47 protein-coding genes and 1 pseudogene are annotated in these 49377 nt (G+C 66.8%); 30 read left to right on the top strand and 18 right to left on the bottom strand.

Annotation, left to right across the window (positions count from 1 at the left end; all coding sequences use genetic code 11):
- The first annotated feature begins 147 nt into the window (after nt 1–147).
- Nucleotides 148–552, top strand: a complete 405-nt coding sequence (locus WC493_RS07435) for a hypothetical protein (RefSeq protein ID WP_373064121.1) — start codon at nt 148–150, stop codon at nt 550–552.
- A gap of 77 nt (nt 553–629) precedes the next feature.
- Nucleotides 630–1058 carry a hypothetical protein gene (locus WC493_RS07430; protein WP_373064119.1) on the top strand — a complete coding sequence of 143 codons (429 nt, stop codon included), beginning with the start codon at nt 630–632 and terminating at the stop codon, nt 1056–1058.
- A gap of 562 nt (nt 1059–1620) precedes the next feature.
- On the opposite strand, the gene WC493_RS07425 is transcribed toward WC493_RS07430, so the two are convergent.
- The 6 genes from WC493_RS07425 to WC493_RS07400 form a co-directional block, all read right to left on the bottom strand.
- Complete coding sequence (locus tag WC493_RS07425) at nt 1621–2670, bottom strand: IS481 family transposase (RefSeq protein ID WP_373064117.1); 1050 nt, start codon at nt 2668–2670, stop codon at nt 1621–1623.
- A gap of 112 nt (nt 2671–2782) precedes the next feature.
- Nucleotides 2783–4759 (bottom strand): CocE/NonD family hydrolase, encoded by a 1977-nt coding sequence (locus tag WC493_RS07420; RefSeq protein WP_373064115.1) that lies wholly within the window; start codon nt 4757–4759, stop codon nt 2783–2785.
- Nucleotides 4749–5777 carry a D-2-hydroxyacid dehydrogenase gene (locus tag WC493_RS07415; RefSeq protein WP_373064113.1) on the bottom strand — a complete coding sequence of 343 codons (1029 nt, stop codon included), beginning with the start codon at nt 5775–5777 and terminating at the stop codon, nt 4749–4751. The genes WC493_RS07420 and WC493_RS07415 overlap by 11 nt, the downstream gene beginning before the upstream one ends.
- A gap of 20 nt (nt 5778–5797) precedes the next feature.
- The gene (locus tag WC493_RS07410; RefSeq protein ID WP_373064111.1) at nt 5798–6577 is read right to left on the bottom strand and encodes an SDR family NAD(P)-dependent oxidoreductase; all 780 of its coding nucleotides are present in this window, start codon (nt 6575–6577) and stop codon (nt 5798–5800) included.
- A gap of 23 nt (nt 6578–6600) precedes the next feature.
- Nucleotides 6601–7581, bottom strand: a complete 981-nt coding sequence (locus WC493_RS07405) for an aldo/keto reductase (protein ID WP_373064109.1) — start codon at nt 7579–7581, stop codon at nt 6601–6603.
- A gap of 97 nt (nt 7582–7678) precedes the next feature.
- Entirely contained in the window at nt 7679–8554 is an 876-nt protein-coding gene (locus WC493_RS07400) for a LysR substrate-binding domain-containing protein (RefSeq protein ID WP_373064107.1), read from the bottom strand.
- Nucleotides 8555–8744: 190 nt separating this feature from the next.
- Between WC493_RS07400 and WC493_RS07395 the strand changes: the two genes are divergently transcribed.
- The 12 genes from WC493_RS07395 to WC493_RS07340 all read left to right on the top strand — a co-directional run bounded on the left by WC493_RS07395 (nt 8745) and on the right by WC493_RS07340 (nt 21399).
- Nucleotides 8745–9374 (top strand): DUF1989 domain-containing protein, encoded by a 630-nt coding sequence (locus tag WC493_RS07395; protein ID WP_373064105.1) that lies wholly within the window; start codon nt 8745–8747, stop codon nt 9372–9374.
- 71 nt (nt 9375–9445) lie between these two features.
- A complete protein-coding gene (locus tag WC493_RS07390; RefSeq protein WP_373064103.1) occupies nt 9446–10357 on the top strand; it encodes a transporter substrate-binding domain-containing protein in 912 nt (303 codons plus the stop codon).
- A 207-nt stretch (nt 10358–10564) separates the two neighbouring features.
- Nucleotides 10565–11665, top strand: coding sequence for an LLM class flavin-dependent oxidoreductase (locus WC493_RS07385; RefSeq protein WP_373064101.1), 1101 nt, complete (start codon nt 10565–10567; stop codon nt 11663–11665).
- Between the two features lie 25 nt (nt 11666–11690).
- Nucleotides 11691–12875, top strand: a complete 1185-nt coding sequence (locus WC493_RS07380) for an SRPBCC family protein (protein WP_373064099.1) — start codon at nt 11691–11693, stop codon at nt 12873–12875.
- 9 nt (nt 12876–12884) lie between these two features.
- Entirely contained in the window at nt 12885–13673 is a 789-nt protein-coding gene (locus tag WC493_RS07375) for a class II aldolase/adducin family protein (protein WP_373064097.1), read from the top strand.
- A 19-nt stretch (nt 13674–13692) separates the two neighbouring features.
- Nucleotides 13693–14637 (top strand): ABC transporter permease, encoded by a 945-nt coding sequence (locus tag WC493_RS07370; RefSeq protein WP_373064095.1) that lies wholly within the window; start codon nt 13693–13695, stop codon nt 14635–14637.
- Nucleotides 14618–15541 carry an ABC transporter permease gene (locus tag WC493_RS07365; RefSeq protein WP_373064093.1) on the top strand — a complete coding sequence of 308 codons (924 nt, stop codon included), beginning with the start codon at nt 14618–14620 and terminating at the stop codon, nt 15539–15541. The genes WC493_RS07370 and WC493_RS07365 overlap by 20 nt, the downstream gene beginning before the upstream one ends.
- Nucleotides 15541–16509 carry an ABC transporter ATP-binding protein gene (locus WC493_RS07360; RefSeq protein WP_373064091.1) on the top strand — a complete coding sequence of 323 codons (969 nt, stop codon included), beginning with the start codon at nt 15541–15543 and terminating at the stop codon, nt 16507–16509. The genes WC493_RS07365 and WC493_RS07360 overlap by 1 nt, the downstream gene beginning before the upstream one ends.
- Nucleotides 16506–17564: an ABC transporter ATP-binding protein gene (locus WC493_RS07355; RefSeq protein WP_373064089.1), complete on the top strand. Its 1059-nt coding sequence runs from the start codon at nt 16506–16508 to the stop codon at nt 17562–17564. The genes WC493_RS07360 and WC493_RS07355 overlap by 4 nt, the downstream gene beginning before the upstream one ends.
- Before the next feature lie 21 nt (nt 17565–17585).
- Nucleotides 17586–19160, top strand: a complete 1575-nt coding sequence (locus WC493_RS07350; RefSeq protein WP_373064087.1) for an ABC transporter substrate-binding protein — start codon at nt 17586–17588, stop codon at nt 19158–19160.
- Nucleotides 19161–19192: 32 nt separating this feature from the next.
- A complete protein-coding gene (locus WC493_RS07345) occupies nt 19193–20077 on the top strand; it encodes a phytanoyl-CoA dioxygenase family protein (protein ID WP_373064085.1) in 885 nt (294 codons plus the stop codon).
- A gap of 86 nt (nt 20078–20163) precedes the next feature.
- Nucleotides 20164–21399, top strand: coding sequence for an MFS transporter (locus tag WC493_RS07340; protein ID WP_373064083.1), 1236 nt, complete (start codon nt 20164–20166; stop codon nt 21397–21399).
- Here WC493_RS07340 and WC493_RS07335 read toward each other — a convergent pair.
- A complete protein-coding gene (locus WC493_RS07335) occupies nt 21379–23016 on the bottom strand; it encodes an FAD-binding protein (protein ID WP_373064081.1) in 1638 nt (545 codons plus the stop codon). The two genes, WC493_RS07340 and WC493_RS07335, sit on opposite strands and share 21 nt — an antisense overlap.
- Nucleotides 23017–23190: 174 nt before the next feature.
- Between WC493_RS07335 and WC493_RS07330 the strand changes: the two genes are divergently transcribed.
- Both WC493_RS07330 and WC493_RS07325 read left to right on the top strand, forming a co-directional pair.
- Nucleotides 23191–24093 (top strand): LysR substrate-binding domain-containing protein, encoded by a 903-nt coding sequence (locus WC493_RS07330; protein ID WP_373064079.1) that lies wholly within the window; start codon nt 23191–23193, stop codon nt 24091–24093.
- A 98-nt stretch (nt 24094–24191) separates the two neighbouring features.
- The gene (locus WC493_RS07325; RefSeq protein ID WP_373064077.1) at nt 24192–24620 is read left to right on the top strand and encodes a VOC family protein; all 429 of its coding nucleotides are present in this window, start codon (nt 24192–24194) and stop codon (nt 24618–24620) included.
- A gap of 1 nt (nt 24621) precedes the next feature.
- Here the strand turns inward: WC493_RS07325 and WC493_RS07320 are convergent, their stop codons facing one another.
- From WC493_RS07320 to WC493_RS07310, 3 genes are all read right to left on the bottom strand, one after another.
- Nucleotides 24622–25356: a TetR/AcrR family transcriptional regulator gene (locus WC493_RS07320; RefSeq protein WP_373064075.1), complete on the bottom strand. Its 735-nt coding sequence runs from the start codon at nt 25354–25356 to the stop codon at nt 24622–24624.
- Nucleotides 25357–25531: 175 nt separating this feature from the next.
- The gene (locus tag WC493_RS07315; protein WP_373064073.1) at nt 25532–26332 is read right to left on the bottom strand and encodes an SDR family NAD(P)-dependent oxidoreductase; all 801 of its coding nucleotides are present in this window, start codon (nt 26330–26332) and stop codon (nt 25532–25534) included.
- A gap of 36 nt (nt 26333–26368) precedes the next feature.
- On the bottom strand, nt 26369–27184 hold the full coding sequence (locus WC493_RS07310) for a phytanoyl-CoA dioxygenase family protein (protein ID WP_373064071.1): 816 nt from the start codon (nt 27182–27184) through the stop codon (nt 26369–26371).
- 554 nt (nt 27185–27738) lie between these two features.
- Between WC493_RS07310 and WC493_RS07305 the strand changes: the two genes are divergently transcribed.
- From WC493_RS07305 to WC493_RS07260, 10 genes are all read left to right on the top strand, one after another.
- On the top strand, nt 27739–28662 hold the full coding sequence (locus tag WC493_RS07305; RefSeq protein ID WP_373064069.1) for an ABC transporter substrate-binding protein: 924 nt from the start codon (nt 27739–27741) through the stop codon (nt 28660–28662).
- Nucleotides 28663–28757: 95 nt separating this feature from the next.
- Entirely contained in the window at nt 28758–29363 is a 606-nt protein-coding gene (locus tag WC493_RS07300; protein WP_373064067.1) for an ABC transporter permease subunit, read from the top strand.
- A complete protein-coding gene (locus WC493_RS07295) occupies nt 29360–29686 on the top strand; it encodes an ABC transporter permease subunit (protein ID WP_373064065.1) in 327 nt (108 codons plus the stop codon). The genes WC493_RS07300 and WC493_RS07295 overlap by 4 nt, the downstream gene beginning before the upstream one ends.
- A gap of 97 nt (nt 29687–29783) precedes the next feature.
- On the top strand, nt 29784–30872 hold the full coding sequence (locus WC493_RS07290) for an LLM class flavin-dependent oxidoreductase (RefSeq protein ID WP_373064063.1): 1089 nt from the start codon (nt 29784–29786) through the stop codon (nt 30870–30872).
- Nucleotides 30873–30897: 25 nt separating this feature from the next.
- Nucleotides 30898–32070 carry an aromatic ring-hydroxylating dioxygenase subunit alpha gene (locus tag WC493_RS07285; protein ID WP_373064061.1) on the top strand — a complete coding sequence of 391 codons (1173 nt, stop codon included), beginning with the start codon at nt 30898–30900 and terminating at the stop codon, nt 32068–32070.
- 26 nt (nt 32071–32096) lie between these two features.
- Nucleotides 32097–33077: an aldo/keto reductase gene (locus tag WC493_RS07280; RefSeq protein ID WP_373064059.1), complete on the top strand. Its 981-nt coding sequence runs from the start codon at nt 32097–32099 to the stop codon at nt 33075–33077.
- A 64-nt stretch (nt 33078–33141) separates the two neighbouring features.
- Complete coding sequence (gene glnT, locus WC493_RS07275) at nt 33142–34500, top strand: type III glutamate--ammonia ligase (protein WP_373064057.1); 1359 nt, start codon at nt 33142–33144, stop codon at nt 34498–34500.
- 51 nt (nt 34501–34551) lie between these two features.
- The gene (locus tag WC493_RS07270) at nt 34552–35316 is read left to right on the top strand and encodes an amino acid ABC transporter ATP-binding protein (RefSeq protein WP_373064055.1); all 765 of its coding nucleotides are present in this window, start codon (nt 34552–34554) and stop codon (nt 35314–35316) included.
- Between the two features lie 15 nt (nt 35317–35331).
- On the top strand, nt 35332–35685 hold the full coding sequence (locus tag WC493_RS07265) for a VOC family protein (protein WP_373064053.1): 354 nt from the start codon (nt 35332–35334) through the stop codon (nt 35683–35685).
- A complete protein-coding gene (locus tag WC493_RS07260; protein WP_373064051.1) occupies nt 35682–36698 on the top strand; it encodes an alpha/beta fold hydrolase in 1017 nt (338 codons plus the stop codon). The genes WC493_RS07265 and WC493_RS07260 overlap by 4 nt, the downstream gene beginning before the upstream one ends.
- Here WC493_RS07260 and WC493_RS07255 read toward each other — a convergent pair.
- Nucleotides 36685–36794: pseudogene (locus WC493_RS07255) on the bottom strand (IS3 family transposase); the annotation flags it as partial. The gene WC493_RS07260 and the pseudogene WC493_RS07255 sit on opposite strands and share 14 nt — an antisense overlap.
- A 218-nt stretch (nt 36795–37012) precedes the next feature.
- On the opposite strand from WC493_RS07255, the gene WC493_RS07250 reads away from it, so the two are divergent.
- Nucleotides 37013–37606, top strand: coding sequence for a hypothetical protein (locus tag WC493_RS07250; RefSeq protein WP_373064049.1), 594 nt, complete (start codon nt 37013–37015; stop codon nt 37604–37606).
- 311 nt (nt 37607–37917) lie between these two features.
- Here the strand turns inward: WC493_RS07250 and WC493_RS07245 are convergent, their stop codons facing one another.
- Complete coding sequence (locus WC493_RS07245; protein ID WP_373064047.1) at nt 37918–38598, bottom strand: TetR/AcrR family transcriptional regulator; 681 nt, start codon at nt 38596–38598, stop codon at nt 37918–37920.
- 102 nt (nt 38599–38700) lie between these two features.
- Here WC493_RS07245 and WC493_RS07240 point away from each other — a divergent pair, with 102 nt between their 5' ends.
- The gene (locus WC493_RS07240; RefSeq protein WP_373064045.1) at nt 38701–39909 is read left to right on the top strand and encodes an acyl-CoA dehydrogenase family protein; all 1209 of its coding nucleotides are present in this window, start codon (nt 38701–38703) and stop codon (nt 39907–39909) included.
- 2 nt (nt 39910–39911) lie between these two features.
- A complete protein-coding gene (locus WC493_RS07235) occupies nt 39912–40943 on the top strand; it encodes a phosphotransferase family protein (protein ID WP_373064043.1) in 1032 nt (343 codons plus the stop codon).
- 5 nt (nt 40944–40948) lie between these two features.
- Here the strand turns inward: WC493_RS07235 and WC493_RS07230 are convergent, their stop codons facing one another.
- The 6 genes from WC493_RS07230 to WC493_RS07205 form a co-directional block, all read right to left on the bottom strand.
- Nucleotides 40949–41764 carry a carbohydrate ABC transporter permease gene (locus tag WC493_RS07230; RefSeq protein WP_373064041.1) on the bottom strand — a complete coding sequence of 272 codons (816 nt, stop codon included), beginning with the start codon at nt 41762–41764 and terminating at the stop codon, nt 40949–40951.
- Nucleotides 41761–42654, bottom strand: coding sequence for a carbohydrate ABC transporter permease (locus WC493_RS07225; protein WP_373064039.1), 894 nt, complete (start codon nt 42652–42654; stop codon nt 41761–41763). Before WC493_RS07225 ends, WC493_RS07230 begins: the two co-directional genes overlap by 4 nt.
- Before the next feature lie 55 nt (nt 42655–42709).
- Nucleotides 42710–43978 (bottom strand): ABC transporter substrate-binding protein, encoded by a 1269-nt coding sequence (locus WC493_RS07220; protein WP_373064037.1) that lies wholly within the window; start codon nt 43976–43978, stop codon nt 42710–42712.
- On the bottom strand, nt 43975–45033 hold the full coding sequence (locus WC493_RS07215; RefSeq protein ID WP_373064035.1) for an ABC transporter ATP-binding protein: 1059 nt from the start codon (nt 45031–45033) through the stop codon (nt 43975–43977). Before WC493_RS07215 ends, WC493_RS07220 begins: the two co-directional genes overlap by 4 nt.
- Nucleotides 45030–45797 (bottom strand): DeoR/GlpR family DNA-binding transcription regulator, encoded by a 768-nt coding sequence (locus tag WC493_RS07210; RefSeq protein WP_373064033.1) that lies wholly within the window; start codon nt 45795–45797, stop codon nt 45030–45032. The genes WC493_RS07215 and WC493_RS07210 overlap by 4 nt, the downstream gene beginning before the upstream one ends.
- Before the next feature lie 618 nt (nt 45798–46415).
- Complete coding sequence (locus WC493_RS07205; RefSeq protein WP_373064031.1) at nt 46416–47453, bottom strand: zinc-dependent alcohol dehydrogenase family protein; 1038 nt, start codon at nt 47451–47453, stop codon at nt 46416–46418.
- A 457-nt stretch (nt 47454–47910) separates the two neighbouring features.
- Between WC493_RS07205 and WC493_RS07200 the strand changes: the two genes are divergently transcribed.
- The coding region (locus tag WC493_RS07200) for a hydantoinase/oxoprolinase family protein (protein ID WP_373064029.1) at nt 47911–49377 on the top strand (1467 nt) is incomplete at its 3' end.

Raw genomic sequence — 49377 nt, 5'->3', positions numbered from 1 at the left:
CAGATCGAAGAACCCAGGCTGACCCATGACGCCCCCCGTCGTGACATCAAGCCAATGGAATCACGAAACCCGTCAGGTGGCTCGGGTTTTTAGAGGTGCCCTACTGCTACCGCATGTGCTTTAGCTACAGAGGGGGCGTGCCTGGCCGTGGCTCCGCAAGTGGCGGCCAGTGGCGCCGTCGCGGGGGGCGCCGTCGGCTACGCTTTCGGCCTAGTGGAGGAGCTCTTCAACGAAGCTGCTGATGATTTGTTTGGTGAGACCGATAATGCAACTGCTGATCAAATGTTGCATGGAAGTTCTCTGGAATCGCAGCGGCCGACATATGTGTATCAGTTAGTCGACCCAAAAGATGTTATTTTAAAATACGGGATAACATCTAATCCCATTCCCCAAAGTAGATATTCGACAACTCAATATGCGGCGATGGGGGCGCGCATGCAGTTGCTCGGGGTCTACCCAACGCGACTGCAGGCTCGCGTCGAAGAATTTGGATTACATGCAAAATATTTCATAGAAAATGGGCGTTTGCCGCCGTTATCATCTCGTTTCTAGGGCAATCATGAGCGAAGATTTTAGGCCTGTGATCGCGGGAGGCATAGTGGTAAATTGAAAGTTTATGGGAAGGAACCATGGCTCGAAAAGAAAATACTAAATTTCGATTTCTCGTTCGGCCGGTCACAACAGTGAATATCGGAAATGGAAATTTGTCTTGGATTTTTGAAGAGAAAATTAAATTTATAATTGATAACGCGGAGTTTTCTTCCCCAATATCGGGCATACTGATTTTGCCAACGATAATTGATAGAAATATTGTTCCTCCGCCACCTGATTATGTTGGGTATAAGAAATCAGATAATTCGGTAAGCGTAGGACTCAACATAGATTTCTCGTTGTGGCAGCGCTCTTCGGAGCTTGAGAGGCTTGCCTTGTTGGCAGATAATATTCGGGATTCGCTAAGAATGATAAAAAATCGTTATTTATTGGAGGTTGATAGAAAAAAACTGTATAAAGTTGTCGATGAAGCGCAAGCGGAATTGGCATCTGAGGTTCAATCGTAACACAAAAACCACGCTATTTCGCATCTTCGGCAATGTTCCGCAAGTAGCAATGTCGACGAGCTATACAGGAACGGTAATTGGCTGACAGTGCCGCCTTTATGGGCAGGGTTTTCAGGCCGCATTTTGTGACTTTGATGTGGGTGCGTTGGTCTCCTTCGGCAGTCCATCGGTGAATGCCTTTTCGGGGGTTTCTGCAGTTCATACCCCGGCCCTGGTGAGGTCGCCTGGTGTTGTAGACGACGAGGTAGTTGTCGTGCGACGCTTGCATTTCTTCGATGGTCTCGAACCAGGTCCGGCGGCCCTCGACCCTGAAGTGCTCATCGAGCAGGGTGCGATGCCGGCCTCGACGGCGCCGTTGGATTGCGGGTCTTTGCGCGGGCGCGCTTGCGCTCGATGCTCTCTAGCGGACGCGCGAGGTTATCGGAGCGTTGGTCCTCGCGGTCGCGGAATGCTGACCGATATTGGAAGGCGCTCTCGGGCCATTACTTCCGTACATATGCGTGCATTCCGCCTGTACAGAAACGGTAATTGGCTGACAGTGCCGCCTTTATGGGCAGGGTTTTCAGGCCGCTTTGTTTGGCTTTGATGTTGGTGCGTTGGTCTCCTTCGGCAGGCCGTCGATGAAGGCTTTGGCGGGGGTCCTGCCGTTCATGCCCCGGCCCTGGTGAGGTCGCCTGGTGTTGTAGGCGACGAGGTATTCGTCGAGCGCGCCCTGCATTTCTTCGATGGTCTCGAACCAGGTCCGGCGACCCTCGACCCTGAAGTGCTCGTCGAGCAGGGGGCGATGCAAGCGCTCGACGATACCGTTGGATTGCGGGCGCTTCACGCGGGTGCGCTTGTGCTCGATACCTTCGAGCTGGAGGAACAATTCGTAGGGGTGCTGGTCCTCGCGGCCGCAGAATTCCCGGCCATTGTCCGACAGGACCGCGTCGATCCTGGCGTCATGAGCGTCGAAGGTCGGCAGGACGTCGTTGTTCATGAGCTGGACGGCGGTCAGCGGCAGCTTGTTGGGATAGAGGCGCGCCCAGGCATGGCGGCTGTGGCAGTCGATGGCGGTCTGGAGATAGACCTTGCCGACACCCTTGAGGGCGCCGACGAAGAAAGTGTCGACGGCGACGAGGGCGCCGGTATGGGGCGCCTCGATGTGGCGTTCGCGGAACTCGGGGCTGAAGCGTTCGAGCAGGCGGACCTGATCGTCGGAGAGGGTCAGCTTGCGCTCGGCGGTGGCCTTCTTGAGGCGCAGCAGGCGGTCGTGCTTGGTCAGCAGGGCATGGCGCTGCCAGACGCCGCGCACCCCGTCGGACGAGACCTGAACGCCCCGCAGGACCAGTTCCTGGGCGACGCGCATGGGGCCGTGGCAGGGATGTGCCAGGGCATGGTCGAGGATGGCCTGTTCGACCTCGGCCGCGACCCGGTTGGGATGAGGGCCGCGGGCACCGGGCAGGCGGTCGATCAGCCCTTCGGCGCCATAGGTCTGGAAGTTCCGGCGGATCTCGTAGAACTGCTGGCGGGAATATCCCATCACCCGGCAGGCCTTGCTGACATTGCCGAGATCGGCCGCCAATTCGAGCAAGCTGAGCTTGCGACGTGCTACTTTCTTCTCCGTGGTCATGTTCGTCCCCGGTCGGGGGGCGATGTTGCTCGCAACTCCATCAAACCCGCCCAGAGGCGGCATGGCCACACCGGCCCCGCGCGGGGCCGGTGTGGCTCTATCTGTCAGGTCATTACCCTCTCAGCACACGCCGCCAATGCCGCGAGAAGGCGAGGCCGTCATTCTCGAAGGCGGCGATGCGGCAGTCGAGGACGAGGCGGCCGGCCTCCACCCCGACATCGCTGCGGGTTTCGAGGCGGATGGCCCAGCCGGGGCGTCGCATGTGCATCTCGCGCGTGATCGTCGCTTGGGCGCTGGCGGGATCTCCCGGCAGGATCGAGAAGATGTCGAGCCCGTCGCTGTGGAAGGTGAGGCCGTCCACTTCCGTCGCCTGGCGCTTCGTTTCGATCGTCAAGGTCGTGCGCCCGCTGGCGGCGTCGATCGTCGTGATCCGGCGGGTCTCCTCGGGCCGCAGGATCTCGTGCGGCAGCGCCGGGGCCCATTGGGGCGGCGCCATGGCGGGCAGCTTCACCATTTCCGCCGGCAGGCCGGGCAGGGAGAGGCTGGCGCCCGCGAGATGCAGGACGACACCCAATTGCGTCGGCTCGGGCCAGGCCATGGGCCAGTAGGCATTCGATACGGCGAGGCGGATGCGATGACCGGCGCCGAAGCGATAGGCGACCCCCTTCAGGGCGAGGCGCAGGCGGAAGGGGACGCCGATGGGAACGCCGGCCGGACGTTCCACCCGGTGCAGGCCGAAGGTGACGCGGGCGGAGGTGCCGTCCGGCGCCACGTCGCAAAGCCGCAGTGCCAGCGTGGCGACCGATCCGGCGAGGGCGACGGAGCAGTCGAGGAACGCCTTGCCGACCAGATCCACGGGGGCGCCCAGGCGGAGAGTGTCGAAACAGACCGAGAGCCCATCGTCGGGCCGCTGATCGGTCTGGAATTCGGGGCCGGAACTGCCGCCGTCCAGGGGGCACCATTCGCCACCCGCCATGCCGGCGGTCATCGGCGTGTCGACCGGGATCGACGGCGGTGCCACCGGCGGGGCGGACGCCAGGCGTCCCTCGTCCAGATGGAAGAGCGACGCATCGGTCCCGGGGGCGGGGGGCCAGGCCGGCAGGCCCCGCCAATCGCCGCCGATCGCCGGCATATGGGCGTCGGGCTTCAGGCCTTCGCCGTGCCAGAGGCGGATCGTCGGCTCGGCCATCATGCCGGTGTCTTCGCCCTTCAGCCAGTGCTTCCACCAGCGGAGCGCCTCCTGCAGGAAGTCCACGGCCGGCCCCGGCGCGCCCCAGGTCGGATAGACATGGGTCCAGGGCCCGATCAGCGCCTTGCGCGGGACCGAGAGATGCTCCATCAGGCGCAGGACCGCGTCGCTGTAACCATCGGTCCAGCCGCCGACGGCATAGACCGCGCAGGCGATCGCGCCGTAATCCTCGCAGACCGAGGCGTGGCGCCAGAAATCGTCCCGCCTGGGATGCGCCAGCCAGGACGCCAGCGGCGGCTCCAACCCCTCGAGGCGCCGATGCCACATCTCGCGCCACTTGTCGCCGACGTGCCGGGGATCGGGCGGCCGGGCCAGTTGGCCGAACAGTCCGTGACCCCAGGCGATACCGTCGGACAGCAGGCAGCCGCCCATGTAGTGGACATCGTCGGCATAGCGGTCGTCGGTCGAGCAGCAGGTGATGATGGCCTTGAGCGCGGGCGGCCGCCGCGCGGCGACCTGGAGGGCGGCGAAACCGCCCCAGGAAATCCCGATCATGCCGACTGAGCCGCTGCACCAATCCCGTGACGCCAGCCAGGCGATGACCTCGACGGCGTCGTCCTGTTCCTGGCGCAGGTATTCGTCGCCCAGCAGGCCGCCGGAATTGCCGCTGCCCCGGATGTCGACGCGGACGCAGGCGATGCCGTGGCGGGCGAACCAGCCATGCATCATGGAATCGCCGACCGCCGTCATGTCCGACTGGCGATAGGGGATCCATTCCATGACCACCGGAAAGGGGCCGGCGCCGTCCTCCGGCAGCCACAGCCGCGCCGCCAGCGGCGTGCCGTCGGACAGGGGGATCGTGATCTGACGGAAAGCTGCGGGGGCCTGCTCAATAGCCATGGGAACGGTCCACCTCGTTCAGCAGGGGAAGGCCGGCCGCGCGCCGGCGCAGGTTCTCGACCAGGATGTCGAGCATGCGGTCGACATGTCCCGCCGGATCGTCGGCCGAGACGTGAGGGGTGACGATCAGCCGTGGCGCATCCCAGAGTGCGGCGCCGGCCGGCAGCGGTTCCGGCGTGGTGACGTCGATCACCGCGCCGCCGAGCCGCCCGCCGTCGAGCGCCGCGATCAGCGCCTCCTGGTCGACGAGGTCGCCGCGTCCGAAATTGGCGAAGCCCGCCCCCGGCGCCATGCGGCCGAAGAAGCGGGCATCCGCGATGCCCCGCGTCGCCGGGGTGAGGGGCAACGCCAGGACGACGAAATCCGCCGTCCCCAGGGCCGTTTCGGCCTCGGCGGGCGAGAGTACGGCATCGAAGCCCGCCGCCGGCCCGCCCCGCCGGCCGACGCCGACGGCTTCGATGCCCAATTGTCCGGCGCCTGCCGCGATCGCCCGGCCGATGCCGCCGGTCCCGAAGATCAGCGCCCTCCGCCCGGCGACCGAGGGAGCCAGCTTCCGTTCCCACCCGTGACGGCGCTGCGCCGTCACGAAATGGGGAATCTGGTTATGCAGCATCAGGAACACCATCATCGCCCATTCGCGGAGCTTCGCGCCATGCACGCCCTTCGCCGTGGTCAGCGCGACATGGCGCGGCAGCCAATCGAGCGGCAGCAGATGATCGATCCCGGCCGAGCTCAACTGTATGAGGCCGAGGTGCCGGGCCGCGCCGAGCAGGCGCGTCGGCACGTCGGCGCCGATCAGCACGTCGGCCCGGACGAGAGCGTCGGCGATCGCGGGATCGCCGTCGGGCCGGGTCTCGACCGTAATCTCCCTCATCTCGACGCCGGCCCTCGCGAAGGCCGCCGCCAGACGTTCGGGCGTCACGTGGAAGACCGCCGACTGCCCCGGCGGCCGCAGCACCAGGAGACGAAGGGGCGCGGGCCTTCCGTCGGCATCTCGGTGCAATTCTGTCGATTTCATGGGCGATCCCGTTCTCGCCGTCAGCGGTCGACATACCAGGTGAGCAGGCTGCCGCCATCGACCGGCAGCATGTGCCCGGTGATATAGGCGGCATCGTCCGAGGCGAGGAAGGTGACCGCCTTGGCCACTTCCTCCGGCAAGCCGGGGCGGGCGAGGGGAAGACGGCCGAAGCGCGCCACCAGCTCGGGCCGGCGGTCGCGCCAGGGGTCGTCCGCCGCGAAGATCGGGCCGGGGCTGACGCCGTTCACGCGGATGCCGCTTGGCGCCCATTCCAGAGCCATCTGCCGGGTCAGGTTGATCACCGCCGCCTTCGACGGCGCGAAGGCGCCGCGCCCGGCCCAGGCCCGATGGGCCGAAGCCCCGGCGATATTGACGATGGTCCCGCCGCCGGCCGCGGCCATGCGCCGGGCCGCGGCGGTGCCGGCCAGGAAACACCCCTTGGTGTTCACCGCGAAGGTCGCGTCCCATTCCGCCGCCGGCAGTTCCGCCAGCAGGGCGGCTCGGCCGTGGCCGGCGTTGTTGACCAAGATATCGATCCGGCCGAGCGCCGCGGCGACGAGATCCATCGCCGTCTCGACCGAGGCCGGGTCGGTAACGTCGATGGTCGCGGCCAGCGCCCGGCGGCCGTGGCGGCGGACCTCCGCGGCCACCGCTTCGGCGCTGTCCATGTCGCTGCGGGCGAGGACGGCGACGGCCGCCCCCTCCCGCGCGAAGTCGACGGCGATGGCCCGTCCGATCCCCTTGCCGCCGCCGGTCACGATCGCCACCCGGCCGCTCAGGCGGCCCTCCGTCGTCGCCATGCGGGTATCGTCTCCTGTGCCGCTCAGAAACCGATTTCCTTGCGGGGAACATAGGGCGCCTCGAGTGCCGAGACCTCTTCGGGCGACAATTTCACGGCGAGCGCCGCCACGGCGTCGTCGAGATGGCTGGTCTTGGTGGCCCCCATGATCGGCGCCACCATCGCCGGCTTCTGCAACAGCCAGCCCAGGGCGACCTGGGCCATGGGCAGGCCGCGTGCCGCCGCCACTTCCGCCAGGCGGTCGACCACCGGCCGGTCGATCTCCTTGGTGTCGTCGTAGAGCGTCTTGGTGAACTGGTCGCTGGCCGAACGGTTGGTCGGTTCCGCTGTCCAGGGACGCGCCAGGATACCGCGGGCGAGCGGGCTCCAGGGGATCACGCCGACGCCTTCGGCGGCACAGAGACCCATCATTTCGCGTTCTTCCTCGCGGTAGATCAGGTTGATGTGGTTCTGCATCGAGACGAAGCGGTTCCAGCCCCGCGCGTCGGAAACGGCGAGCGCCTTCATCAACTGCCACGCCCGCATGGTCGAGGCGCCGATATAGCGGATCTTGCCCGCCTTGATCATGTCGTTCAGGGTTTCCAGCGTCTCCTCGATCGGCGTATTGGGGTCCCAGCGGTGGATCTGATAGAGGTCGATGTAATCGGTGGCGAGGCGCTTCAGGCTGGCGTCCAGCTCGGTGATGATGGCCTTGCGCGACAGGCCCTCGGCATTGGGCCCGGGCCGCATCGGGCTGAACAGCTTGGTCGCGATCACGACCTCGTCGCGCCGGGCGAATTCCTTGATCGCGCGGCCCAGCACTTCCTCGCTCGTACCCTTGGAATAGACGTTGGCGGTATCGAAGAAATTGATGCCGATCTCGATCGCGTGGCGCAGGATCGGCGTGCTCGAATCCGCGCCGAGCGTCCAGGCGTGGCGGCCGGTGCCGGGCACGTCGTAGGTAAGGCAGCCGAGGCAGATCCGCGAGACTTCGAGGCCGCTCTTTCCCAGTCGAACATATTCCATGGTCTTGTCTGTCCTCATGTTGACGCCGAGGGCACGGCGAAACACGCCCGCGGCCGGAATCGGCCGGGGCGGTGCGGGCTATTCCCGACCGCTGTGGTCAGGGGGCGAGATGGGTCTTCAGAAGCTCGACGAAATCGCGGGCGACCTGGGACAATTCGCCGTGGGTCGGGTGCAGGATGGCGATCTCGTATTTGATCGTCGGCACGAAGGGCCGCTTCACCACGTCTTCCGTGAAGGGATTGGAGACCACGGGATCGATGATGCCGACCCCGCAGCCGGCCGCCACCAGCTCGCAGGCGGTGGAGAAGAATTCCGTCTCGGCCACCACGTTCCAGCGTGCGCCGTATTGGGAAAAGGCGTTGGCGACCTGCTGGTAGAGCGGATCGCCGCGGAACAGGGTGACGAAGGGGACGCCGTCCAGGTCGGCCGGCGTGATGACGTCCTTTTCCGCCAGCGGATGGTCGGGCGGCAGCATGCATTGGCAGGCGTAGGAGAAGACGTCCATCAGCGCGGTCGGATAGTCGATCGGCAGTTCGGCGATGGCGAAGTCGAACTGCTGGGTCGCGACCAGATCGCGCACGCCCTGCGTGTTCCGCGTGATGATGCGCGTCCGTAATCCCGGGCGTTCCGCCACGAACAGCGACAGGATGCGCGGCAGAAGGCTGATCGAGATGCTGGCATAGGCGGCGATCGCCAGATAGCCGTGCTTGCCGAGGCGCACCTGATCGGCGACGCGCACCACATTCTCGATCCCTTCGAGCGCCCGCGCCGCTTCGACATAGAGCAGCCGTGCCTCGGGTGTCGGATGCAGCCGGCCGGCCCGTCGGATGAACAGCGGGAAGCCCACTTCGCGCTCGAGACCGGCCACGATGGTGCTTACCGCGGGTTGCGACAGGCCGAGAAGTTCCGCCGCCCTGGTCATGGTGCCGTGCAGCATCAGGGTGCGGAAGCATTCCAGATCGCGGATTCTCATGCGCCATTCTATAGCCTCAGCTTATACCTGACACAAGTCGCCTTATTGGAAACTCATGATCGCCGGTGGTTAACTTATTCCCGTAACGGCGATGGCGCGACATTGGCATGAAGATAAAACATCATCAACCAAAATAAATGTCGCGATAGATTGCAGGTGAAGTCTGAACAACTTCATGATTGGAAATAAGATGAGCCTTAATGCGCTGAATAATGAAGACGAATCGGATGGTCGATATCTTTCGGTTATTCCGGCGCGTAAGGGTATTGCCCTGATCATGGAAAAAGGTGATCAGATAAAAATAGTCAATACCTATGGAAAACAGGTCATCGATACGTGGGCATTCAATGCCGGCGACCTGAAAGAATATATGTCGATGGAGCATAGTCGCGCCTCGATGCTGAAGATCATTCCGGGGATCGGGGATTCTCTTGTGACGAACAAGCGCCGCCCGATCTTGACGGTGATGGAAGACACCACGCCCGGTGCGCATGACACGCTGATCGCCGCCTGCGACTGCTATCGCTATCAGGAATTGTGTGGCGCCGATGACCACGACAATTGCACGGATAATCTGGGCGTGGCGCTGAAGGCCCTGGGGCACGAGCGCATCCATACGCCCTGTCCGCTCAATCTGTTCATGAACGTGCCGGTCGCGCCCGACGGCGGCATCGAATTCGTCAGTCCGACCAGCGAGGCGGGCCAATACATCGTCCTGCGGGCCGAAATGCGGCTGGTCATCGCCATGTCGGCCTGCCCGCAGGACATCACGCCCGTCAACGCCATGGAGCCCTGCGACGCCCATTACATGATCCTTTGACCGCGGCCAGAACGCCCGACGGCGCCGAAAGCCGGGGATGGGGTGACAACGAACGAGAGGTCGAAATGCGAATGCCCTTGCCCTTGAAGATCCTGTCCGTCCTCGTCCTGCCCCTGCTGGCCGCTATCGTGCCGGCGGCGGCGGCCGATATCGCCATTCCGGTGCAGGATGCGGATCCGGCGCTGCACGCATTGCTGCCGGACGCCGTCAGGGCGAGCGGCAGGATCACGCTCGTCACGGATGCCCACGCCCTGCCGTGCGAGGCCTTCGACGACGCTCGCCAGACGATCGTCGGCTTCGAGCCGGATGTTATCCGGGCCGTTACCCAGAAGCTGGGCGTCGGGGTCGAAATGACCTCGACGGATTTCCCCGGCGTGATCCCGGGCCTGCAGAGCGCGCGCTACGACATGGCGATGTCGTGTCTGACCGACCGGCCCGACCGCGAGGAGTCGATGACCTTCATCGACTATTGGATGGGCGTGGCGGCGATCTACACGCTCGAGTCCGACACCTCGGTCACCGAAGATCCGCTGACCCTCTGTGGACTGAGGACGGCGGCCCAGAGCGGCATCTCCTACATCGACATGATCAACAACCTGCTGTCCGTCCATTGCGAGAAGAACGGCAAGCCGCGGATCGAACTCAGCGAGCTGCCGTCGCGCGCGGCCGTCCTCCTGGCGCTCTATGCGGGACGCATCGATTTCGCCCTGAGCGACACGGCGGCGGCGGCCGACCTGAAGGCCAAGGCGCCGAAGCCGGTCCGCATGGTGGCGAACCGCTTCCTGCCGCGCTCCTATACCGGTTTTGCCGTGCGCAAGGACGACACCGCCCTGGCCGCGGCACTTCAGGCCGGGCTGAAGGCGATCTACGAGAACGGCACCTACGATCTGATCGCGAAGAAGTGGCAGCTCGAGCCGCTGAAGCTCGAAGCGCCCGGCATCAATCTCGCGACGGCCCAGCCGTTCGACAACCCGAAGCCTTGAGCGGCGGCGAAAGATGTGTGCGATGCCGACCGAGTATCCCAGGCCCGATGGCGTGCCGTTCGCCATGATCGGCGACAATGCCGGGGTGGTGCCGTGGCGCCGCCCCTGGCTACGGATCGCGGCGGCCCCGGGCGTCGCGACCTGTCTTCTGTCCCGCGCACAGGGGCGCATCGAACGCCATTCCGGGTGGGGACGAGGAAGGAAGTCATGAAGTTCGGCCTGTTCAACCTGATGTCGCTGCGCGACAACCCGGGCGGGATCCGGGGCGTCCTCTCGGACACGCGCAAGCTGGTCCGCCTGGCGGAAGAGATCGGCTTCGACGCCGCCTGGTTCGCCGAGCATCACTTCACCAACAATTCGATCAGCACCTCGCCCATGATGGTGGCCGCCCATATGGCGGCGGTGACCAGCCGCATCCGGCTCGGCGCGGCGGTCCTCGTGCTGCCGCTCTATCACCCGCTGCGTCTCGCCCAGGAGATCGCATTCGTCGACCAGGCGAGCGACGGCCGGGTCGTCATCGGCGTCGGCCCCGGCTATCAGCCCTTTGAATTCGCCCGCTACGGCGTCGATCTCGAGACCCGCGCCGACCTCTTTCTCGAATGCTGGGACGTGATCGAGCAGGCGCTGTCGCAAGGCCATGTCGAGTACCGCGGCCGCTTCCTGACGATCCCCCCGACCACCCTGATGATGCGTCCCGTGCAGGCGCCGCTGCCGGACGTCTATGTCGCCTCGTCCAACCCGGCGATCCTGCGCCACATGGTCCGTGCCGGCGCCAGGCCCTTCGTCCAGGTCGGCTGGCAGGGCAGCCGGGTGCTGGCCGAAAAGGTCGCGTCGCTGCACGAAGCCTGGGCGGAAGCCGGGCTCAGCCATCTGCACATGCCGGTCGCGGTCCAGCAGTACATCCACGTCACCGACGATCCGGCCGAGGCCCTGGAGGCGGCGGAGCGGGCGCGCTATGTGGCGCGGCTCGTCCATACGCTGCGCAAGCCGAGGCTCGATTTCGACGGCATCTTCGTCCGTTCGGCGCCGCTCGACGACGAGCCGCCGCTCGAAGTCTTCCGCGACAATCTCATCATCGGCGACGCCCACCACGTCGCCGAGCGCATCGTCGCGGAATTCAACAGATTACGGCCCGACTATTACAACTGCTTCTTCCAGTTCGGCGACATGCCCATTGCCAGGGCGTGCCGCTCGCTCGAAAAATTCGGGGCCGAGGTGCTGCCGCTGGTCGAGAAGGCACTCGGCCCGCTTGCCGCATTCGGCTCCAGATCAACCTTGTCGAAACCGGCCCAGGCGATCGCCGGTTGAAGCGTAACCCGAGAGGACGGATCCCATGGTCATGATGGACGAGACCCGGCGCGGCCGGAATGCGCGGGACGCGTTCGAGGAATTGCTCGACGAGGTGCTGGCCGGCGCGGACCAGCCGCTCGAAGGGGCCGTCACCCTTCCCGCCGGCGCCTATGTCAATCCGGATTTCTACGACCTCGAAATGGACGCGATCTTCCGCCGCGAATGGCTGCCGGTCGGCCATGTCGCCCAGATCCCCGAGGTCGGCGACTATTTCACGATCGACATCCTGAACGAACTGCTGGTCGTCGTGCGCGGGCCGGACCGCATCCGCGTGCTCTCGCGCGTCTGCCTGCACCGCTGGGCGCCGGTCTGCGAAGGCAAGGGCAATACCAAGCTTTTTTCCTGTCCGTTCCACCGCTGGGCCTATGCGATCGACGGCCGGCTGGTGGCGACGCCGCTGATGGAGCCGAACGAGAAATTCAAGCCGCAGTCCTGCAGCCTGCCCGAGATCCGCAGCGAAGTGGTCTGCGGCACCATCTTCATCAACTTCGACGAGAACGCCCGCCCGGCCGGCGAATTGTTGGCGGATTGGGTCGAGGCGATGAAGCCTTATCGGCCGGAAGAGCTGAGGATCGCCTACAGCGTGGAATTCGAAATGGATTTCAACTGGAAGATCGCGGTCGAGACCTTCATGGAGGCCTATCACCACATCGGCGCCCACGCCCACACGGCCGAGCCCTATTACCCCGCCAAGCTGCACTGGGTGGACGACACGCGGGAGGGCTGGACCGCGGGCCACGGCTACCTCAGACCCGACCTGCCGACCTCGGCCGCCTACCGGGCCGGGCTCGAGCCCTTTCCGGGGCTTTCCGAGGACCGGCTGCGCCGCTCGCTCGTGCATCCCGTCTATCCGAACAACTGCGTCATGATCGCGGTGAACCGCATCCACTGGACGGCTCTGGTGCCCATGGGCGTGAACAAGACCCGCTGGGTGCGTCATGTTCTGGTCCAGCCGGAAGCCCTGGAACATCCGGAGTTTCCGAAGATCGTCGAGGAACTGCGCGCGGCCGGCGTGCGCATCACCGAAGAGGATATCGCGGTCAATTCGATGCAGCAGCGCGGTGCCGCGTCTTCCTTCGCCAAGCCCGGCTTCCTGTGCGATCTCGAGAAGCCGACATGGCAGTTGGCGGATTACGTCCGCCGCCATGTCCGGGCCGCCCTCGGCTGAGACCCGGCGATGACCCCCACGCCCCTGTCCGTGCCGCCGCGCGTATCGCCGGAAGAATGGGCGGTGCGCCGCGATCTGGCGGCGCTCTACCGCCTGGTCGCCCATTTCGGCATGACCGACCTGATCTACACCCACATCAGCGCTCGCGTGCCGGGGGAGGCGGATCATTTCCTGATCAACCGTTATGGCGTGCTGTTCGGCGAGATGCGGCCGGACACACTGGTGAAGATCGACCATGAAGGACGGGCGGTCGGGGGCGAGGTGGTCGGGGGCGAGGCGGGCGAGACGGGCCGGGTCAACCGGGCGGGCTTCGTGATCCATTCCGCCATCCACGCCGCCAGGCCGGATCTCGCCTGCGTCATTCACACCCATACCGCCGCCGGGGTGGCGGTCGCGGCCCAGGAACAGGGACTGCTGCCGATCAGCCAGCAGGCGCTGAAATTCTACGGCCATCTCGCCTATCACGACTACGAGGGGATCGCCCTCGATCTCGACGAGCGGCAACGCCTGGTCCGCGACCTCGGGCCGGCGCACAAGGCGATGATCCTGCGCAACCACGGGCTTCTCGCCGCGGGGCGCAGTATTCCGGAAGCCTTCAGCACGATCTACATGCTGGAGACGGCCTGCCAGATCCAGGTGAAGGCGCAGGCCGGCGGCGCAACGCTGCACATTCCTTCGGAGGAGGTCTGCCGGCGCACGGCGGCGCAATACAACCGCGGCGGCGGAGATCTGGAACACTATGAATTCCTCTGGCGGTCGGCACTGGCCCTGATCGCCGACCAGGGGGCGTCGCGATGACGGCCGGGGAGGGGCGGCCATGATCGCCTATGCGCTCCGCCGCCTCGGCCTCGCCGTCGCGGTTCTTCTGGTGACCGTCTGCGCGCTCTTCTGCGTGATCTATGCGGTGCCCGGCGACCCCGCCACGGTGGCCCTGGGGCCGCGCGCCACGGCCGAACAGAAGGCGATCTTCCGGGCCGAAATGGGGTTGGACCGGCCGATCTACGTGCAGCTCGGGAATTTTCTCTCCCGGGTGGCGGGCGGGGATCTCGGGCGCGACGTGGTCACCGACCAGCGTGTCTCGGCGCTGGTTCTCTCGGCCCTGCCCAATACGGTGGCACTGGCCTTCGGCGGCATCCTCTGGGCCGTGGTCGTCGGCGTCGCCCTCGGCTGCTGGTCCGGGCTGCATCCGAACGGCTGGGCCGACCGGGTCATCGGCGTGCTTTCCGTCTCGGTCATCGCGGTGCCGACCTTCGTCGTCGCCATCTACACCCTGCTGTTCTTTGCCGTGATGCTCCAGTGGTTCCCGGCCATCGGTGTCGGCGCCGACGGCGATCCGCTCGACCAGTTGCACCATCTCGTCCTGCCGGCCTTCGCGGTCGGGCTCGGCTGGGTCGGCTATCTCTCGCGCCTGGTGCGGGCTTCCATGCTCGAAGTCCTGGCGGAAAATCACGTCCGTACCTTCCGGGCCTTCGGCGTCTCCGACCTGCGGATCGCCTTTCGTTACGCCCTGCCGATCGCCGTCGTGCCGGTCGTCTCGGTGCTCGGGGTCGGCCTCGGCAGTCTTCTGTCGGGTGCGGTGCTGACCGAAATCGTGTTCAACCGGCCGGGCCTCGGCCGGCTCGCCTATGACGCCGTGATCTCCCGCAACTACCCGATCGTGACCGGGGTGGTCATCGTCACCGCCAGCCTCTATCTCATCTGTAACCTCTGTGCCGACCTCCTGGTCGCGAGGCTGTCGCCCCATGTCCGCGCCGCCCTTTGAAATCGCGCCGGACGGCGCCCTCGTAGCCTTCCTCCGGCGGTGGGGGCGGGCGCTCGCGGTCCTGCCGCTGCGCCTCTGTTCCGGCTGGTCCGGCGCGGTCGGCCTCGTCCTGGTGCTGGTGGTCGTGCTTTGCGCCGTGGCCCCCGACCTCTTCACCGGCCAGAGCCCGACGGCCTTGATGCCCAAGGACCGGCTGCAGCCGCCGAGCTGGGCCCATCTTCTCGGCACCGATCAACTGGGCCGGGATCTCTATTCGCGGGTGATCCACGGTGCCGCCACGGCGTGCCGCGTCGCGCTGACCAGCGTGGCGTTGGCGGCGGCCTGCGGCCTGCTGCTCGGCCTCTGCGCCGGCTATGGCCGGGGCCTCCTCGACTCGATGCTGATCCTGCTCTGCGACGCCGTGGTTTCCCTGCCCATGATCCTCTTCGCGCTGGCCGCGGTCGCCCTGATCGGTGCCAGCATCGACGGCCTGATCATGATCATCGTGATCTTCACGACGCCCACCTATTTCCGCGTGGTGCGCAGCCAGGTCCTGGTGCTGCGCGGCGCGGAATACGTCAAGGCGGCGCGGGCGATGGGGGCGTCGCCGCCCTTCGTCATGTTCCGCCATCTGGTGCCGAATCTGATGGGCCCGCTGCTGGTCCTGATGGCGATGGACATTCCGGCCGTCATCGCTCTCGAATCCGGCCTGTCCTTCCTCGGCCAGGGCGTGCCGCCGCCGACGCCGAACTGGGGCGCCATCCTGGGCGACGGCTATACCTACATCCGCCAGGCGCCCCACATCATCCTGGCCGGGGGCCTGCCCATCATCGTCGCCACCCTGGGCTTCACCTTCCTCGGCGAAGCGATGCGCGACGTACTCGATCCCCGCATGGCGACGGGCCGGTTCGGGGACCAGCGCTGATGGACGCCCCGCTCCTCGAAATGCGGCGGCTGTCGGTCGTCTACCGGACCTCCGGCGGCCCCGTGCGGGCGGTGCGCGACGTCGACCTGACCATCCGCAAGGGCGATATCGTCGGCATCGTCGGCGAGAGCGGCTCGGGCAAGACGTCGCTGGTTTCCGCCATCATGACCCTTCTGCCGCCCAAGGCGACGATCGAAGGGCAGATCCTGTTCGGCGGTCGCGATCTCTATGGCCTGGACGCGAAACAGCGGCGCGCACTTCGCGGCAACGGCATCGCCACCATCTTCCAGGACCCGTTCACCGCCTTCAATCCGGTGACCCCGATCGGCCGGCAATTGGTGGAATTCCAGCATTGGCGGCGCGACCTGGACGACGGTGCCCGCTGGCGCCGGGCCGAGGAGATGCTGGTCCGTGTCGGCCTCGGCGATCCCGGCTTGCGCATGCATCAATATCCCCATCAGTTGAGCGGCGGCATCCGTCAGCGGATCGGCATCGCCGCCGCCCTGCTGACCGATCCCCTGCTGCTGATCGCCGACGAGCCCACCACCGCCCTCGACGCCACCACCGAGATGCAGATCATCGAGCTTCTAGCCGAGGCACGGTCGATGGTCGACGGCGCCATCGTCTTCGTCACCCACGACATGGCGCTGGTCGGCGCCTTCTGCGACCGGGTGGCCGTCATGTATGCCGGCGAACTGGTGGAGGTGGCGCCGGTCGATCCCGCCTTCTCGGCGCTGCGCCATCCCTATTCGCGGGCGCTGCTGGCCTGCGATCCCGCCCGCCTGCCCGAGGGGTGCCGCGAATTTCCGACCATCCCCGGCCATGTCCCGGCCCCCTTCGCACGGCGCTCCGGCTGCATCTTCGAACCGCGCTGCGGGCAGGCGGCACCGGTCTGCGCCACGACACCGCCGCCCGCCGTGGTCGCCGGGGACGGTAGTATCGTCCGCTGTCATCGGGTGCCAGCATGAGCCTCGTGCTCGACATCCAGGGGCTCGCCGTACGCCGTGCCACGGGCGGCCTCCTCGCCAGGCTGCGCGGGACGGGGCGGGAGATCACCATCGTCGACGGCATCGATCTCGAGATCGCGGCCGGTACCACGCTCGCCCTCGTCGGCGAGAGCGGCAGCGGCAAGACGACGCTGGCCCATGCCGTGGTCGGGCTGGAGCCGATCGCCGAGGGCCGCGTGGTGGTCGACGGGCTGAGCGCCGAGGGCTGGAGCCAGGGCTGGTACGGCGGACCGTGGCGCCGCCTGCGCCGCCAGATCGGGGTCACCTTCCAGGATGCGGTCGCCTCGCTCGACCCGCGCATGACGGTGGCGGCCAGCCTCGCCGCGCCCTTCCGCATCCACGGCCTGCGCGGCCTCGACCTGCGGGCCGAAGCGGCGCGCCTGCTCGACCAGGTGGGCCTGCCGCGGGCCTTTCTCGACCGCTATCCCCACCAGCTCTCGGGCGGCCAGGCGCGGCGCGTCTCGATCGCCCGGGCGATCGCCTTGAAGCCCCGCCTGCTGATCGCGGACGAACCGACCGCGGGGCTCGATCTTTCGGTCCAGGGCGAGGTCCTGAATCTGCTGGTCAGCCTTGGCCGCGATCTCGGCCTCGCCTGTCTGCTGATCACCCACAACCTGCCGGTGGCCCGCCGCATGGCCGGGCGGATCGCCATCATGTATCTCGGCCGCATCGTCGAAACAGGTCCGGCGGAAGCCGTCTTCGCCAATCCCCGCCACCCCTACACGCGAGCCCTGGTCAACGCCCGGGGGAGCGGCGCCCGCGCCCTCGTCGGCGAGGCCCCGAGTCTGGCCAGCCGGCCATCGGGATGCGAATTCGCCGCACGTTGTCCCGAGGCGCAGGCCCGATGCCGCGCGGAAGCGCCGGCCGAGACCTCGATCGAGGCGGGACGCCGCATTCGCTGCCACTTCCCCCTGGCCGACGCATCGCCTTCGCGAGAGATCGCCGCCGATCCGGCGGCGGGAGGAGGCCTGCGCGCCGCGGCGGTACGGAGCAAGGGCGCAAACCGACGGATTTGATCGTGAACGAGGGGTGTGGACATGCGTACTGATGTGATCGATCGACGCCGGCTGATGGCCCTGATGGCGGGGGCGGGGGTCGCGGCGGGTTCCATGGCCGTCGGCGGCAGCCGGCTCGCCTTCGCGGCCGCCGGCAAGGTGCTGCGCATCCAGAACGACGGCGACATCAAGAATCTCGATCCCGCCAACCGCAGCGGCTGGTACGACGAGACCGTGATGTACGCGATCTTTTCCGGGCTCTGCCAATATGGCGACGGCGATAGCTGGACCTGGGAGAAGGACGCCGCCAAGACCCTGGTGCAGGTCGATCCCCTGACGGTCGAATTCACCCTGGCCGAGGGCCTGATGTGGACCGGCGGCTTCGGCGAAGTCACGGCGGAGGACGTGAAATATTCCTACGAGCGTTTCGCCGATCCCAAGGTGAAGGCGGTCTACAAGGACGATTGGGATGCCCTCGACAAGGTCGAGGTGACCGGCCCGCGGTCCGGCGTGATCCGGCTGAAGCGGCCCTTCCCGGCGCTCTTCGCCTCGACGCTGCCCAATGCCTCGGGCCTGATCGTGTGCAAGAAGGCGGTCGAGAAGGCGGGCGGCCTGATCAAGACCGATCCGCTTGCCACCTCGGGCCCCTACAAGCTGGCGGAGTGGAAGCCGCGCGAGCGCATCATCCTGACCCGCAACGAGGCGTGGAACGGGGCCGCACCCTATTACGACGAAATCCGCCTGATGGTGATCGAGGAGGAGAAGACCGCCCAGATCGCCTTCGAGGCCGGCGACCTCGACATCACCAAGATCGAGGTGAACGACATCGCCGCCGTGAAGGAGAAGAACGATCCGGGGGTCAAGCTCAGCGTGCGGCCGGCCCTCGCCTATACCTTCATCGGCATGAACGTCGAGAACGAGAAACTGAAGGACATCCGCGTGCGCCGGGCCATCCAGCAGGCGATCGAGGCCCAGACGGTGGTCGACGGCGTCTTCGGCAAGGGTGTCGTCACCCGTGCCGTCGGCCTGGTGCCGACGTCGATCGCTGGCGCCCGGAAGGAGCTGAGATACCCTTACGACCCCGAAGCCTCGAAGCGCCTGCTGGCGGAAGCCGGGGTGAGCGGCCTCAGGATCAAGCTGACTTTCTCCAACGAAGACGCCGCCTATGCCTCGGTCGCCCTGGTGGTGCAGGCGCAACTGGCCGAGGTCGGCATCACGGTCGACATCGACCAGGGCGATTCCTCCGCCCAGACGGCGCAGCAGCAGGATCTCGCCGGCGGCACCTGGCGCCAGATGGAGATGTTCCTGATCACCTATACGACGGCGCCCGATCCCGGCTGGGTCACCGCCTGGTTCACCTGCGATCAGGTCGGCGTATGGAACTGGCAGCATACCTGCAGCAAGGAATGGGACGACCTGAACAAGGCCGCCAGCGCCGAGACCGACCCGGCGAAGCGGGCCGCCCTCTATGTGACCCTCCAGGACCAGCTCGAGGAGACGGGGGGATACGTCTTCCTCTATCACGGGGTCAATCCCTGGATCACCAAGTCGAACATCGTCGGCTCCTGGACGCCGGACGGCGGACGGGCGCTGCTGCGCACGATCAAGGCCGTCTGATCCGACGGCGGGCACGAACAACGGAGATGACCATGTCGCAAGCGGAAAACGACGCCATCACGACCGAATTCCCCCTGAGCCCCGCGCAGATCGCGGATTTCAAGCGGGACGGTTTCGTCATCGTCCCCGGCTTCTTCTCGAAGGAGGAGATCGCCCCCCTGCACGAGGCCTGCAAGGCCGATCCGACCATCGGCGGTCGGCTCAGGGCGGTCGCCGACAGCCTGGGCAATCCGCAGGAGATCATCGGCTGGGAAGACTATGCGGAGACCTATCTCGGCAAGGTCCCCTTCATGGCGCGCATGATCGACAATGCCGCGGCCATCCTGGGCCAGCCGGTCTATCACTGGCACGCCAAGCTTTCCATGAAGCGTCCGCATTCGCCCGGGCGCTGGGATTGGCACCAGGACTTTCCCTATTGGTACGACGAGGGCTGCCTCTGGCCCGACATGCTGACCGTCACCATCGCCGTCGACCCCTGCGACGAGGCGAACGGCTGCATGAAGCTGGTCAAGGGCTCGCACAAGCTCGGCCGGGTCGACCACATGAAGGTGGGGGAGGCCGTCGGCTTCGATCCGGTGCGCCTCGAACTGGTGCTGCAGCAGCTCGAGACCGTACCCATGATCATGGCGGCGGGCGATGCCTGCTTCTTCCACGGCAATACGCTGCACGCCTCCGGCGGCAATGATTCCGAGCGGCCGCGGACCCTGCTGCACGCCTCCTACAACACGATCGTGAACACGCCCTTTATCAAGGAAGGGCAGGAACACCACGCCTACAAGCCCTATCGCAAGGTGCCGGATTCGGCGATCCGCCTCGGCGACTATACCGACGTCCTGGCGAGCCATCCCTTCCCGCTACGCAAGGTCAAACTCGGCGATGTCGGCCACTACGGCTATCGGTCGCTCAAGGTCGGGTAACACCCGGGTTCCCGGGCGCGGCGGGGGCCGCGCCCGGCGCTTCTTCCTCTCCCGGGGCGGCCGACAGGGCCGCCGGATCGTCGCAAATGTCCGATATATGGACCCGGCTGGGCAGCCCACCCTGGTGGTGGCGGGCCGGGAGTGCGCTTCGCCATCGCAACTACAGGCGTTTCTTCATCGGCCAGGCCTGCCTCCTGTTCGGCTATTGGGTCCATAGCATCGCCCTCGGCTGGCTGGTGTGGCGGCTCGGGGAATCGCCCCTGCTGCTCGGCGTGCTCGCCTTCTGCGACCAGGGGCCGACCTTGTTGCTGGGGCCCTTCGCCGGCGCCGTGACCGACCGGGTGGAGCGGCGGCGGCTCCTGATCGTCACGCAGTCCGGGCTTTTCGTGGTCGCGGGCGGGCTCGCTCTGCTTACCCTGGCCGACGCGATGACGGTCGAACTCGCGATCGGTGCCACCCTGGCGCTCGGCATCATCGCCGCCTTCGACGGGCCGGCCCGCCAGGCCTTCGTCGCCGAACTCGTCGGCTACGACGACCTGCGCAGCGCCGTCACCCTGAATTCGACCCTGTTCAATGCGGCCCGGCTGATCGGCCCGGCGGTCGGCGGCCTGCTGATCGCGGTCGCGGGCGAGGGCTATTGTTTCCTGCTCAAGGCCTGCGCCAGCCTGCCGATGGCGGGGATCCTGCTCACCCTGACCGTGCCGCCGCGGGCGCCGGTCTCGGGGCGGGCGGGCGTGCTCGACGATGTCGTCGCCGGCATGCGGTTCGTCGCCCGGACGCCCGCGGCCGCACAGTACCTCGCCATCGTCGGCGCCTGCAGTTTCGCCAGCGTGCCCTATTTCTCCTTCCTGCCGATGCTGGTGCAGGACGTCCTGGGGGGCGGGCCGGATTCCGCCGGCATGCTGATGAGCGTCACCGGCATCGGCGCGCTTCTCGCCGCCGTGGTGCTGCTGGTCCGCAGCGACATGCCGCTGACATGGGTGCCGATCGGTGCGGCGGCGCTCCAGGGCTTGGGGCTGGTGCTGGTCGGGCTCTCGGGCGCATTGTGGCTGACGGCGCTTCTGGCGCTGCCCATCGGCTTCGGCGCCCTGTCCCAGCAGCTCGCGTGCAACGCCCTGCTCCAGCAATTGGCGCCGGACGAGATGCGGGGCCGGATCATGGCCTTCTATACGATGATGCTGGTCGGCACGGTGCCGGTCGGGGCGATGGCGGCGGGACTGGCGGCGCGGCTGTTCGGTCTGCCGGTCACCACGGTCGCCGGCGGCCTGTTCTGCCTCGCCGTCGCCGGGGCGGTCGGCGTCTCAATCGAGCGGCGGCAATAGACCGGCCATGTCCAGCCCGCAGACATGGCCCCAGGTCATGTTGGGGCCGATCGTGGTGCCGGCGCCGATGCCGCGCGTGCCGAAGGGATTGGCCATGGCGACGCCGGCGCAATAGAGCCCGGCGATGATGCTGCCGTCGGCGCGGAGCACCCGTCCATTCTCGTCGGTCAGGGGGCCGCCCTTGGTCGAGACGAAGGAACGGTTGAAGGGAATGGCGACGAAGGGCGGCCGGGCGATCGGACCGAGACCGCTCTGGTGGCGGCCGTTGCCCGACACCGCCTTCCGTCCGAAATCCCGGTCCAGCCCCGCGGCGCAGAAGCGGTTGTAACGCGCGACGGTTTCGGCCAGGGCGGCGGGCGGCAGGCCGATGCGACCGGCCAGGGTGGCGAGATCGCCCGCCTCGACCAGCCAATCCTTCCGGTAGCGGCGGTGCCAGCGCAGCAGGGGCGACCAGCGCAGGAATGCCGCGTCGGCGATCAGCCAGGCGGGCAGGTGGCGCGGCAGCCCGGTGGCCGGGTCCCGGGCATCGATCACCTCGCCGAAATTGAAGATGCTCTCGTCGAAGAAACGCCTGGCGTTGCGGTCGACGACGATTGCATTGGCGGCGCGGTGGAAGAACAGGGCCATGCCTTGGAGCTGGCCTTCGTAGATCTTGGGCACCGCCGGATTGAGGTTGGCCTGGTCCATGCGGGCGAGGGTGGCGCCGGCCGCCTCGGCCATGCGGTGGCCGTCGCCGTTGTTGCCGGGCGGGCTGGTGACGAAATCCATCGGGCCCGGGAAATGCCGGTTCCGGCGTTCCGCATCCCATTCGAAGCCGCCGGTGGCGATCACCACGCCGCGCCGGGCGTGGACGGCGATGTCCCGTCCCCGGTGGCGCAGGAGGGCGCCTGTCACCCGCCCCGTCGCCTCGTCGCGGAGGAGGGAGAGGGCCGGTGTCTCCAGGAGGAGACGTGCGCCATGATCCAGGCAGCCGCGCAGCAACCCGGCCACCAGGGCGGTTCCCTTGGCGCGCCGGCCGGTCAGCCAGCGCCAGGCGACATGGGGCAGCAGCCGGGCTCCGACGGCGAAGGGCCGGTGATAGAGGTCGGTGCCCAGGATTTCCTGATAGGTGAAGATCCGTCCCAGCATCGGCGGCCGGATCCGCCGGGCGAGCGGGCCCAGGATCGCCGGGCGGAGCGGCCGGGGTGTCAGCATCCGCCCGAAAGGCTTGGCGCCTGGCAGGTCGGCCAAAGGATCGCCCTGGTCGACCAGATCGAAGCGAAGCGGGCTGTTCGCTTCGACGAAGGCCAGCATGTCGGGCGCCGCCTGCGCGAAGCGGCGCCAGCGGCGTTCCTCGTCGGCGCGCCAGTCCGCGGGGGCGGCGGCGAGGATATAGTCGAGGGCTTCCGCCCGGCTGTCGGCGATGCCGGCCCGGGCGGCGTGGTGGTTGGCCGGGATCCAGGTGCCGGCCCCGGACAGGGCCGTGGTCCCCCCGATCCATTCGGTCTTTTCGGCAATGATCGTGTCGAGGCCCGAGGCCGCGGCGGCCAGTGCCGCGGCCAAGCCGGCCGAGCCGCTGCCGAGCACGAGGGTATCGCAGGTCAAGCCTTCTGCCGCCATCTCCGCCGCCTTGTCCATGGTGTCATGAGACTATCCGGGGCGGCGTCCGGCAAATCACTTCGTTGCCTTCATCGATGAGATTTCATCATGGAAGGGCGGCGGCCGGGCGGCGTTGCCGGCTGGTCCGGATCATGCATGAATGATGGGCAGTCATCATGAGGGCGGCCCGCCGCCGATCGCCGAGGAACCGTCGTGTCGCTGCTGCAAGGCCGCCTGCCGTCCCTGAATGCCGTCCGCTGTTTCGCGGTCGCCGGGCGCTGCCTGAATTTCACCGTGGCGGCGGCCGAGCTCGGCGTTACCCAGGGCGCGGTCAGCCGGCAGATCCAGGCCCTCGAACAGGAATTGGGCCTGCCCCTGTTCCTGCGCGAGGGGCGCAGCCTGTCGCTGACCCCGGCGGGCGAGCTCTACCACCGCGAAGTCTCGGAGGCGATCGCGCGGATCGGCGCCGCTTCGCGTGCCGCCCGCCGCTCGGTCGAAAGTGGCGTGCTGTCGATCAGCGCGGTACCGACCTTCGCCATGCGCTGGCTGATCCCCCGCCTGCCGGTGTTCCAGGCCGCCCATCCCGGCATCTTCGTCGACGTGACCGCGGGCGACGGCCCGCCCGATCTCGATTTCGGCGGCTATCACCTGGCGATCCGCTTCGGCGAACCACCTTTCGGCGACGCGGCCGCCCTGCGCCTGATGTCGGAAGAGGTGGGGGCCGTCTGCGCGCCCGCCCTGCTGCCGGAAGGCCGGCCCTTTGCGGCGGCGGCCGAGCTGATGCGCCATCCCCTGCTGAACCACACGACGCGGCCGGAAGCCTGGCCGGACTTCCTGGCACTCGCCGGCCTCGCCCCGCCGCCGCCGTCCAATGCGCCGTCCTTCGAGCATTTCTTCATGCTCTCGGAGGCGGCTGCGGCCGGCATGGGCATCGCCCTGGTGCCCCTGTTCCTGGTGCGCGACGAGCTTGCCGCCGGGCGGCTGGTGCAGGCACTGCCCCTGACCATGAAGCCGCGCAAGGCCTATTACCTGCTGCATGGCAAGCCCGCGGGCCAGATGCGCATGGTGCAGATGTTCAAGGACTGGATCCGCCGTGCCGCCGCCCGCCCAGCATGAGCTGGCCTCATCGACGGCGCCGATGAACTCGTTTGTCCGGGACGGTTCTCGGATGATACCAGGGAATGGACCGCCCAATCAGACAGAGGCCCCGCCGGATGGCATCGCTGACCCCCTTCCACATCGCCTTCCCGGTCGACGACCTGGCCGCCGCCCGCCATTTCTACGGCACGGTGCTCGGCTGCCCCGAGGGGCGCAGTGCCGACACCTGGATCGATTTCGACCTCTTCGGCCACCAGATCGTGGCGCATTACAAGCCGCGTGCGGCCGAGGGTGACGCCGCCCATCACAATCCGGTCGACGGGCACGACGTGCCGGTGCCGCATTTCGGCGTCGTCCTGGCCATGGCCGATTGGGAAGCGCTGGCCGAACGCCTGAAGGCGGCCGGCACTTCCTTCGTGATCGAGCCCTATATCCGCTTCAAGGGCCAGGTCGGCGAGCAGGCCACCATGTTCTTCCTCGATCCCGCCGGCAACGCCCTGGAATTCAAGGCCTTCGCCGACATGTCGCAGCTCTTCGCCAAATGACTCAGGCGCCCTTGCGGAGCTGGTCGAGCACCAGGCTCCGCATGTGGCGGATCGCGGCCGTGTAGTCGAAGGTCGGGAACATCACGTTGCGGAACAGGACGCCGTCGAGGAAGGTCGAGATGAAGGTCGCCATCTCCATCGGGTCGGTCTCGCGGAAGATGCCGCGGCTGATGCCCTGGCGGATGGCGCGGCTCAAGACCACCGCTTCCTTGTCGTAGAACTTGCGGATGGCCTTGTCGACATGGGGTTTCCGGCTGCTGGTGCAGGCGTAGTCGAGGCTGATCTTGGCCAGTTTCTGCAGCATGATGAACTGCACGATATGGACCTCGATCCAGGCCGAGATGACGTCTTCCGGCGAATCGCCGCGCCGGCTGACCAGTTCGAACTGGGCGAAGGCCTTTTCCACCGCGTCGTTCACGGCATTGAGGAAGAGCGCTTCCTTGCTGCCGAAGTAGTAGTAGATCAGCGACGGATTGACCCCGGTCGAACTCGAGATGTCCTTGATCGTGACGGTCGAATAATTCTGGCTGGCGAAGAGGTCGAGGGCGATCTGGCGGAGCGCGTCGGCGACTCCCTTGCTCGACCCCTGGGGCTCGTCGTCGCTGGTCACCGTCACCATCTTGCGCAGCTTGCGCCGCGGCTTGGCCGGGGTCTCCTCGGCGGTCCGGCCGGGCCCGGCGTTGTCTTCCGCAGGTGCCGGGAGTTTCCGTGCGCGGGCAGTCTTGGACGTCGTCATCGTTACATTTTCCCTGAGCGCAGCCCGAGCCTCGGAAACGCGGCCACGCGGAACGACGCTCGCCGACCAAGGACGAGCGGCAGGATACCATGTTGGCGTGTATCGCGGCCAAGGTCGATAGGCGCCGGAACGGAGGGTGTCGCCCTGCCGGGCGGGTGGTGATGGCGGCTTCGGGTCAAAGCGACAGGTACCAGGTCTCGACGCCGCCGCCGTCGACGATCAGCATCTGCCCCGTGGTATAGGCGGCGTCGTCGGAAGCGAGATAGGTGACGGCCCGCGCCACTTCGCCGGGCGTGCCCGCCCGCTTCAGGGGCAGGCGCCCGACCTCCGCCGCCAGGGCGGGTTCCCGCACCTCCCAGCCGGTGCCCGGCTCGCGGATCGGGCCGGGGCTGACGCCATTCACCCTGATCCCGTCGGTGGCCCATTCGAGCGCCATCTGCCGGGTCAGGCTGACCACTGCCGCCTTGGCCGGGCCATAGGCACCGGCACCCGGATAGCAACGGTGGGCCGAGGCGCCGGCGATATTGACGATGGCGCCGCCGCCCCGCGGCTTCATGCGCCGGGCCGCGGCGACGCCGGTCAGGAAGGCGCCCTTGGCATTGACCCGGAAGACCTCGTCCCAGGCGGTTTCGTCGAGGTCGAGCAATGGGGCCGGCGCGCCGTAACCCGCATTGTTCACCAGGATGTCGAGTGCACCGAAATCGCCGAGCACGGCATCGACCAGGCGCTCCACCGCGTCCCGTTCCGTGACGTCCGCCGCATAGGCGCAGGCTTGGCCGCCGCCCGCCGCGATTTCCGCTGCCAGGGCCTCGGCGGCCGCGCGGTCGCGGTTGGCGACGATGGCGACCCGCCCACCCTCGGCCGCGATGCCGAAGGCGATGGCCCGGCCGATGCCCTTGGCGCCGCCGGTGACGATGGCGACGCGGCCGGCGAGGCGGCCGGGCGGGCGCGGACTGAGGGAGGGATCGGAAGTCATGTCGGGGATCTCGGTTCGCTCGAAACGGAAGGGACGTCAGGCGCCCAGGACGCGGGGAAAGGCAGGGCAATCGATCGGGCCGCCGGCCGCGAGGCCCATGCCGGCGGGCGGATGGGGCGACATCGGGCCGCTGCGGGGGGCGAAACGCGCATCGTCCCCGGTCCAGCGGAGCGACAGCACGCGGCGCCGCGTCCCGGCCGACAGATTGCCCGGCGCGCCATGCAGCGTGAGGCCGTGGAAGGCGACGACGTCACCCGGTTCCACCGCCCAGGTGATCTGGGGATAGCGCTCCGGCTCGGCGTCGACGTCGGGCAGGGGGGACCAGCGGGGATCGTCGCCCTCGCGCTGCTGCCCGGTCGAGAAGTGACGCGGCCGATACCAGCGCCCGCCCCGGTGCGAGCCGCGCACGAAGCGGAGGCTGCGCTCTTCCGGTACGGCATCGACGGCGATCCACATCGTCAGGAAGTCGCGCCCATCGATCGGGCTGTAGGGCTGGTCCTGGTGCCAGATCGTGGGGCGTTCCGTGTTCGGTTCCTTCACCAGGATATGGTCCTGCAGGAAATTGATCCGGCGCGAGCGCAGCAGGCCGGCTGCGAGACGGGCCGCCGGCGAATGCCAGACGATCTCGCCGAGCGCCGGGATGCGGCGCCAGTTGTCGGCGTCCTGGAAGAAGCCCCGGCGCTCCGGATCGGCGAATTTCGACCGCTCGCTGGGCGCCGCCAGGACGTCTTCCAGCGCATCCGCGATGCGCGCCATCCAGGCGGACGACAAGGCACCGCGCAGGCAGACCGCGCCGTCGCGCTCGAAGGCCGCGACGTCTTCGGCACTGACTCTGGGCTCGCACTCCGCCATCGGTCCGGTTCCTTTCGCCTCGGCATCGAAATAATTGAACGTTCAATCTTTATCGAAAATTAGATCCCGGCGGCCCCCGGCGTCAAGACCGGAGAGCCCGGGGAGGGGGTATCAGACCCTGGTGTCGGGGTGTGCCGCATTCGTCCTGATCAAAAAATGTTCATCTGGCTCGCGCTTGGAAAATAGCAACTCAATAGATATCACAAAAATCTTACTCTCATCACGGAGCGCCTGAATTAATGGGGAAAAATAGGAACTGCGGACTGCTGGAGCCGGGCCGTCCGGAATGCGGCGAAGCGTCGGTCGGGCACCGCATTTACCATGCTCCGGACGCTGCCACAGGGTCCTTGCCTAGATTTTAATCCGACTAATGCGCATTGAGGAGGCAATCCGGCTTCCCTGGAACAGGCCCTCAGAAAATTAATTGAATGTTCGCTTGAAAAACTGCCGCTGGCACAGCGCTTGCACTTCTTCCGCCACGGCCCCGCTCCGGGGTCGCTGTCCGGAACCGACGGCGGCAGCCGGACGGCCATCAGAAATCGGGGAGTTCGGCGATGCGTCTCATTCCGCTGCGTAAGATCCTGCCGGTATTGTTGGTAATGCTGGGTGTCATGCCCGCGGCGACCGGCCCGGCCCGGGCCGAGGACGCCATGCCGGTCCTGACCATGGACCCGGCGCTCCATGCCATGCTGCCGGAAAAGATCCGCAAGGCGGGCGAGCTGACCATCGCGACCGATGCCCATTATCCGCCCTGCGAATTCATGGCCGAGGACGGCAAGACCATCATCGGCTTCGAGCCCGACATCTGGAACGCGATGGCGCAGAAGCTGGGCGTCAAGATCGCCGCCTCGTCGATCGATTTCGGCGGCATCATCCCGGGTGTCCAGGCCGGGCGCTACGACGCGTCCTTCGCTTGCCTGGCGGACCGCGAAGAGCGCGAGAAGATCATGAACTTCGTGAACTTCTGGTACGGCTCGGCCGCGGTCTATGCCCTTGCCGCGAATGACGGCATCACCGAAGACCCGCTCTCCCTCTGCGGCAAGAAGACGGCGGTCCAGGTCGGCATCGACTTCGGCGACATGGTGCGCGACATCCTGTCCAAGCATTGCGTCGAGAACGGCAAGCCGGCGATCGAGGTCTCCGAACTGCCGGCCGCGGCCCAGGTCCTGGTCGCCCTCTATGCCGGGCGCATCGATTTTGCGCTGAGCGACGCGGCCGCGGTCGACGACATCCAGAAGAAGGCGCCGCAGCCCGTGAAGGTGGTGGAGAGCCCCTTGCTGCCCAAGATCTACCTCGGCGCGATCGTCGAGAAGTCGAACCAGCAGCTCACCGACGCGCTCTTCGCGGCGCTCAAGGCGGTCTATGCCGAAGGCGCCTACGACAAGGCGGTCGGGCGCTGGAACCTGCACCTGTTGGCGCTGAAGGAACCCGGCATCAATCTTGCGACGACCCGCCCGATCGAGACCCCGAAGCCCTGATCTCCGTGACCCGGGATCAGGATCTGGAAGGGCAGGCCGCCGACCGCGGCGGCCTGCCCCCGAGCCCGAAGCCCCCAGCCCTCGAAAGGTCGACCATGTCGGAAGTTGCCGTCGCCCCCCGTCTCCCCGCCAGCGGTGCGCGCGCCGATGCCGGGCGCGAGGAACTGGTGGTCGTGCCGCTGCGGCGGCGCTGGCGCTGGGTCGTGCCGGCCGTGCTCGTCCTGCTGGCGGTGCAGGTGGGCCGGTTGGTGATCGAGAATCCGCGTTTTCGCTGGGACGTCATCGGCCGCTACCTGTTCAGCGAACAGATCCTCGAGGGCCTGTTCCTGACCGTCTGGCTCACCCTGGTCACCATGGCGATCGGCCTCGTGCTCGGCACGCTGCTCGCGGTCATGCGGCAGTCGCGCTCGCGCCTGACGGCCTGGGCCAGCCGGACCTATGTCTGGTTCTTCCGCGGCACGCCGGTCCTGGTGCAGCTCATCGTCTGGTACAATCTGGCGGCCCTGTTCCCGACCTATTCGATCGGCATTCCCTTCGGCCCGACTCTGTTCGAAGGCTCCTTCAACGACCTGGTGACGCCGATCACCGCGGCGATCCTCGGCCTCGCCCTGAACGAGGGCGCTTATATGGCGGAAATCGTGCGCGCCGGCTCCAGTCGGTCCATGCCGACCAGCACGAGGCGTCGCGCGCGCTCGGCATGACGCCGCTGCTCTCGATGCGCCGGATCATCCTGCCCCAGGCGCTGCATTTCATCGTGCCGCCGACGGGGAACGAGACCATCGGCATGCTGAAGACGACCTCGCTCGTCTCGGTCATCGCCCTCTACGACCTGCTCTATTCGGCCCAGTCGATCTACTCGCGGAACTACGAGACGATCCCGCTGCTGCTGGTCGCCAGCTTCTGGTACCTGGTCGCGACCACCGTCTTCTCGGGCCTGCAGCGCCTGATCGAGGGCCGGGTCCGGCGCGGCACTCATGGCAGCGCAGGGAGCGCCGGCTTTGCCTTCCGGAAGGCGCTGCGATGACCGGCGGCTGAGATCCGATAGATCACAACGAAACGATCTGCGCATACCGGCCAGCGGCCGGTCGGGGGAGGGTTTGCGCCCTTCCGGGAGAAGAAAGATGAAATTCGGCCTGTTCAACCTCATGACCTATCGCGACAATCCGGGCGGCCTGCCCGGCATCGTCGACGACATGCGCTCGCTGGTCGGCCTCGCGGAGGCGATCGGCTTCGACACCGCCTGGTTCGCCGAGCATCACTTCACCAACTATTCGATCAGCGTCTCGCCGCTGATGTTCGCCGCCCATATGGCCGGCGTCACCCGGCGCATTCGCCTCGGTGCCGCGGTCGTCGTGCTGCCGCTCTACCACCCGATGCGGGTCGCCCAGGAGATCGCCCTGGTCGACCAGTTGAGCGAGGGGCGCTTCGTGCTCGGCGTCGGCACCGGTTACCAGGCCTATGAGTTCGAGCGTTACGGCGTCGACGTGGCGGCCAAGACCGACGTCTTCTTCGACTATTGGGAAGTGGTCGAGCAGGCCCTGATGCAGGGCCGGGTGCAGTACCAGGGGCGTTACGCCTCGGTGCCGGATTCGGTCGTGCTGCTGCGCACCCGCGATCGCCGCATGCCGGAACTCTATGTCACCTCGATGGACCCGCGCATCCTGGCCCGGCTCGCCCGCCATGGTGCCACCCCCTTCCTGACCGCCGGCTTCCGCGGCACGCCGGCCCTGGTCGAGATGGTGGCCAATGCCCGCTCCGCCTGGACGACGGCGGGCCTGGCCGGTCCGATGCCGGTCGCCGTGCAGCAATATATCCATGTCACCGACAGCCGCGAGGAAGCGCTGGAGGCGGCCGAACGCGCCCGCTATGTGGCCCGCCTGATCGCCGCCTTCCGCCAGGACCGGATCGTGCTGGACGGCCCCTTTGTCGAGCCGGTCGCCGCCCCGGGCGAACCCTCGCTCGAACAGATCCGCGACAACCTGCTGATCGGCGATCCGCATCATGTCGCGGAACGCCTGGTCGACGAGATCCGCCGCATCGATCCCGTCCACTACAACGCCTTCTTCCAGTTCGGCGACATGCCGATCGCCCGTGCGCGGCGCTCGCTCGAGCGTTTCGGCGCCGAAGTCCTGCCGCTGGTCGAAAAGGCCGTCGGCCCCCTCGATCGCATCGGCCAGCACGTCGCCCCGGCGCTGGCCGGTGCCCGCTGACCCCCAAGACAAGACAGGCCAGACGATGAACACGATCCCCCTGGGTCACAACAGCGGAAGCCGCAGCCTCGACGATCTTCTCGACGCGGTCAGGGCCGGCGGCGGCCGTGACCTCGCCCATGCCGAGACGCTGCCCCCGGCGGCCTATACCTCGCCCGAATTCTACGAGCTCGAATGCGCCCGGATCTTTCGCCGGGAATGGCTGCCGGTCGGCCATATCGGCCAGATTCCCAATGTGGGCGACTATTTCACCATCGATCTCCTGGGCGAACTCCTGGTCGTCGTGCGCGACAAGGAGGGCGAGGTCCGAGTGATGTCGCGCACCTGCCTGCACCGCTGGGCCCCGGTCGCCGAGGGCAAGGGCAATACCAAGCTGTTTTCCTGCCCGTTCCACCGCTGGGGTTACGGCCTCGACGGCCAGCTCGTCGTCGCCCCCTTCATGGACCAGGTGGCCGATTTCGACCTCAAGCGCTGCTCCCTGCCGCGCATCCGGAGCGAGGTCGTGGAAGGCACGATCTATGTCTGTTTCTCGGACGAGACGCCGTCGCTGGCGCCGCGGCTGGGCGGCTTCGCCGAGCGCATGAAGCCCTATCGCCTGAACGAGCTGATCGTCGCCTATACGCTGGAATTCACCTGCGAATTCAACTGGAAGATCGCGGTCGAGACCTTCATGGAGAGCTATCACCACATCGGCGCCCATGCGAAGACCCTGCAGGAGGAACATCCGGGCGGCCTCTCCTACGGCGAGGACGATCACGGTGCCTGGAGTGCCAGCCACCAGCCGCTGCGCCCCGACCTGCCGACCGAAACCAACCTGACCTCGGGCCTGCCGGGTTTCACCGGCCTGACCGACGAGGAGAAGCGCGACAGCGGCCTCTACCTCGTCTATCCGCTGAACATGTTCGGCACCCATGCCGACCGCGTGCATTGGACGGCGCTGGTGCCGGTCGCGGCCAACCGCACCAAGTGGATCCGCCATGTGCTGGTCCAGCCGGAAGCGGCCGAGTTGCCGAATTTCGCCGAGATCGCGGAAGAGCTGAAGCTTGCCGGCATGCGCATCGCCGACGAGGACCTGGCGGTCAACGGCATGCAGCAATATGGCGCCTCGTCGCGTTACGCCGCGGTCGGCCGGGTCAGCCATCTCGAAAGCGCCGTCTGGCAACTCTCCGATTACGTCCGCCGCATGGTCGCGGCCTGACCCTCCGACCCGGATTGGAAAACATCATGGATTACGTCACGCTCGGCCGCAGCGGGCTCAAGGTTTCCCGCCTCTGCCTCGGCTGCCTGACCTATGCGCCGCCCGAACGGGGCAGCCACCCCTGGACCCTGAACGAGGAACAGAGCCGGCCTTTCATCCAGAAGGCGCTGGAACTGGGCATCAATTTCTTCGACACCGCCAATGCCTATTCGGGCGGCGCCAGCGAAGAGGTGCTGGGCCGCGCGCTGAAGGATTTCGCCAAGCGCGAGGATGTCGTCATCGGCTCCAAGGTCTATTTCCCGATGAGCAATTCGCCGACCTCGGGCGGCCTGTCGCGGAAGGCCATTCTGGCCGAGGTCGATGCCAGCCTGCGCCGGCTCGGCACCGATTACATCGACCTCTACCAGATGCACCGCTTCGACTATGGAACCCCGATCGAGGAGACACTGCGGACCTTCGACGACCTCGTCACCGCCGGCAAGATCCGCTATTTCGGCGCTTCCTCGATGTATGCCTGGCAGTTCGGCAAGCTGATCGCCACCGCCGAGCGGAACGGCTGGGTCCGCCCGATCTCGATGCAGAGCCACATGAACCTGCTCTACCGCGAGGAGGAGCGGGAAATGGTCGGGCTCTGCAAGGCCGAAGGCATCGGCATGACGCCTTGGAGCCCGCTCGCCCGCGGCCGCCTGACGAGGCCCTGGCAGGCCAGCACCATGCGCGCCGAGACCGACCAATATACCCGCAAGCTCTATGCCCAGACCGAGGCGGCGGACCAGAAGGTGGTCGAGGCAGTCTGCGCCATCGCCGAGGTGCGCGGCGTGCCGCCCGCCCAGGTGGCGCTGGCCTGGCTGCTCGCCAAGGAACCGGTGGCGTCTCCGATCGTCGGCGCGACCAAGCCGCATCACCTGGACGATGCCGTGGCCGCCCTGTCGATCAGGCTCGACGCCGCGGAGATCGCGGCGCTCGAAGCGCCCTACGTGCCCCACCCGGTGGTCGAGTTCAACTGATGGCGCGCGGCGCCGAAGCATCCGTCCGCCGGCCCGGCCGGCACGCTCGAGGAGTAGCACAGCAATGAATATCTCAGTCCCGGTCGCCGGCGCCGCCGACGACGTGAAGACGGTGATCGCGGACCGCCAGATCCGCTATCTGATGGCGAGCTATGTCGACATGCATGGCGTCTGCAAGACCAAGATGGTGCCCTCCGGCCATCTCGACCAGATGCTCGCGGGCTCCGAAATGTTCACCGGGGCGGCGCTCGACGGCGTGCCCCAGCAGGTGAATGACGACGAGGTGGCGGCCCACCCCGATCCTGCCTCCATGCTGGTGCTGCCCTGGGACCCGTCCACGGCCTGGTTCGCCAGCGACCTTTGGCTCTCCGGCAAGCCGTTCGAGGCTTGCAGCCGCAACATCCTGAAGCGCCAGACCGCGGCGGCGGCCGACCTGGGTTTCCGCTTCAACCTCGGCATGGAAGCGGAATTCTATGTCCTGAAGAACGACGGCAGCGGCGGCCAGGTCTCGCCCCGCCCGCTCGCCAAGCCCTGCTACGACGCCTCCAGCGTGCTCGACAACATGGGCTGGCTCGGCGAGATGGTCGAGGCGATGAACGGCCTCGGCTGGGATGTCTATTCCTTCGACCAGGAAGACGCCCTCGGCCAATTCGAGATCGACTTCGCCTATGCCGACGCGCTCACCATGTCGGATCGCTTCGTCTTCCTGCGCATGATGGCGAACCATATCGCGCGGAAGCACGGGCTGTTCGCCAGCTTCATGCCCAAGCCCTATGCCAACCGGACCGGCAGCGGCGCCCATTTCAACATGTCGCTGGCCGATCTCGCCAACGGCCGCAACCTCTTCGCCGACAAGGCCGATCCCAAGGGCTGCGGCCTTTCCACCCTCGGCTATCAGTTCACGGCCGGCGTGGTGCGCCACCTCCCCGCGATCTGCGCCGTGGTCGCGCCGACCGTCAACAGCTACAAGCGGCTGGTGAAGCGGGGCAGCATGTCGGGCTTCACCTGGGCGCCGATCTTCGCCTGCTACGGCAACAACAACCGCACCAATGCCGTGCGCATCCCGCTCGGCGGCGGGCGGATCGAGCTGCGCTCGGCCGATGCCGCCTGCAATCCCTACCTGGGGGCGGCGATGGTGCTGGCGGCCGGCCTCGAAGGGATCCGCGAGGGCCTCGACCCCGGCGCGCCCAACCGCGAGAACATGTACGAGCTGCCGGCCGACGAATTGAAAGCCCGCGGCATCCGCCAGCTTCCCCGCACCCTCGAAGAAGCGCTCGACGCCTTCGAGGCCGACCCCTTGTCGCGCGCGGTGATGGGCGATCTGATGGCCGATGCTTGGCTTTCCTACAAGCGGGACGAATGGCTGTCCTATATGGCCCATGTCTCCGACTGGGAGAGCGAGCGCTACCTCCACTTCTTTTGACGAGGGGCCCGCGCCGTCCCTCCGGGCGGCGCGGGATTGGGGATTCAGCACATGCAGCAACCGATCATCCTGGCCGAGAACGTCTGTAAGAGTTACGGCGACTTCCAGGTCCTCAACCACATCAACCTCAGCGTGGCGGCGGGCGAAGTGCTCTGCCTGATCGGGCCGTCGGGGTCGGGCAAGTCGACCTTCCTGCGCTGCATCAACCACCTGGAGAAGATCGATTCGGGCGCCCTCTACGTCGACGGCGAACTGGTCGGTTATCGGCGCGAGGGCAACCGTCTCTACGAACTCCGTGAGGCGGAGGTGGCGGCGAAACGGGCCGAGATCGGCATGGTGTTCCAGAGCTTCGCCCTGTTCAACCACATGACGGCTCTCGGCAATGTGATCGAGGCGCCGATCCATGTCCGGGGCGAATCCCGCAAGGAGGCGGTCGAGCGGGGCAAGGCGCTGCTCGAAAGGGTGGGCCTCGGCGCCAAGCTCGACGCCTACCCGCGCGAGCTTTCGGGCGGTCAGAAGCAGCGGGTGGCGATCGCCAGGGCGCTCGCCATGCGGCCCAAGCTGATGCTGTTCGACGAGCCGACCTCGGCCCTCGACCCCGAACTGGTGGGCGAGGTGCTGGACGTCATGCGGGCACTCGCGCTCGACGGCATGACCATGGTCGTGGTCACCCACGAGATGGGCTTCGCCCGCGAGGTGGGCAGCCGGGTCGCCTTCATGGATGCCGGCACCATCGTCGAATACGGCAGCCCGCGCGACGTCTTCGAAAATCCTCAGCAGGAACGCACCAAGGCCTTCCTGTCCAAGATCCTCTAGCCGGACGAGAACACTATGCCGATCAAGCTTCAGCTCGCCTATGTCGTGACCCCGGACATGGCGGCCCAGCGCGCCTTCTACGAAGAAGTCCTGGGCCTGCCGCTCAAGTTCCAGGACGGTACGCGCTGGGCGCAATTCGATACCGGCGGCGCCAATTTCGCCCTGGCGGCGCCGGAGGAGGCACCGGCGGGCGCCACCGGCACCATACTGGTGTTCCAGGTCGACGACCTCGACGCCACCGTGGCGGCCCTGACGGCGGCCGGCGTCGCGGTCGATCCGATCCGCGACATGGGAACCCACGGCCGCGTCACCAGTTTCCGCGATCCGGCCGGCAATCGGCTGCAACTCTTCGGCCGGGCGGCGCCGTGACGGCGCTGCCGCCGCTCCGCCGTTTCGCCCTCGGTCCCCTGCCGCTCGCGGCCGGCGGCATCGTCACCGATGCCCGGCTGTGCTACCGGACCTATGGCCGCCTGAACGAGACGGCGGACAATTGCATCCTGCTGCCGACCTATTACACGGGCACGGACCGTTCCTATCTGCCCCTGATCGGCCCCGGCCGGGCGCTCGATCCGGCACACTATTTCATCGTCATTCCCAACATGTTCGGCAACGGCGTCTCGACCTCGCCCAGCCATTGGCCGGCGGGGGCGGAGCGGGCGGCGTTCCCGGCGGTCGGCGTCATCGACAACGTGCGCGCCCAATACCGCCTGCTGACCGAGGAGCTGGGAGTCCGGCAGATCGCGCTGGCCAGCGGCTGGTCGATGGGGGCGATCCAGGCCTGGCACTGGGCCGCCCTGTTTCCTTCGATGGTGCGGGCACTGCTGCCGGTCTGCGGCACGGCGCGCTGCTGGCCCTTGAACCGGGTCTTCCTCGAAGGGGTCAAGGCGGCGCTCGAAGCCGACGGCGGCTTTGCCGGCGGGGCCTATCTGACCCCGCCCGAGGCCGGGCTTCGCGCCTTCGGCCGGGCCTATTGCGGCTGGGCCTATTCGGCCCAGTTCTTCCGCGAGGCGCGCTACCGCCTGCTCGGCGCCGAGACCCTGGAGGATTTTCTCCGCGCCTGGGAGGAGGAGCATCTGGCGATCGACGCCGGCGACCTCCTCGCCATGCTGCGGACCTGGATTACCGCCGAGATCGGCGACATGGCCGCGGGCGATTGGGTCCAGGCGCTCGGACGCGTCACCGCGCGCACCATCGTCATGCCCTGCGACCGCGACGCCTATTTCACGTTGGAAGAAGCCCGGCTGGAAGTGGCCGCCGTCCCCGGGGCCGAGCTTCGACCGCTCGCCTCGCCCTATGGCCATTGTGCCGGCGCCCCCGGCCGTTTCCCGGACGAGACCGTGGCGATCGAGGCGGCCATGCGCGAACTGCTGTCGCCGGGCTGAGTCCGGCCGTCCGGCGGATCTCCGACACCGGCACACCGTCCGCCCACTGCTTCAGGATGAACGCCTTCTGTGCCTCCAAAACTCCGATGCCTTCATCGTCATCCGCTTCTCCCGGCTAAGAGAAAACAGACCGGAAAACTCTAACGCCGAACGATCCAGTTTTCTGGGCTCACATCAAGTCCCGTGGGTGCCTTTCCGGGTACCCTATTGCACTCCCGCCCAGCCTACTAATTGGTGGCTTCTTGTTGCGTCGGTGCCAAGTTGATCAGCTTCTCATTTCATGTACAGCCTCTTATTTGATGTAAGGAATGAACATGAGTGATGCAGAATCTTACAGTGTTCATGCACTTGAGCGCCATAGGATCGAGGAAATACTTTCCAGTCTCGGTCTAAAACTTAGCGAATGGTCATCGATTGAATATGCCCGTGATGGATTATCACAAGAAGTCCGATGGAAGAATCGTCAAGCTCCATCGGATGGGCGAGCGCTTTTGTATTTTTCCCGCCATGTTATTGATTGGCTTCAAGATGGTGACGGGTATATTGTGCAATTTGACAATTCTAATTGGTTTTCGGCCGCGGAAGAGTTCTTATTTTCCTCTCTCATCGGCAACGAAACGGCAAAGGCAATTAACGCGTGCGGCGCAATATTAATTGATTCGCAGGATACGCGGGCAAAGTTATTACTGTCGTATATTGTATTCTATTGTCTATTATTCGAGGGGCACGCATATTTGGTTTCACCAGGAAGTTCTGGCGAGAGATATCTTGGTATTCAAGACGGATTTATTTATTTATGTGCTCTCGGGGACGAGGATATTGATATTTTTTTAAAAAAAATAGATGCTGGGCTGGAAGTAATTCCGCAATGGCTTATAGCCTATAATACAGATTTTGAGGAAAGTTGATCTACAAGCTTTGGTTTTACCAGTTTTTCAAAACGGTGCTTCTATTTCCGGGAAGGCAACATACCGCCCACCTTGAGACGGCGTTTCCTTTAGGTGCCATTTGCTTCGTCGCTTCGTCCGTGGGGACTTGTGCGCCGAAGCACTAGATGGCCACATGTAGCGAGTGCTGGTCTCGGTCATTGCAGGCCCCCGCAACCACCGATAACGACATCCCCGTGCGCACGCTGCCGCGGGTGTTCGCTTTTTGGGCCGTCCGCGTCAGCAGCGTGCCCAGTTCACGGCTCATCGACGGTGCCGGGGGCGGCCTGTCTTCAGGGCAGGCAGGCGGCCAGGGCGACTTCCCGCACGGCGGTGACATATTGTTCGATCGTCACCTTGCGGCGCTGGTATTTGGAACGTTTGACATACCAATCCTGCAGCATCGGCTTGATCAGGGTGGGCAGCAGCGGTGAAGTGTCCGGACGGAAGCGGCCGCTGGCGATGCCCTGTTCGATCGCCCGGGCCAGGAAGCCCTCGGTCAATTCCTCGCTGTCGATCGCCATGCGCCGCTCGGCAGGGGGGAAATTCTTCGCCTCCATGAAGGAGAAGGCGAACCAGGGCAGCATCACCTCGCTCAGCCGGACATGGGTTTCGATCAGCCAGCCGAGATGGGCGACCGGATCCGCCGCCACCGTCTCCGGCGGTTGCGACAGCGCCTGTTCGACCGCGGCCACGACCGCGCCCAGGATCATCTTCAGCAGGGTGGTCTTGCTGTCGAAATAGGCATAGAGCCCGCCCATGGAGACGCCGGAGGTGCGTGCCAGTTCGCGCAGCGACATGGCCTGGAAGCCCGATCGGTTGGACAGTTTCAGCGCGGCGGCGACGATCACCTCGAGTTTGCGCAGGGCGAAGTCGGGCTTCTGCACGGCGATCGTGGCGTGGTGGCGTTCCAGGATCGAGCGGCACAGGGCCTCGGTGCTGAATTCGGCCTGCAGGCCTATGCGTGTCGCCATTCCCGTTCTCTTTCCGGCCTGCTCAGGGAAGCCTTGCCGCGCGGCGACTTCAAGTCTAATAAAATCGAACGGGCGCTCGATAGAAAAATGGAGGCTGTTGCCATGGATTTCACCCTGCCGGCACGCGAAGAGGATTTCCGTGCCCGGATCGCCCGTTTCGTCGAAGAGGAAATCCTGCCGGCCGAAGCCGACCGGGCCAATTTCGACGCCCATGAGAACATCAATGCCGAAGCCCTGGCCCTTCTCCGCGCCAAGGCCCGCGCCGAAGGCCTGTGGTGCCTGCAACTCCGCCCGGAGACCGGCGGTCAGGGCCTGGGCAAGGTCGGCATGGCGGCCTGCTACGAGGAGATGAACCGGTCGATCTTCGGGCCCGTGGTGTTCAATTCGGCCGCCCCCGACGACGGCAACATGATGGTGCTCGAAAAGGTGCTGGAGGGGGCGCAGAAGGAACGCTGGCTCATGCCCATCGTGCGGGGCGAGGTCCGTTCCTCCTTCGTCATGACCGAGCCGCACCCGGGCTCTGGCTCCGATCCCTCGATGATGCTGACCACGGCGACCAAGAAGGGCGACCGCTATGTCGTCCGCGGCCGCAAGTGGTTCATCACCGGGGCCGAGGGGGCGCAGCATTTCATCCTGATGGCGCGCACCTCGGACGATCCGCGCCGCGGCCTCTCGGCCTTCCTGTTCGATGCCGCCGAGCCCGGCTGGCGGGTCGAGCGGCGCATTCCGATCATGGGGCCGGAAGAACACGGCGGGCATTGCGAGCTGCTGTTCGATGGGTTGGAGATCCCGGAAGAGAATCTGATCCTGGGCGAGGGCGACGGGCTCCGCTTCACCCAGATGCGCCTGGGGCCGGCGCGGCTCACCCATTGCATGCGCTGGCTCGGCCTCGCCAAGCGCTGCGTCGAGATCGCCCGCACCTATGCCCAGGAGCGTTTCGCCTTCGGCGAGCGCCTGGCCAAGAAGGAGAGCATCCGCCTGATGCTGGGCGACCTCGCGATGCAGATCGAGATCGGCCGCCTCCTGGTCATGAAGGCGGCCTGGGAACTCGACCGCGGCGGCTATGCCCGGAAGGAAGTCTCCATGGCCAAGGTCCATGTCGCCAATCTGCTGCACAAGGCGGTCGATACCGCGATCCAGATCAACGGCGCCTATGGCTATTCCAAGGATACGCCGCTCGAATGGATCTACCGCTATGCCCGCCAAGCGCGGCTGGTCGATGGCGCCGACGAGGTTCATCGCATGGTGCTCGACCGCAACCTGGCGACCGAGGGCCGGAATTTCTGGCATTGGCCGGCGGCGGAGGCCTGATCATGGCGGCGGCGAGCGGGGTTGATTTCGAGCCGGCGGCACTCCGCGGCTTCCTCGACGGGCGCTTCGGCGCGGCCGGCGATTTCGCGTTGGAGCGGATCGGCGGCGGCCAGTCGAACCCGACCTATTTCGTCACCCACGGCGGCCGGCGCATGGTCCTGCGCAAGCAGCCGGCCGGGCCGATCCTGCGTGGCGCCCATGCCATCGACCGCGAATACCGGGTGCTCGAAGCCTTGCACCCGACCGATGTGCCAGTGGCCCGGCCGATCCTCTATCACGCCGATGCCGGCCTCCTGGGCACGCCCTTCTACCTGATGGAACGGGTCGAGGGCCGGGTGTTCGACAATTGTGCCCTGCCGTCGGTGGCGCCGGCGGAACGCCGAGACCTGTGGCTGGCGCTGGCCGATGCGCTGGCGGTCATGCATCGGCTCCGCCCCGAGGCGGTGGGCCTGGCCGACTATGGCCGCCCCGGCAATTATTTCGAGCGTCAGATCACCCGCTGGACCCGGCAGTGGCGCGAGTCGGCGAGCGAGCCGATCCCGGAGCTCGACCGCCTGGCCGACTGGCTGCCCGCCCATATGCCGCCGGACGACGGCGCGGTCAGCCTGGCGCATGGCGACTTCCGCATGGGCAATGTGATCTTCCATCCGACCGAGCCGCGCGTCGTCGCCATCCTGGACTGGGAATTGTCGACCCTCGGCCATCCGCTCGCCGATCTCGGATTCTGCGTCCTGCCGTGGCACAGCGCGCCCGCCGAATATGGCGGCATCCTCGGGCTCGACTGGGCGGCGGAAGGCCTGCCGGAAGAGGCGGAATTCGTCGCCCGCTACCACCTGGGCAATCCGGGGGCGGGCGAGCTGCTGCCCTTCCACAAGGCCTTCGCCCTGTTCCGCTTCGCCGTGATCTTTGTCGGCATCGCCGACCGCGCCCGCCTCGGCAATGCCGCAGGGGCCAATGCGGCCGAGACGGCGCCGTTGGCCCGGCGCTTCGCCCGCCGCGGCCTCGAAGTGATCGAGGGTCGCCACGTGCTTTGATCTCTCTAACGGATGCCGGCGCGCAGGAAGGCCTGGATGAACTGGCGCTGGAAGATCAGGAAGGCGAGCAGCAGGGGCGCCACGGTCATCAGCGTGGCGGCGCTGACCACGGTGATGTCGACCCCGCTCTCCGGCGCGCCGAAGAGGGAGAGGCCGACGGTGAGTGGGCGGACCTCGGCCGACTGGCTGACGATCAGCGGCCACAGGAAATTGTTCCAATGGGTGGCGACCGAGACCAGGGCATAGGCGAGATAGACCGGCCGCGCCGCCGGGACATAGACGCGCCAAAGCACGCCCATCCAGGAACAGCCCTCGACCCGTGCCGCTTCCTCCAGTTCGAGGGGGACCGACTTGAAGGCCTGGCGCAGCAGGAAGATGCCGAAGGCCGAGGCGACATAGGGCAGGCCCATCCCCGCAATGCTGTCGACCAGGCCGAGGCGGGCGGTCATGGCGTAATTCTCGACGATCAGCACTTCCGGCAGGATGAAGAGCTGCATCAGCACGAGGACGAACAAGGTATCGCGCCCGAAGAAGCTGAAACGGGCGAAGGCGAAACCCGCCAGGGTGCAGAGCACGAGCTGGCCCGCCAGGATGAAGGCGACCAGCATCACGGTATTGGCGACATAGGTGGCCCAGGGCGCGGCCACCCACGCGGTCTCGAAATTCGCCAGGGTCAGGGGCGCGCCGAGGTCGAAGTCGAGGGCGGCGCCGGGCGGATGCACGGCGGCCCAGGCGGCGAAGACCAGCGGCGCCACCCAGACCAGGGCCAGCAGCAGGGCGCCCGCGGCATCGAGCCGGGCGAGCAGGCGTCTGGCGCTCATCGGTAGTGCACCCGCCGGTCGAGGACGCGGAATTGCAGCAGCGCGGCCGCGGCCAGCACCAGCAGCACCAGCACGGTCATGGCCGCGGCATGGGGCTGGTCGAAGAAGGAGAAGGCCATTTCCCAGATCCAGTAGAGGATCAGCTTCGAGGCGTTGTCGGGGCCGCCCTTGGTCAGGATGAACAGGTGGTCGATCATCTTCACCGAATTGATCAGGGCGTTGATGAAGACGAAGACGGTGGTCGGCATCAGCAGCGGCAGCAGCACGCGGCGGAAATAGGTGAGACGCCCCGCACCCTCGATCCTGGCCGCCTCGCGGAGGTCGGGCGGGATCGTCTGCAGGGCGGCGAGATAGAAGATCATGAAGAAACCCGCCTCCTTCCAGACCGTCACCACGATGACGGCGCCGAGAGCGGTCCCCGGACTGCCCAGCCAGTTGACCGGCGCCGCGCCGAACAGCGCCGTAATGCTGTCGATCACGCCGAGGCCGGGCGTATAGAAGAACAACCACAGATTGGCCGCGGCGATCATGGGCAGCACGGTCGGCGTGAAATAGGCGCTGCGCACCAAGCCGCGCGCCGGGATCTTGGCATCGGCGTAGAGCGCCATGACCAGGGCGAGGACGATCGAGACCGGAATGACCACGGCGGCATAGATCAGGTTGTTGCCTGCCACGGTCCAGAAGGTCGGATCGGCGAAGAGGTCGGCATAGCCGTCGGGGGCATTGAAGACCGCCGGCCGGCGCGGCGTCCCGCGCGAGAACAGGCTGCTCCAGGCGGTCGTCGCCGTGGGCAGGAAGGCGAAGAGTGAGAGCAGGACGAGCGACGGGGAGAGCAGCATCCAGCCGTAGAGCGCCTGGCGCCGGCGCCGGTTGCGGAGGATCGGGTCCATCGGGCTCTCCCGTCGGCAGGTGGGGGCGTCGGGGGCGGTCGCCCGCCCCCTCAGCTCACTTCTTGTAGGGCTTCAGCAGGGCGTCGGCGGTCGCCTGGGCTTCCTTCAGGGCGTCGGCCGGGCTCTTGCTGCCGGTCAGGGCGGCCTGGACGGCGTTGTTCAGCGCTTCGCGGACGCGGGCGGTCGACCAGGTCGAGAATTCGGCGATCGCGACCTTCAGCTGATCGCGGGCGACCAGGGCCTGGGGGAAGTCCTTGCCGTAGGCCTTCAGCTTCTCGGTCTCGTAGGCGGCCGGGCTCGTCCCGACGTAACCCGTGGCGATCGACCATTCGGCGGCACGGTCCGGGGCGGTCATGTAGCGGATCAGCTTCAGCGCGGCTTCGCGCTCGGCGGGCGAGGCGCTCTTGAAGAGGTAGAAATTGCCGCCGCCGGTGGGCGAGCCCGGCTGCTTGTGGGCCGGCAGCTCGGCGACGCCGAAGTCGAAGCCGGCTTCCTTGCGCACCGCGGTCAGGTTACCGGTGGTGTGCCACATCATCGCCGTCTGGCCCTTGACGAAGGCCTGGCGCAGCGTACCCCATTCGATCGTGCCTTCCGGCGAGATCTTGTATTTGGCCGCCAGCGAACGCCAGAATTCCAGCGCCTCGATCACCGCCGGATCGTCGAATTGGACAGACGCACCGTCCTTGCCCGCCAGTTCCTTGCCGTTCTGGATGGCGAAGCATTGGAACATCCAATAGGGATAGCCGGTCGAGGGGATCATGATGCCCCACTGGCCGTCCTTGGTCAGCTTCTGGCCCATGGAAACCAGCTCGTCCCAGGTCTTCGGCGGATGCTCGGGGTCCAGGCCGGCTGCGCGGAACAGGTCCTTGTTGTAATACATGACGATGGTCGAGCGCTGGAACGGAATGCCCCAGGTCTTGCCGTCGATCCGGCCGTTGGCCATCAGCGCCGGATAGAAACTGTCCAGCCAGGCCTTGTCGTCGGCGCTCTTCGCCACGTCCTCGAAGGGCACGATCAGGTCCTGTTCGATCAGGTCGTAGGCGTCGATCGAGAACAGCACCGAGAGCTGGGCGGGCTGGCCCGCCTTGATCGCGGCCAGCGCCTTGACGCGCGTGTCGTCGTAATTGCCGGCATAGACGGCCTTCACCTTGATGTCGGGATTCTCGGCCTCGAAGCCGGTGATCATGCCGTCGATCACCTGGGTCAGGGGGCCGCCGACCGCGATCGGGTAATACATCGTGAGTTCGGTTTCGGCGAGCGCCGGGGCGGCACCGGCACCGAGCAGGCCGACCGCGAGTGCGGCGGCGCGGAACAGGCTGTTCATGACGAAGGGTCCTCTCGACTGGCCGGCATTGCCGGGGTGGGGACCGCAAGGCGCCGGCCGGCGTCGCGGTCGAACCAGTGGGCCGCGTCCGGGGCCCAACTGATGGCGAGCGGCGTGCCCGGCGCCTGCTCGAAGCGGCCCGGCACACGCGCGGAAATCGGGGTGGGGCCGCCGACGTCGAGATAAACGAAGGTTTCGGCCCCCAGGAATTCATTGGCGACGACGCGGCCCTGGAGCAGGCCGTCGCCCGGCGGCAGCAGGCGGATGTCTTCCGCCCTTATGCCGAGAAGGCTGTTTTCCGGCGCACCGGCCAGAAGCTCGCCCGGCAGCAGGACCATGGGTGGGCTGCCGATGAAGCCGGCGGCGAAGGCGGTCGCCGGCCTGGCATAGAGGTCGGCCGGCGCGCCCGCCTGCTCGATCCGGCCGTCGCGCATCAGGACGACGCAATCGGCCATGGCCATGGCTTCGGTCTGGTCGTGGGTGACATAGACGACAGTCATGCCGAGCCGCTGCTGCAGGGCGCGGATCTCCTGCCGGACGCCGTGGCGGAGCTTGGCGTCGAGGTTGGACAGGGGCTCGTCCATCAGGCACAGGGGGTGGCCCGCTACCACGGCCCGGGCCAGCGCTACGCGCTGGCGCTGCCCGCCCGAAAGCTGGGCGGGCTTGCGCCTCTCGAGCCCGGCGAGGCCGGTCAGGGCCAGTGCATCGGCCAAGCGCGCAGCCCGCTCGGCGCGCGAAAGGCCACGCACCCGGAGGCCGAAGACGATGTTTTCCGCGACGGTCAGATGGGGGAACAAGGCGTAGGACTGAAACACCATGGCGAGGCCGCGCTCGGCCGGAGGCGCCGCCGTGACGTCCCGCCCGCCGATCAGGACCCGGCCCCGCTCCGGCGCCTCCAGCCCTGCGATCAGGCGAAGCGTGGTCGACTTGCCGCAGCCCGACGGGCCGAGCAGCACGGTGAAGGCGCCGCGCGGCACGGCGAGCGACAGATCCTCGACCCCGCCCTGGCCGTCGAAGCGCCGGGTCACCCCGTCGAGGCGGACGAAATCACTCACGGCATGGGCTCCGCGATCGAGAGACGATCCTCGGGGAAGAGGGGGGCGAAGGCGGGAGGCGGGGCGCGGTCCAGCACGATCGACCCGGCATCGCCGAGGAAGCCGCCGCGGGCCGGCGCCGGCCGGCCGCATTTGGTGACATCGGCGACCAGGATCGAATTCCGGCACGAGGCGGCCAGCGCCAGGCGGGCGCCGACCTCGGCCCGGTCGAAATCGAGCAGCGTGCCGTCCGGCTCGATCCCGCCGACGCCGAAGATGCCGTAATCGACCCGGTAGGCGCGGAACATCTCCTCGACCTCGGCGCCCAGGATGTCGCGGTCGGGCAGGCGCAGCCGGCCGCCCGGCACGATGATGCGGTTGTCGCGCTGGCCGCTCAGCGCCATGGCGACGTTGAAATTGCAGGTGACGACGGTCAGGCCGGCGTGGCCCGCCAGCGCCCGGGCGACGAATTCCGGCGTCGTACCGATGCCGAAGGAGACCGAGGCGCCGTCCGGGATCGCCCGGGCGACATGGGCGCCGATCGCGCGCTTGGCCTCGCGGTGGGTGATCTTGCGGTCGTCGTAGGAGAGGTTCCGCTCGCCCGCCTCCAGATATTCCGCGCCGCCGTGACAGCGCCGCAATACCTGGGCATCGCGGAGTCCGGCGAGGTCGCGCCGGATGGTCTGGGGCGTCACGGCCAAATGGCCGGCCAGTCCGTCCACCGACATGAAGCCGTGGCGGCGGACGAGGTCGACGATGTGTTGCTGGCGGGGCGAGAAGTTCATTCGGTGGCGGCGCGTGTTCGTTCGAAACCCGCGCACCCTAGCTGCCGACGCGAACGAACCGGTTTCACTTTCCTGATGATCTCGTGACACCGAACATGGCGTCGTTCGATCGTCGCAGATGGATGGTGAAAGCGGATGCCCCCCCCCCGGGGGGGCGGGGGGCGGTCCGAGGCGAGCGGCTCGGCTGCCTATGCCGGGACCGCCCAGTGAAAGGCGGTCGGTGGTGGGATCGAGGTGATCACGCTGAGCGGCGTCGTCCCCGGCGCGATCGGGCCGTCTTCTGCTCTGTCCGGCTGGTCGGCCCCCTGGCCGAAGGCGAGGGTCAATTGTCGCCAGAAAATACTGGCGACCGCCGGGCATGAGTACGCGGCTCCTGGCGTTGGTCCTGGCGCGCCGGTGGTTCGCCTGTCGGCGCCCGCATATCCCGTCCGAATGGGGGACGAGCTTTTCAACGAGACGCTGTTATTCGGCCTGTGCCGCCGGCGCGTGCTGGCAGTGGCAGGGACGACACCCCTCCCACTGCTTCGATCTCCGCCACCCGCGACGCTGATCGTCGGGTATTCAAAAGGACGAACTCCATCTCTGACTGGTAACAGTCAGAGCACCGCGTCGTCGGCCTCAGGCTTCGATCAGCACTTTGAGAGCATTGGTCGCCGCAGCCTTGCCGAAGGTCTCGTAAGCCGCGAGGATGTCGTCCAGCTTGAAGCGGTGGGTGATCAGCTGCTCGGGTTTCAGGGTCTTCGCCTGCACCGTCTTCAGCAGCATGGGTGTGGTCACGGTGTCGACCAGGCGGGTGGTCAGCGTGATGTTGTGCGCCCACAGGCGTTCCAGGTGCAGGTCGACCTTGGTGCCATGCACGCCGACATTGGCGATGGTGCCGCCGGCCCCCACGATGTCTTCGCAGAGCGCGAAGGTCGCCGGAATGCCGACCGCCTCGATCGCCGTGTCGACGCCGCGCCCGCCGGTCAGTTCCATCACCTTGGCGACGGCATCGGTCGTGCCAGAATTGACGCCCGCCGTCGCACCGAAGGTCTTGGCGACGGCGAGGCGGTTGTCGTCGAGATCGATCATGATGATCTCGGCCGGCGAATAGAAACGGGCGGTGAGCAGGGCCGCGAGGCCGACCGGCCCGGCGCCGACGATGGCGACGGTCGAGCCCGGGCTGACCTTGCCGTTCAGCACGCCGCATTCGAAGCCGGTCGGCAGGATGTCGGAGAGCATGACGAGGGCATCCTCGTCCATGCCGGCCGGAATGTGGTGCAGGCTGGTGTCGGCATGGGGGATGCGGACATATTCCGCCTGGGTACCGTCGATCGTGTGGCCGAGGGTCCAGCCGCCCGTGGTGCAGTGGGAATACATGCCGCGCTTGCAGTAGTCGCATTTGCCGCAGGCGGTGATGCAGGAGACCAGCACATGGTCGCCCTTTTTGAAGGCGCCCACGGCGGAGCCGACTTCCTCGATGATGCCGACGCCTTCGTGGCCGAGCACGGTGCCGGGCCGGCAGGTCGGCACGTCGCCCTTCAGGATGTGCAGGTCGGTGCCGCAGATCGTCGTCCGTGTAATCTTCACGATTGCATCGGACGGGGCGCCGAGCCTGGGCAGGGGACGGTCTTCCACGGCCTTCTTGCCGGGGCCGAGATAGACGAGCGCCTTCATGGGTTTCCTCCAGTTCGCGAGCTTCTTGGGGGAAGCGGAGAGGCAATTCCGGTGCCAACCGCGAAAGCCCGGAAAACCGGGGGTGCCGCCGGACGGCGGGTGGACGGAAATCGGACGTTCGTCCGGCCGCGCCGTTCGAATTTCCGACAAGCGGGCGGGGTACCGCCTCGCCCCCCTTTCGATGGGGGCGTTTCTTTCGGCGACGCCCCGGACGGTGGTGCGACCGAAAATCGGCCGCGGGCGCAGTCCCGCCGACGGCCCGCTCGGATCTGAAAAAATATAATTGAAACAATGGCTTGATCGGCCCCGCCACGGCCGCCGAGGGCCCTGGCATGGCGCTTGCTGTTCTCCGTCCAGAGCCGGGCCGGCCGGCGTGACAGGCCGGCTCCCACTCCAAGAGATACCAGGAAGGCGGTCGAAACGACGGCCACGAGACCCAAGGGAGGAGTCCTCGAAGATGACCCTGCAGATCAATATCGACAATGGCGGCACCCTGACCGACATCTGCATATTCGCAGACGGCAAGGTCGAAAAGACCAAGGTGCTGACCACGCCCTACGACCTCAGCCGTTGCTTCTTCGAAGGCATCCAGAAGGCCTCGGCCGTGCTCTACGGCGCCGAGGACGTGAAGCGCCTGCTCGAGGACGTGGACCTCATCCGTTACTCGACCACCCAGGGCACCAACGCGATCTGCGAACGCAAGGGACCGCAGCTCGGCCTGGTGCTCGACGCCGCCTCGCGGAAGCTTCCCGCCCGCCTGAGGGAACAGGACCCGGAAGTCTGGGCGGCGCTGGTCGGTGACCGCGTGGTGTATCTCGATGCCGCGACGGTGAACGGGCCGGACGCCGATGTCGATGTGGTGAAGGCGATCAACCAGCTCACCGCGCTCGGCGCCAAGCGCCTGGTGGTGGCCTTCGGCGGCGAAGACTTCCGCGCCCTCGAAGAAGCCTTCGCCCGCGTCGCCCTGCGCAAGTACCCGCGCCATCTGCTGGGGGCCGTGCCGATCCTCTATGGCTCGGATCTCACCAGCGACAAGGATCATATCCGGCGCACCTGGACGGCGCTGATCAATTCCTTCCTTCACCCCTCGATGGAAGGCTTCCTCTACAACGCGGAAAATCGTCTGCGCGCCTTCCGCACCAAGAATCCGCTGCTGATCTTCCGCAACGACGGTGATGCTTCGCGTGTCGCCAAGACGGTGGCGATCAAGACCTATTCCTCCGGCCCGCGCGGCGGCATGGAAGGGGTGAAATCCTATTCCAAGCTCTATGGCTTCGAAGAGACGGTCGCGATCGACGTCGGCGGTACCACGACCGACATCTGCCAGTACAGCCGCGGCACCGTGCCTTCGACCCGGCGCGGCCGTGTCGAGGGCATCGCCGTCTCCTTTCCGCTGTGCGAAATCTGGAGTGCCGGCGTCGGCGGCAGCTCCGTCTTCCGCGTGAAGGACGGCGCCATCACCATCGGTCCCGACAGCGTCGGCGCGGTGCCCGGTCCGGCCTGTTTCGGCCGCGGCGGCAAGGAAGCGACGATCACCGACGCCAGCCTGCTCATGGGCCTGCTCGATCCGGGCTCCTATTTCGGCGGCGGCATGGGCCTCGACAGCGAACGCGCCCGTGCCGCCGTCACGGCCAATATCGCCGGGCCGCTCGGCGTCGGCCTCGAGGAAGCCCTGCTCCGCATGGGCAGCGCCTTCGAGGAGAAGATCGCGGAGGAGCTGCACCGCTTCACCACCATCGGCGACGAGACGGTGATGCTGGCCTTCGGCGGCGCCGGCCCGCTCAACGCCTGCGGCGTCGCGGAGAAGGCCGGGATCTCCCGCGTTTCGATCCCGCGGATGGCGGCGGTGTTCTCCGCCTATGGCATCGGCTCCTGCGACATTTCCCAGCGCTACGACGTGACCCTGACCGAGCTCACGGCCGAA

Source organism: Zavarzinia sp. (assembly GCF_041650655.1).
Lineage (GTDB): Bacteria > Pseudomonadota > Alphaproteobacteria > Zavarziniales > Zavarziniaceae > Zavarzinia.
This window is presented reverse-complemented; position numbering and strand designations above follow the sequence as displayed.

Coding starts and splice junctions, on each gene's coding strand:
- WC493_RS07310 (WP_373064071.1), bottom strand. CDS start 27,184: ATGGCGGAGTGCGAGCCCAGAGTCAGTGCCGAAGACGTCGCGGCCTTC.
- WC493_RS07205 (WP_373064031.1), bottom strand. CDS start 47,453: ATGAAGGCGCTCGTCTATCTCGGCCCCGGCAAGAAGGCCGTGGAAGAC.
- WC493_RS07305 (WP_373064069.1), top strand. CDS start 27,739: ATGCGTCTCATTCCGCTGCGTAAGATCCTGCCGGTATTGTTGGTAATG.
- WC493_RS07385 (WP_373064101.1), top strand. CDS start 10,565: ATGAAGTTCGGCCTGTTCAACCTGATGTCGCTGCGCGACAACCCGGGC.
- WC493_RS07225 (WP_373064039.1), bottom strand. CDS start 42,654: ATGGACCCGATCCTCCGCAACCGGCGCCGGCGCCAGGCGCTCTACGGC.
- WC493_RS07295 (WP_373064065.1), top strand. CDS start 29,360: ATGACGCCGCTGCTCTCGATGCGCCGGATCATCCTGCCCCAGGCGCTG.
- WC493_RS07270 (WP_373064055.1), top strand. CDS start 34,552: ATGCAGCAACCGATCATCCTGGCCGAGAACGTCTGTAAGAGTTACGGC.
- WC493_RS07335 (WP_373064081.1), bottom strand. CDS start 23,016: ATGGACAAGGCGGCGGAGATGGCGGCAGAAGGCTTGACCTGCGATACC.
- WC493_RS07265 (WP_373064053.1), top strand. CDS start 35,332: ATGCCGATCAAGCTTCAGCTCGCCTATGTCGTGACCCCGGACATGGCG.
- WC493_RS07355 (WP_373064089.1), top strand. CDS start 16,506: ATGAGCCTCGTGCTCGACATCCAGGGGCTCGCCGTACGCCGTGCCACG.
- WC493_RS07320 (WP_373064075.1), bottom strand. CDS start 25,356: ATGACGACGTCCAAGACTGCCCGCGCACGGAAACTCCCGGCACCTGCG.
- WC493_RS07345 (WP_373064085.1), top strand. CDS start 19,193: ATGTCGCAAGCGGAAAACGACGCCATCACGACCGAATTCCCCCTGAGC.
- WC493_RS07395 (WP_373064105.1), top strand. CDS start 8,745: ATGAGCCTTAATGCGCTGAATAATGAAGACGAATCGGATGGTCGATAT.
- WC493_RS07405 (WP_373064109.1), bottom strand. CDS start 7,581: ATGGAATATGTTCGACTGGGAAAGAGCGGCCTCGAAGTCTCGCGGATC.
- WC493_RS07230 (WP_373064041.1), bottom strand. CDS start 41,764: ATGAGCGCCAGACGCCTGCTCGCCCGGCTCGATGCCGCGGGCGCCCTG.
- WC493_RS07300 (WP_373064067.1), top strand. CDS start 28,758: ATGTCGGAAGTTGCCGTCGCCCCCCGTCTCCCCGCCAGCGGTGCGCGC.
- WC493_RS07245 (WP_373064047.1), bottom strand. CDS start 38,598: ATGGCGACACGCATAGGCCTGCAGGCCGAATTCAGCACCGAGGCCCTG.
- WC493_RS07375 (WP_373064097.1), top strand. CDS start 12,885: ATGACCCCCACGCCCCTGTCCGTGCCGCCGCGCGTATCGCCGGAAGAA.
- WC493_RS07420 (WP_373064115.1), bottom strand. CDS start 4,759: ATGGCTATTGAGCAGGCCCCCGCAGCTTTCCGTCAGATCACGATCCCC.
- glnT (WP_373064057.1), top strand. CDS start 33,142: ATGAATATCTCAGTCCCGGTCGCCGGCGCCGCCGACGACGTGAAGACG.
- WC493_RS07290 (WP_373064063.1), top strand. CDS start 29,784: ATGAAATTCGGCCTGTTCAACCTCATGACCTATCGCGACAATCCGGGC.
- WC493_RS07350 (WP_373064087.1), top strand. CDS start 17,586: ATGCGTACTGATGTGATCGATCGACGCCGGCTGATGGCCCTGATGGCG.
- WC493_RS07340 (WP_373064083.1), top strand. CDS start 20,164: ATGTCCGATATATGGACCCGGCTGGGCAGCCCACCCTGGTGGTGGCGG.
- WC493_RS07235 (WP_373064043.1), top strand. CDS start 39,912: ATGGCGGCGGCGAGCGGGGTTGATTTCGAGCCGGCGGCACTCCGCGGC.
- WC493_RS07325 (WP_373064077.1), top strand. CDS start 24,192: ATGGCATCGCTGACCCCCTTCCACATCGCCTTCCCGGTCGACGACCTG.
- WC493_RS07365 (WP_373064093.1), top strand. CDS start 14,618: ATGTCCGCGCCGCCCTTTGAAATCGCGCCGGACGGCGCCCTCGTAGCC.
- WC493_RS07280 (WP_373064059.1), top strand. CDS start 32,097: ATGGATTACGTCACGCTCGGCCGCAGCGGGCTCAAGGTTTCCCGCCTC.
- WC493_RS07400 (WP_373064107.1), bottom strand. CDS start 8,554: ATGAGAATCCGCGATCTGGAATGCTTCCGCACCCTGATGCTGCACGGC.
- WC493_RS07380 (WP_373064099.1), top strand. CDS start 11,691: ATGGTCATGATGGACGAGACCCGGCGCGGCCGGAATGCGCGGGACGCG.
- WC493_RS07430 (WP_373064119.1), top strand. CDS start 630: ATGGCTCGAAAAGAAAATACTAAATTTCGATTTCTCGTTCGGCCGGTC.
- WC493_RS07390 (WP_373064103.1), top strand. CDS start 9,446: ATGCCCTTGCCCTTGAAGATCCTGTCCGTCCTCGTCCTGCCCCTGCTG.
- WC493_RS07315 (WP_373064073.1), bottom strand. CDS start 26,332: ATGACTTCCGATCCCTCCCTCAGTCCGCGCCCGCCCGGCCGCCTCGCC.
- WC493_RS07240 (WP_373064045.1), top strand. CDS start 38,701: ATGGATTTCACCCTGCCGGCACGCGAAGAGGATTTCCGTGCCCGGATC.
- WC493_RS07360 (WP_373064091.1), top strand. CDS start 15,541: ATGGACGCCCCGCTCCTCGAAATGCGGCGGCTGTCGGTCGTCTACCGG.
- WC493_RS07220 (WP_373064037.1), bottom strand. CDS start 43,978: ATGAACAGCCTGTTCCGCGCCGCCGCACTCGCGGTCGGCCTGCTCGGT.
- WC493_RS07410 (WP_373064111.1), bottom strand. CDS start 6,577: ATGGCGACGACGGAGGGCCGCCTGAGCGGCCGGGTGGCGATCGTGACC.
- WC493_RS07250 (WP_373064049.1), top strand. CDS start 37,013: ATGAGTGATGCAGAATCTTACAGTGTTCATGCACTTGAGCGCCATAGG.
- WC493_RS07370 (WP_373064095.1), top strand. CDS start 13,693: ATGATCGCCTATGCGCTCCGCCGCCTCGGCCTCGCCGTCGCGGTTCTT.
- WC493_RS07415 (WP_373064113.1), bottom strand. CDS start 5,777: ATGAAATCGACAGAATTGCACCGAGATGCCGACGGAAGGCCCGCGCCC.
- WC493_RS07285 (WP_373064061.1), top strand. CDS start 30,898: ATGAACACGATCCCCCTGGGTCACAACAGCGGAAGCCGCAGCCTCGAC.
- WC493_RS07210 (WP_373064033.1), bottom strand. CDS start 45,797: ATGAACTTCTCGCCCCGCCAGCAACACATCGTCGACCTCGTCCGCCGC.
- WC493_RS07425 (WP_373064117.1), bottom strand. CDS start 2,670: ATGACCACGGAGAAGAAAGTAGCACGTCGCAAGCTCAGCTTGCTCGAA.